Source organism: Hymenobacter daeguensis, assembly GCF_054780555.1.
Genome location: NZ_BAAGWC010000023.1, coordinates 1 through 55,093, shown reverse-complemented (window position 1 = coordinate 55,093; position 55,093 = coordinate 1). Strand labels below are relative to the sequence as shown.

The window sequence follows — 55,093 nt, the reverse complement described above, 5'->3', positions numbered from 1 at the left end:
GGCCTGCTGGTAGATTTCGGCCGCCGTGAAATGCGACTGGATTTCGTAGGCAAACTTCCGCTCAAACAGCTCCCGGCCGATGCGGAAGGACCGGAACGCAGGCTTGCTCAGCACGTCGTTTTTCAGGAAGTCGATGTAGCCCTGCACGGCCGTGCGCGTGGCCGCGATGCGCGCCGCCAGCACCTTTTTCTCGGCCTCGCTCAGGCCGGACTTCTTCACCGAATCGGCCAGGGCCGCGCTGAAAACCGCCAGGCCGCCCTCGTTCTGCCTGATGCCCAGCGTGGTGTGCTCTTTGGTGGGGTTGCTGATGTTGGCTTGGGCGGCGGCGTAATACTCGGCCGCGTGGCCGATTTTGTCGGAGATGTTGCGCAGGCGGCGGTCGAGCGGATAGTGCCGGCCGTTGAGCAAATCGCCCACCGCAGCGCCGAGGTTGTAGCTGGCCGGGTTCCACTGCCAGGTCCGGAGCGTGTCGGTGTACCAGCGCTCGGCGCGCAACTCGTTGCGCAGCAGGCGCAGGTCAATCTGGTTGTTGGGCGAGAGGCTGTCGGGCGAAAATTTGCCCAGCGCGGCCAGGTAGTGCTGGCTGAAAGTGGCGTCGCGCTGCCGCTGGGCGGCGTCGGGAATGACCAGCAGCGAGTCGTATCTGTGGTAGCCCTGGCTGGAGGCGTAGTCGGGGTTTTGCTGCCAGAAGGCTTCGATGAACTGGTTTTTGAAGGCATCGAACCGGGCATCGGCGGTGGAGCCGGTGGTGGTGGCGGGCTTATTGGGCTGGGAGCAGCCGGCGGCGGCCAACGCGAGCAATGAAAGGTAGCGGAGTTTCATAGGCGGAGTAGATGATGTAGAGACGCGACACTTCGCGTCTCCCCGTTGCTGATGTTATTGTGATGGCTGCGCAGATTTGCGCTGTACCGCTCGTTCAACGCCGAGACGCGAAGTGTCGCGTCTCTACAATCGTTTTGGCGAACTCTCCCAAAGGAACACCCCAAACCCGGCCCGTTGCAATGCGGGGCCGTAGGTTTGTCCCGGCTTTCGCCCATTCCGTACAAGCCCCATCTTCCCACCCAAACATTCCCCATGTCCACTTCCCGCATCGAACACGATTTCCTCGGCGAGCGCAGCCTGCCCGACACCGCCTACTACGGCATCCAGACCCTGCGCGCCCTCGAAAACTTCGCCATCACCGGCATTCCCATCAAGAGCGAGCCCCTGTTTGTGCAGGCGCTGGCGTATGTGAAAAAAGGGGCCGCGCTGGCCAACAAAGACCTCGGCGTGCTGCCCGCCAACATCGCCGATGCCATTGTGGCCGCCTGCGACCGGGTGGCCACCGGCGAGTTCGACAACCAGTTTCTGACCGACATGATTCAGGGCGGCGCGGGCACGTCGGTGAACATGAACGCCAACGAAGTCATCGCCAACGTGGCCCTCGAAATCATGGGCCACCAGAAGGGCGAGTACCAGTTCTGCCACCCCAACAACCACGTCAACTGCTCGCAGAGCACCAACGACGCCTACCCCACCGCCTTCCGTATTGCCCTCAACAACAAGCTGGTGGGCTACCGCGAAACGCTGGTGGAGCTGGCCGACGCCTTCGCTCAGAAGGCCGAGGAATTCCGCGACATCCTCAAGATGGGCCGCACCCAACTGCAGGATGCTGTGCCGATGAGCATGGGCGACGAGTTCCGCGCCTTCGCCACCAACCTGCGCGAGGAGCTGCTGCGCATCGACGACTCGCGCCGGCTGATTGACGAAATCAACATGGGCGCCACCGCCATCGGCTCGCGCATCAACGCGCCCACCGGCTACCCCGAGGCCGTGACCGAGCACCTGCGCCAGATTACGGGCCTGAATCTGAGCCTGGCCGGCGACCTGTTCGAAGCCACCTACGACACGGGCGCCTACGTGCAGCTCTCCGGTGTGCTCAAGCGCACGGCCGTGAAGCTCAGCAAAATCTGCAACGACCTGCGCCTGCTCTCGTCGGGCCCGCGCACGGGCATCAACGAAATCAACCTGCCGCCCCTTCAGCCCGGCTCCAGCATCATGCCCGGCAAGGTGAACCCCGTGGTGCCCGAAGTGGTGAACCAGACGGCCTTCTACGTCATCGGAGCCGACCTCACGGTGACCATGGCGGCCGAGGCTGGCCAGCTGCAGCTCAACGTGATGGAGCCGGTTATCAGCTTCGCGCTGTTTACGTCCATTTCTTACATGACCAACGCCTGCCGCACCTTGCGCGACAAGTGCGTCATCGGCATCACGGCCAACAAGGAGCACGCCGAAAACCTGGTGCGCAACAGCATCGGCATCGTCACGCAGCTCAACCCGGTGATTGGCTACGAAGCCTCGGCCGAAATTGCCAAGGAGGCCCTGAAAACCGGCAAGTCGGTGCACGACATTGCCGTGACCGAGCGCGGCCTGCTCACCCAGGAAAAATGGGATGAGATTTTCACGTTCGAGAACCTGATTCGGCCGGTGTTTATGAAGTAGGGGCGCGTGGCGGCGGCTCGCCATTGAACGGCATGCTGAGCGAAGCCGAAGCATCTCTACCGCATAACTAACTCCCGAGTAATGGGTTAGAACTGAAGCGAAGATGCTTCGGCTCCGCTCAGCATGCCGTTTCTGTTTAATTCTCCCTCCGGTCAACGCTCTTTCACTCCCCCCATGCGCCCCCTGCTCCTACTCGCCTTATTTCTGCTCACCGCCACCGCTGCCCGCGCCGCCCGCGTCGATACCCTGGCCATTCCGAGCGCGGCCATGCACAAAACCTACCGCGCCGCCGTGGTGCTGCCGGCTTCTTATGCGAAGAATAAAAAGGCCAGCTACCCGGTGCTGTACCTGCTGCACGGGGCCTGGGGCCATTTCTCTAACTGGCTGAGCAAGACGCCCGACAAGCAGCTGCTGCACCGACTGGCCGACCAGTACAACCTGATTATCGTGACCCCGGAAGGCGAAACCTTCAGCTTCTACCTCGACAGCCCGGTGAAGGCCGACAGCCAGTTCGAAACCTACCTCACGAAAGAAGTCATCCCGGCCATCGACCAGGCCTACCGCACGGTGCGCGACCGCAAGGGCCGCGTCATCACGGGTCTGTCGATGGGCGGCTTCGGCTCGCTCTACCTCTCGGCCCGCCACCCCGATTTGTATTGCGCCGCCGGCAGCATGAGCGGGGCGCTGGAGCTGAGCAGCGCCAACCGCAACTTCACACCGGAGGAAACGGCCTGGCGCAACAAAAACCTGGCACCCATTCTCGGCTCCGAAGCCGAAAACCCTGCGTTTTTCAGCAGCAACTCGGTGGTAGGAATGGCCGACCGGATTCACGCCAACGGCCTGCCCATTATTTTCGACTGCGGCGTGGACGACGGCCTCATCGAAATCAACCGCGAGATGCACCGCCGGCTGGTGTACAACCACACGCCCCACGACTACACCGAGCGCCCCGGTGCCCACAACTGGGACTATTGGCAAACGGCCCTGCCCTACCAGGTGCTTTTTCTGACGCAGGTATTGAAGGCCAACGGCACAGCTGTTCCGTTCTAAGCAAGGTCCGGCGCGTACCCCCCGCCCGGGCTTTGCCGTACAGGACCGCATACCTTCCGGTTCCGGCTCATGTGCACCAACCTCTTCCCGCGACTGCTGCTGCTGGCGCTGCTTGCCGGCTGCGGCAACAAGCCCGATGGCACGCCCTACGGCGTGAACCCCGACAAGCATCCCGACGGCCACTCGCGGGCTGCCGCCGACAGCATCCGGTACGACCATTACAAAAAAGGCATGCCCAAAGGCGCCGAAGTCAACGCCATCAGCAACGGCGGCACGCAGGGCCAGCACGGGCACACGCACGGCGTGCGGTAGCCGGGCTGTGGCAGGGGCGCGAGTGCTTACGGCCTGCCAAAGCCCGGCGATGGGGCAGCCGTGCGCGGCGGCTATCTTTGAATTTCGCAACTCGCCAATCTTATGAATGCCCTCTCGCTCGACGATTTCTACCAGCATTTTGCCGCCACTACCAATGTTGAGCTAAGCACCTTGCTCCCGCCGGACATTCAGCGCGAAATCGGCCACTTCAACGTCTTCAACATCGCCGACCTGACCCCGAAGGGCCGCGAGAAGCCGCCCATGTCTTATGACCGGCGCGCCTACTACAAAATCAGCCTGAGCCGCGGGCACAAGCGGTTTGAGTACGCCGACAAGGTCATCAGCATTACGGGCAATGCCCTGCTGTTTGCCTCGCCCAAAATTCCCTACCACTACCTGCCCCTGGAGCCCACGCAGGCCGGCCACTTCTGCATCTTCACCGATGCGTTTTTGCTGCCCGCCAAAAGCGGCGTGGTGCTCGATGAGCTGCCGATTTTCAAGGCGGGCGGCGTCCCCATCTTCGAGGTTTCCGATGCGGAGTATGCCGAGCTGAACACCATCTTCGAGAAGATGACGCGGGAAATCGGCTCCGGCTATGCCTTCAAGTACGACTTGATTCGCAACTACGTGCTGGAGCTGATTCACAGCGGCCAAAAGCTGCAGCCCGCCACCGCGCTCTACCCCGCGCACAGCGCTTCGGCCCGGGTGACGTCGCTCTTTGGTGAGCTGCTCGAACGGCAGTTCCCCATCGAAACGCCCCAGCAAAAGCTGCAGCTCCGCACGGCCAAGGAATACGCCGACCGGCTGGCCGTGCACGTCAACCACCTGAACAAAGTGCTCAAGGAGAACACCGGCCGCACCACCACCGAGCTCATCGGCAGCCGCGTCGTTCAGGAAGCCAAGCTCCTGCTCAAGCAAACCAACTGGAACATTTCGGAAATCTCCGACAGCCTGGGCTTTGCCGAAGTCGCGCACTTCTCCAATTTTTTCAAGCGCCATACCTCGTTTTCGCCAGCGGCATTTCGGGCGTGATGCAGCGCGGACTTCATAGTCCGCGTCGGCGGCGCAAGCCCCCCTGGCCAACCGGCGCGGGGGGGGGGAGTGCAGAATGTGCCGGCTACTTTGAATTTCGCAACAATCGGATTGCCGGACGCAAACACCCCGCGTTGGCAGCGCCGGACCTTTGTGCGGTAATCTTTCTCCCGCACAACGACATGAACATTCACCACAACACCATCCTCATCACCGGCGGCGGCTCGGGCATTGGCCTGGCCCTGACCGAGCGCCTGCACGCCGCCGGCAACACCGTGCTGATTTGCGGCCGCGACGCCGCCAAGCTGGAAGCTGCCGCCGGGCGCCTGCCCGGCCTGCGCACGCTGGTCTGCGACGTGGCCCGGCCCGCCGAGCGCCAGCGCCTTTTCGAATGGGCCACAGCCGAAGCGCCCCGGCTCAACGTGCTGTTCAACAACGCCGGCATTCAGCGCGAGGTGCGGCTGGCCGAAAACGCCGAAGACTGGGCGGCCCGCGCCAATGAAATTGCCATCAACGTGGAAGCGCCCATGCACCTGACGGCGCTGTTTGGGGCGCATTTGCAGCGCCAGCCGGCGGCGGCTATTATCAACGTTTCGTCGGGGCTGGGCTTTGTGCCGCTGGCGCGGGTGCCCGTTTACAGCGCCACCAAGGCGGCCATGCACTCGTTCACGCAGTCGCTGCGCTGGCAGCTGGCCGGCACTTCGGTGCAGGTAGTGGAGGTGATTCCGCCGGCCGTGCACACCGAGCTGGGCGGCACCGACCATTCCTTCGGCGTGCCCCTGGCCGAGTATGCCGACGACGTGATGCAGCAGCTGGCCGCCGGCCATGCGGAAATTGCCTACCAATTCTCGGCCAAAGCCAGCCAAGCCAGCCGGGCCGAGCTGGACGGGATGTTTCAGACCCTGAACGGCCAGCGGGGCTAAGCCCGCTGCGCGGGCTTTCAACAATCCTCCGTCGGGCCGGTTTTTCCAGCCAACCATCCTTCCCCAACCCCCTGATGAAATACAACCTCCTGGGCCGCACCGGCCTCAAAGTTTCCGAGCTCTGCCTCGGCACCATGACCTTCGGCGCCGTGGGCGGCCGCTTTGCCGCCATCAACGGCGTGGACCAGGCCGGGGCCGATGCCCTGCTGAAGCGCGCCGTGGAAGCCGGCGTCAACTTCATCGACACGGCCAACATCTACACCGAAGGCCAGTCGGAAGAAATCACCGGCCAAGCCATTCATAACCTGGGCCTGCGGCGCGATTCCCTTATTCTGGCCACCAAAGTGCGCGGCAAGATGGGCGACGGCCCCAACGACGTGGGCCTCACCCGCCAGCACATCATGGCCCAGGTGGAGGGCAGCCTCAAGCGCCTGAAAACCGACTACATCGACCTCTACCAGACCCACTCCTACGACCCGCTCACGCCCCTGGAGGAAACCCTGCGGGCCCTCGACGACCTCGTGCGCCAGGGCAAGGTGCGCTACATCGGGGCCAGCAACGTGGCCGCCTGGCAGCTGATGAAAGCCGTGGGCATTTCGGAGCGCCAGCACCTGGAGCGCTACCAGTCGCTGCAAGCCTACTACACCCTGGCGGGCCGCGACCTGGAGCGCGAGCTGGTGCCCCTGCTGCAAGACCAGCAGCTGGGCCTGATGGTGTGGAGCCCGCTGGCCGGCGGCTTCCTCAGCGGCAAATACACACGCGAAAACCCGGCCGGCGAGGGCCGCCGCAGCGGTGGCTTCGACTTTCCGCCCGTGAACAAAAACCTGGCCTTCGACATCATCGACCGCCTCAAGCCGATGGCCGATGCCAAGGGCAGCACCGTGGCCACGCTGGCGCTGGCCTGGCTGCTGCACCATCCGGTGGTGAGCACGGTCATCATCGGGGCCAAGAAAATGGAGCAGCTCGAAGACAACCTCAAGGCCGTGGAGGTGCAGTTTACCCCCGAAGAGCTGAAGCAGCTGGACGAGGTGAGCCGGCTCAGCCCCGAATACCCCGGCTGGATGCTGAGCATGACCGGCGGCGACCGGCAGGCATAAGCCGAACTATCTTATACCAAAGGGCCCGTGGCGCATGCTACGGGCCTTTTGGTGCGCCCCTACTCGTACCACGGGGCCAGCGGCGGCGGCCACAATCGTTCGCGGAGTCTGCGCACCGGCAAGCTCAACATTCACTTCCGCCAGCTGTTTCCGCTCGAATTACCATTCCCCAACTCACACTTATGGAATACAGACAACTGGGGGCCTCTGGCCTGCAAATCCCCGTGCTGAGCTTCGGCACCGCCACTTTCGGGGGCGGCAACGAGTTCTTTAAAGCCTGGGGCAGTACCGATGTGGCCGAGGCCCGCCGCCTCGTCGACATTTGCCTCGAAGCGGGCGTCAACCTCTTCGACACGGCCAACGTGTACTCGCGCGGGGTGGCCGAAGAAATCCTCGGCAAAGCCCTGGAAGGCCGCCGCAACGACGTGCTGATTTCGACCAAAGCCACCTTCCCCATGAGCGACGGGCCGAACGATTTCGGCTCCTCGCGCCAGCACCTGCTCAGGGCCTGCGACGACAGCCTGCGCCGCCTCGGCACCGACCACATCGACATCTACCACCTCCACGGCTTCGACGCCCGCACGCCGGTGGACGAAGCGCTGCGGGCGCTCGACGACCTGGTGAGCAGCGGCAAAGTCCGCTACATTGCCTGCTCCAACTTCTCGGGCTGGCACCTGATGAAGTCGCTTTCGGTGGCGGAGCGCCACGGCTGGGCCCGCTACGTGGGCCACCAGGTGTACTACTCGCTCATCAACCGCGAGTATGAGTGGGAGCTGATGCCGCTGGGCCAGGACCAGGGCGTGGGCGCCATCGTCTGGAGCCCGCTGGCCAGCGGTCGGCTCAGCGGGAAGTTCCGCCGGGGCCAGCCCGCGCCGCCCGAAAGCCGCCTGCTGCAAGGCGGCGGCCAGGGCCCCGACGTGCCCGATGACTACCTCTACGGCATTGTGGACGTGCTGGACCAGCTGGCCGCCGAAACCGAAAAAACGGTGCCGCAGGTGGCCCTCAACTGGCTGTTGCAGCGCCCCACCGTCACGAGCCTCGTCTTCGGGGCCCGCAACGAGGAGCAGCTTCGCCAAAACCTCGGGGCCGTGGGCTGGAACCTTACGCCCGCGCAAGTGGCCCGCCTCGACGCGGCCAGCGCCACGCCGCCCATCTACCCCTACTGGCACCAGCGCGGCTTCCCGATGCTGAAGTCGTCGGTAGTGCTGTAAAGGCAGTACATCGCGGCTTTCGTCGAAACGTCATGCTGAGGACAGCCGAAGCATGACGTTCTTTTTTTGTGTGAACACAGCCCCCTGCACTTTCCGCAGCATCGCCGCATATCTTCGCCGCATGCATGCCTCCGCCTCCTGCGCGCTTGCTGCGGCTTTTGCCCTGCTCGCCTGCTCCTCCCAGCCCGCCGAAACCCAAACGCCGCCCACGGCCCGCGCCGCCAGCGCGCAGCAGCCAGCCAGCAGCCCTTTCCCCGAAACCTTCGAAAGCGGCTCGAAAGGCGCCTACGAAGAAGCCGATGAGCCGCTGGCCACCGGCACCTGGCATTTTGAGGACGCTCTCATCGGCAGCAGCCCGCAGGACCATAAAAACGGCGAGCGGGCGGCCCGCCTGCGCAACCTGGGCCGGATTTCGATGCGCTTCGATGCCAAAGCCGGGGTGCGGCGCATCACCGTTTCGGCCGCTGCCTATGGCACCGACGGGCCCAGCACCTGGGAGCTGTGGCTGAGCCGCGACGGCGGCCGCACCTACGCCCGCACGGGCTCGCCCATCACCACCAGCGGCCCGACGCTGGTGCCCCACGCGTTTGCCGGCGTAGCCAATGAGCCCATTCGGCTGGAAATCCGCAAAACCAGCGGCTCCAAAAACCGGCTCGACATCGACGACATCGTGCTCGAAACCGCCGCTGGCCCGGCCGCCGCCACCAATTCGGGCGTAACGGGCGGCTACTTTGAGAATCGGAATCAGCCGCAGCCGGCCCAAACTGCGCCTTCGGCAACTCAGCAACCCGTTCAGGGCACCGGCACCGGCACCGGCGTGGCCCAGGACCCCAACGATGCCAACTTGGCCCTGGGCAACCCCAGCGGCGCGACCTCCGACCCCGCCAATGCCAATAACTACCTGCTCGTCCACCCCGAATTCACCATCGGCTACAGCGCCGCGCGCGGCATTCCCAACTGGGTGAGCTGGCACCTCGACCAGGCCGACCTGGGCGAAGCGCCCCGCCAGAACAACTTCCGGCCCGACGCGGCCCTGCCCCGCCAGTTCTACCAGGTGACGCCCGCCAGCTACGCCCGCTCCGGATTCGACAAAGGCCACAACTGCCCCAGCGGCGACCGCACCGCCGACCTCGACGCCAACGCCAATACCTTCCTGATGAGCAACATGGTGCCCCAGGCCCCCAAAAACAACCAGCAAACCTGGGCCCACCTCGAAGAATACGGCCGCAGCCAGGTGCAGCGCGGCCAGGAAATCTACGTCATCATGGGCAGCTACGGGCGCGGCGGCACCGGGGCCAACGGCTTCGCCACCACCCTCGACCAGGGCCGCGTGACGGTGCCCGCCCGCATCTGGAAAGTGATGGTGATACTGCCCGATGGCACCAACGACCTGCAGCGCCTGGCCACCGCCCCCGGCGTGCGCGTGCTGGCCATCGACACGCCCAACGACAACAACGCCATCGACCCCGACTGGAGAAAATACCTGACTTCAGTCGATAAAATCGAAGCCGCCACCGGCCTGGACCTGCTCAGCGCCCTGCCCCGCCCCGTTCAGGCCCGCCTGCAAAAGCTGGTGGATAGTGGCCGGGCGCAGTAATGCAGCGCTTTATTCACTATCTCATTGCGCTGGTGTGGCTGGCCAACGGCTTGTTCTGCAAGCTGCTGATGCTGGTGCCGCGCCACGCCGCCATCGTGGCGCGCATTCTGGGGCCGGACCACGCCGGGCTGCTCACTCGCCTGATTGGGTTGGGCGAAATCGGCATGGCCGTGTGGGTGCTCAGCGGTATTAAGGTCCGCTGGTGCGCTGTGGCGCAGATTGGCCTCATCCTTTCGATGAACACGCTGGAGGCCTTCCTGGCCCCCGACCTGCTGCTGTGGGGCCGCGTCAATGCGCTGTTCGCGGCGCTGTTTTGCGCGTTGGTTTATGTTCATACCTTTCAGCCGGCCCGGCTGTCCCCGCGCTGATTTGCCGATGCTGTCCTGGCTAAAAACCCATCCGTTTCCGGTCGAAGCGTTTTTTGAACATTCGCTGGTGCTCACCTTCGCCGTGCCCCAGGCCGAGCTGCGGGCGCTGCTGCCCGCCCCGCTGGTACCCGACGCCTTCGACCAGGAGTGGGGCTTTCTGGCCGTGGCCCTGGTCCAGACGCGCCGGCTGCGGCCCAGAGGCTTACCCCGCTGGATGGGCCAGGACTTTTTCCTGATTGGCTACCGGGCCTTTGTGCGCTACTCCTCTCCCACCGGCAAGCGCCTGCGCGGCCTCTACATTCTGCGCTCAGAAACCGACCAGCGACGCATGACCGCGCTGGGCAATCTCTTTACCCACTACCGCTACCATACCGTCGATATTACCGGACAGGAAACCGCCGGCCAGCTCACCATTCAGTCGCGCCAAGCTGATTTCCACGTTACGCTGGCCGCACCCGTGCCGGAAGTCCCGCTGCCTGCCGCTTCGCCCTTCGCCACCTGGAAAGAAGCCCGCCGCTTTGCTGGCCCGCTGCCTTTTACCTTCTCGCTTGCTGCCGACAAAATGCTCATTGTGGAAGGCGTGCGCGAGCATTGGGAGCCGCAGCCCGTGGCGGTTGAGAGTTGTCATGTTGGCTTTTTGGACAGCCTGAAATTCAGCCGGCTTGTGTTAGCCAATGCTTTCTCGCTGCGCAACGTGCCCTACTCCTGGAAAAAAGGCCGCACCGAGCTATGGCACCCGTAAGAAAACCCCTGCAAGGCTTGCGAAACGTGGTGCGGTTCAACTGGCATTTCTACGCCATCGCGTTGGGGGCCGCGCTGGCGCTGGGCGCGGTGTCGGTGGTGCTGCCGGCCTACCGGACGGCGGCCCTGCTGGGGCTAGGGCTGGGGCTGCTTCCGGTCTTCGTGTCGCTGGCGGTTACGGCTTATGTCTACGATTTCTCCACATTGTATGGGCTGAAATGGCTGCCCGGCCCCACGTCGGCGCACCCCGGCATCCTCACCATCAACGCCGGGTTTGATGAAATCAGCGCCGTGCTTCAGCACCGCTACGCGCCCGGCCAGCTGCTGCCTGTCGATTTCTACAACCCCGTTCGCCACACCGAAGCGTCCATTCAGCGCGCCCGGCGGGCTTACCCTCCCTATCCCGGCACCCTACCCGTCGATACCGCTCGCCCGCTGCCGCTGGCCGATGCGGCGTTTGACCTCACCTTCGCCTTTCTGGCCGCGCACGAAATCCGCAACGCTGCTGAGCGCGCGGCTTTTTTCCGGGAGCTGCGGCGCGTTACCAGGCCCGGCGGCACCATCATTGTGACCGAGCACCTGCGCGATACGGCCAATTTTATGGCCTACAACATCGGGTTCCTTCACTTCCATGCGCGCCGCGCCTGGCTGGAAACTTTTCAGGCTGCTGGGCTGCAAGTGGCCCAGGAAATTCGCATCACGCCTTTCGTTACCACTTTTCTGCTTCGCCCCCATGGTAGTGCAGCTTAAAGCCATCGGCTTCCTTCTGGTCATCCTGGCGCTGTTGCACGTCGCCTTCGCCCGCTACTTCAACTGGCGCGAAGAATTCGCCCCCGTCAGCCTCATCAACCGGCAGATGATGTACGTGCACACTTTTTTCGTCGCCTTCACGGTGCTGCTGATGGGGCTGCTCTGCCTCACCTCGGCCGCCGAACTGGTGGGCACGCCGCTGGGCCGCCGGCTGGCGCTGGGCTGCGGCATTTTTTGGCTGGCCCGGCTGCTGGTGCAGTTCTTCGGCTACTCGGCCCAGCTCTGGCGCGGCAAGCGCTTCGAAACCGTTGTCCACGTCGTCTTCGCCGGCTTCTGGAGCTACCTGAGCGCCGTTTTCTTACTGGTAGGGCTTGGTTAGCACTAGCTCCGCCTGTTGGCCAGAAACCGGCCGACTTCCCGCACGTACTTATCGCCGTATGCCGCCTCGCTCAGCGTAAACATGCCCGCCAGGTGCGCGCCCTCAAATGTGAGCACCTGCCGCCGCTGCCGGCGCCGCGCCACCCGTGCCACGGCTACCGAGTCGGCCAGGGGCGTGTTTTTGTCGGCGGTGCCGGCCACCAGCAGCCACGGGCAGTTCACGCGCCGTGCCACCAGGGCGTAGTCAGCGGCATCGTCGGGTAATAGCACCATTTTCTGAAAGCGCTGAAACTGGTCGGCCACCAGGCGCTGCGGGCTGGCCACGTAGCCCTCCGAAATCAGAAAATCGCACTTGCCGCCGGCGGCTACTTCCGCACCCATGATAGTGCCCATGGAAAACGCCAGAATGCCGGCGCGGCTGCGCGGAAACCGGTGCCGCGCATCGGCCAGCACCGTTTTCAAATCCGTGGCGAATTCCGGATAGTACAGCTGCTGCGGGTTGATGGCGAAATCCGAGCTGTGCCCAAAGCCGCGGTAGTCAAACAGATACACCCGGTAGCCCCCGTTCGCCAAAGCCTGCGCCTGGTACAGCCACTGCGACATATTGCCGGCGTCGCCGTAGGCCAGCACCATCGTGGTGCGCTGGTCGGGCACAGCCGCTGCCGGTTCTACTACCCAGGTGGCCAGTTGGGCGTGGTCGGGCGTTTCCAGGGCCAGCGACTGGTAGTGCAGGCCCCTGGTTTCGGGCGTGGCAATCCACTCACGCGAGGGCTTGAGGGCCCAGGCACTGGCGGCTTGCAGCAGCAATAACCCAAGCAGGAACAGGTGTTTCATGTAATCGGAAATGAAAATGGGAGGCCCACGGCCTCCCATATACACGCCCACCGCCGCGCCGTTGCATCGGGGCCGGCCGAGCAAAGCCCAATCAGGTTTCCGTCAGCACTGTTTTGAAGCCGGCCAGGGTGCCGTCCATCGTCCGGCCCAGTGCGTAGGCATGAATTTCCGGGCCCTTGCCCACGCGGTACACCTGCACGCCGTCCAGGTCCTGCTTCATAAACATTTGAAGGGCCTTGTAGCGGTTGGCCAGCGCCACGTCGTTCAGCACCCCGTCATCGGCCGTGTGGTTGCGGAGGAACTGCGTCAGCTCCACGGTTTCCAAGGGGGCATCGGCCGGCTCGCCCAGGAGCTTGAGCAGCGCGGCGTTGCTGAGCTCGCCGCCGGGTGCGGCGTAGGCCACGGCTTCCAGCGGCGCATCCGATTCGCTCAGAAAGTGCAGGCCGTCCACCAGCTTCTGCAGGTCGGGCGGCACCGGAGCGCCGGCATTGCTGCTCCCTTTCGCGGCTGCTTTTGCCTCGGCGAGCCCGCTGCCGCCGTCCACTTTGGCGGCAATGGCCGTGGCCAGCTCCTGCATCCGCGCCTCGGGCACCTTTATTTTGGGATTGGTGAAGTTGATGTCCTGCACCGTGTTCATCGGAATGAGATGAATATGCGCGTGCGGCACCTCCAGCCCAATCACGGCCACGCCCACGCGCTTGCAGGGCACAGCAGCCTTCACCCCTTTCGCCACGCGCTGGGCAAACACGTGCAGCGCCGCCAGCTCATCGGCCGGCAGGTCGAAAATGTAGTCGATTTCCTTCTTGGGAATCACCAGTACGTGGCCTTCCACCAGCGGCGTAATGTCGAGAAACGCCAGGTGGCGGCCGTCTTCGGCCACTTTATAGGCCGGCAGCTCGCCGGAAACGATGCGCGCAAAAATCGAAGGCATATTTTTTCGCTGTTAGCTGATGGCTTTGGGCTGTCCGCATTTCGTCGCGGCAGCTCAGACCCATCCTGAAATGTGAAAGATGTTGCGAATAACGACAAAAGGCCCCTGCTTTCAGCAGAGGCCTTCCATTGAAAAAGCGCGGACCGCTAAAAACCCTAGCGGCTTATCTCCAGAATCTCGAACTGCAGCTTGCCGGCGGGCACCACGATTTCGGCCGTGTCGCCGGCCGATTTGCCCAGCAGGCCCTTGCCAATCGGCGACTTCACCGAGATTTTGCCGGCGGCCAGGTTGGCTTCTTCCTCGGCCACGAGCGTGTAGTCGAGCACCATGTTATTTTTCAGATTTTTCAGCTTCACCTTGCTCATGATGAGCACCTTGCTGAAATCCATGTTGGTTTCGTCGATGAGGCGGGCGTTGCCCAGCACTTCTTCGAGCTTGGAGATTTTCAGCTCCAGCAGGCCCTGGGCGTCCTTGGCGGCGTCGTACTCGGCGTTCTCGCTCAGGTCGCCCTTGTCGCGGGCTTCGCGCAGGTCTTCGGCGGCTTTGGCCCGGCCCCGGATTTTGAGGTCCTGGAGCTCGTCCTTCAGTTTTTGCAGGCCTTCGGCGGTGTAATAATTGATGGTGCTGGCCATAAAAGTAGCTACTTGACGGTTTGGCTAAAAAGCAAGGAGAACGGCTGGCACTGCCAACCGTTCTCCCTTCTTAGGTTCGTTGCAAAGATACACAAAACGAATTAGCTGCCCGCCAACCCGCCCGATACGGCGGCTTGAAAAGCCCGAATCTTCTCCGTCAGCACCTCGTTGATGCGGACGTAGCTCTGGTGCGTCCAGCCGCCGATGTGGGGCGAGAGCACCACGTTGGCGGCCGTTTTCAGAAAATCGAAGTTGGCTTGCTGGGCGGGCGTGAGGGTGCTGAGCTTTTCATTGTCGAGCACGTCGAGCGCCGCGCCGCGCACCGCGCCGGCCCGTAGCCCTGCCACCAGCGCCGCGTGGTCCAGCACTTCGCCCCGCGCCGTGTTCAGCAGCCACAGGGGCCGGGCAAAACCGGTCAGCAGCGCCTCATTCACAACGTGATGGTTGGCCGCCGAGTACGGAATGTGCAGGCTCAGCACCTCGGCCCGGGCCTGCAGCTCGGCCAGGCTCACCAACTGAGCATTGCCGTCGGTTTCCACAGCCGGGTCATTATCATGCGCCAGCACCGTGCACCCGAAGGCGCTGAGCCGCCGCGCAAAGGCCCGGCCCATGTGCCCGTAGCCCAGCAGGCCAATGGTTTTGCCCCCGATTTCCTCGCCCCGGTTGGCCTCGCGCCGCCACTGGCCCTGGCGCACCTCGCCATCGGCCCGCACAATGTTGCGGAACAGCGCCAGCAGCAGGCCCACGGCGTACTCGCCCACCGCGTCGCGGTTGCCCTCCGGCGCGTTGAGTAGCGTGACGCCCGCCGCCGCCATCGCCGCCTCGTCGATGTTGTCGACGCCCGCCCCGGCCCGGGCCACGTAGCGCAGCTGCGGGCCGTGGGCCAGCAGCCCGGCCGTCACGCGCAGCTTGCTCCGCACCATCAGGCCGTCGTAGGGCCGGGCGGCGAGGGCAGCGGGCACCTCGGCGGCGGTGAGGGTTGGGCGGTAGTCGGCCGTCACGCCAATGCTTTCAAGCATCGGGAACAGCGACGGGTGCATTTCGTCAATTATCAGGCAATGGCTCATTATAAGCAAGTGCTAGCGTGCCGGAGCATCAACGGTAAATTCATTGTCTGCAAGCGCCATGGCTTGCACCGAAGTTGCCTCACAGGTCATGACGAACCCTTGCTTGCGGTCAGTCATCACAAATTTTAAGGGCAGCGCACCGTTGCTAGCCTGCAGAAAGGAGTACCAGTTGCCGGCCAAATGCTTTTTGTATAGCTCCTGATTAACGCGCAGTTTGGGCGAGAAGTAATACACTGTCGTGTTGCCGTTGGTATCAATCTGTAAGCTTTGGCAAGCGTAGCCGGCAATGGTAGCTTTATCAGACAAGGGCTTTACCACCGCTCCAGGTGTATTAGTGGCCGCATCAACAATGCTGGGCTGTCCGTTGATGAAATAGTGCATCTGATTGGTTTTGGCGGTATACAGCTCCAGCAACTGTTTTTTCTCAGTGTAGGATTTATAATTTTCGCCACTGATGTAATACAGGTTTTCGCTGCCCATAATGGGAGCTATTTTATCTGTAATATCCTGCCCGGCCAATGTTGTGAACGAATTGCGGTACACGATTTTGCCGCTGAACCATGGCCCATCGGCCGACATCGTGAAGGAGCAAAACAAAACGGAGCAGGCGACTAGCAGTTTTTTCATCTTGGAATTGAGGGGAAAAGAAGAAGCGGGAAAGAATTAAGCAGGAAAAGAATCAAGCTATTCTGAGATATCATTCACGTTCAAATCGGGCAGCGCCGCACCGCCCGCCATGTGCTGGCCCACGTGCTGCGTCAGCCGCACAAAATCGGCCACGCTCAGCGTTTCGGCCCGGCGCTCGAAAATGGCATCCGTCGTTGCTTCGGCCGGCATCCCAAACGGTTTCAGGGCGTTGCGCAGCGTTTTGCGGCGCGTCTGGAAGGCCTGCTTCACCACGCGGAAAAACAGCTTCTCGTCGCAGTCCAGCTGTTCAACATCGTTGCGGGTGAGGCGCACCACGGCCGACTCCACCTTGGGCGGCGGGTTGAAGACGTGCGGCGGCACCGTGAACAGATAGTCGATTTGATAAAACGCCTGCAACAGCACGCTCAGGATGCCGTACGTTTTCGAGCCGGGCGGCTCGGCCAGGCGCTGGGCCACTTCTTTCTGAATCATGCCCACCACCTCGCGTACCTGCTGGCGGTTGTTGAGCACGGCGAAAAATATCTGGCTGCTGATGTTGTAGGGGAAGTTGCCGATGATGGCCAGCGGCTGGCCGGGGAATAATTCGGCCAGGTTCTGCTTCAGAAAATCGGTGGCATAAATCCGGTTTTCCAGCGCCGGATAATGCTGTTTCAAATAGGCTACCGACTCGGTATCAATCTCCACCACGCTGGTTTGGTAGGCCGGGTTTTGCAGCAGATACTGCGTGAGCACGCCCATGCCCGGCCCGATTTCGAGCACCTGGCGCACCTCATCGGGCAGCTGCAGGGCCCCCACGATGTTGCGGGCAATGTTGGGGTCGGCCAGGAAGTGCTGGCCAAGGTGTTTTTTGGGGCGAACGGTATTCACGGGCGGAGTGAGTAAATGTTTTAGATGAACGTCCTGCAGAGCGCAGCGCAGCATCTTGCCAGGGGCAGTAATTCAATCGATTCAGCGAAGCGGACCAGATGCTGCGCTGCGCTCTGCAGGACGTTCCGGTGGACTCGGCATGACGTTGTTATTAACATCCTTCCGAAAACCTCGCCACCGGAACAGTACCTTGCGGCCTCAAATCTACGGCCTTCATCCCCGCTCATGTCTTTAGCTCTTGCTCACGCGGCCGCCGCGCCGGCCCAGTCCACGCAGGTGTTCATCCTGCCCCACGGCACCACGGCCCTCTCCGATGCCACTGCCGGCGACCTCACGCCCGCCGCCCGGCACTACGTCGAAACCGCCCTGGCCGACGACCAGAAGCTCGTGCACCTCAACCACTTCAGCCACCACCACTACTTCGTGGTGCTGGCCGACAAGCCCACCGCCGCCCAGGTGGCCGAGCAGCTGCGCCGCGCCGGCCACACCCTGCACGGCCTGCTGAAAGCTGAAAAAACGGAGGAGGTTTTCATTCAGAATGAGAGCGCCACGCCCAACGCCGCCCTGCTCCTGACCGAAGGCCTGGCCCTGAGCGCCTACCAGTTCGAAGGCTACAAGACCGATGAAAAATCGCGCAAAGCGGCCTCGCTCGCCCGCGTTTACATGGTAGGCAAGGGCGCCACGGTGGCCGAAATCACCGCGCTCGAAGGCGTGCTGGCAGGCGTATTCCTGGCCCGCGACCTCGTCAATGCCCCGCTCAACAAGCTGAACGCCGTGCAGTTTGCCGAGCGCATGGCCGAAGCCGGCGACCAGGCCGGCTACACCACCGACATCCTCGACCTGGCCAGAATCGAAGCCCTGCGCATGGGCGGCCTGCTCGCCGTCAACCTCGGCTCGCCCGAGCCGCCCACGTTCAGCATCCTCGAATACAAGCCCGAAGGCGCGCAGAACGAAAAGCCCTACGTGCTGGTGGGCAAGGGCGTAGTGTTCGACACCGGCGGCCTCAGCCTCAAGCCCACGCCCAACAGCATGGACATGATGAAGTGCGACATGGCCGGCGGCGCGGCCGTGGCCGGCACCCTCTTCGCCCTGGCCAAAAACAACGTGCCGCTGCACGTCATCGGCCTCGTGCCCGCCACCGACAACCGGCCCGGCGGCCTCGCCTTCGCTCCCGGCGACGTCCTCACCATGCACAGCGGCCTCACCGTCGAAGTAAAAAACACCGATGCCGAAGGCCGTCTGCTCCTCGCCGATGCCCTCAGCTTCGCCAAAAAATACGACCCCGCGCTGGTCATCGACCTGGCCACCCTCACCGGCGCGGCCGTGCGCGCCCTCGGCACCGAAGCCAGCGCCTCGATGGGCACTGCGGAGCCTGCAACCCTGCAACAGCTCAGCGAAGCCGGCTACGCCGTGCACGAGCGGCTGGTAGAATTTCCGCTCTGGGACGAGTACGCCGACCACATCAAGTCCGACATCGCCGACCTCAATAACCTCGGCAAAGGCGAAGCCGGTCACATCTCGGCCGGCAAGTTTCTGGAGCGCTTCGCCGTCGGCTACCCCTGGATTCACCTCGACATTGCCGGCCCGGCCTTCCTGACCGCGCCGGAAAGCTACCGCGGCAAAGGCGGCACCGGCACCGGCGTGCGCCTGCTGTATGAGTTCCTGACCAAGCAACTCGCTTAAAAATCGTTGTCATGCTGACGGAGGAAGCATCTTATCACGGCTGCTTTCGTCGGAATTATTCACCCTTGTAGCGCGAACGTGGTAAGGTCCTTCGCTGTGCTCAGGATGACAGAAACAATGCCCCACAACCTCCCCCGCCTCGGCTTCTCCGTGGGCGACCTCGCCGGCATCGGCCCCGAAGTCATTTACAAAACGCTGCTTGATGAGCGGCTGCTGAAAATCTGCACGCCGGTCGTGTATGGCACGGCCACCGCGCTGTTCGACGACTTCCCCACGCCCGCCGATGCCGAGCACCTCACCTTCCGCCAGCTGCGCGACGCGGCCGACATTGCCCCCGGCCGCCTCAACGCCGTGACCTGCTGGGACGAGGACTTTGCCCTCGCCCCCGGCCAGCCCAGCGCCGCCACCGGCGCGGCCGCCCGCGAAAGCCTGCTCTGCGCCAGCCGCGACCTCAAGGCTGGCAAGCTCGACGGCATCGTGACGGCCCCCATCAGCAAGGACAACACCCAGGCCGACAACTTCCGCTACCCCGGCCACACCGAGTTTCTCACCAGCTTTTTCGAAGCCCCCGAGAGCCTCATGTTTCTGGTGGATGAGGATGCCGGCCTGCGCATTGCCACCGTCACCGGCCACGTGCCGCTGAAAGACGTGCCCAGCCGCCTCACGCCGGAGCTGCTGCGCACCAAAATCACGCTCCTGCTCAAGTCGCTGAAAAACGATTTCGGCATTCTGAAGCCGCGCATTGCCGTGCTCGGCCTCAACCCCCACGCCGGCGAAAACGGCCTGCTGGGCAGCGAAGAAGGCGACCTGGTGTCGCCCGTCATTCAGCAGTTCGTGCAGGACGGGCACCTGGTACTGGGCCCCTTCCCGGCCGATGGCTACTTCGGCACCCAGCAGTTCCGGCAGTTCGACGCCACCCTGGCGCTCTACCACGACCAGGGCCTGATTCCCTTCAAGCTCATGGCCTTTGAGCGCGGCGTGAACTTCACGGCGGGCCTGCCGGTGGTGCGCACCTCGCCCGACCACGGCACCGCCTATGGCATTGCCGGGCAGTACCGGGCCGATGAATCTTCTTTCCGGGCAGCGGTTTACCTGGCTTGCGACATCTGGAAACAGCGCTGGGAAAATGCCCAGCCGCGCTCGGCCCGCTAGTGGCTAAACCAATGATTTGAGGGCCTTCCCGCGGAGAAAGTTGGCCGCTTTTTTTGGCAAAAAGCCGGAAATTCACTACTTTTGCCCCCTGCTATCCAGCCGACCGTGAAAAAAGAAAGCAAATACGACATCAACCTGGCCAAACTGGCGCTGAAAACGCACCACTTTGAGTTCGAGTTGGGTCCCGACTTTTTCGCCCTCTTCGACCAGTCGTTGGTGGAACAAGGCCAGCTGCACGCCGACGTAGAGCTCATCAAAACCGAGCGGTTGCTGACCCTTAACTTTCACATTACCGGCACCGTGCGCCTGATTTGCGACCGCAGCCTCGACGAATTCGACCAGCCGCTCGACATTCACGAGCAGCTGCTGGTGCGCTTCGGCGACGAGAACAAGGAGCTGGACGACAACGTGCTGCAAATCACGCCCGAAACCCAGAGCCTGCCGCTGGCGCAGCACCTCTACGACTACATCGGCCTGGCCCTGCCGATGAAGAAGCTGCACCCGCGCTTCCAGAATGAGGACGATGAGAACCCCGATGCCCCCACCAAGCTCATCTTCAGCACCCGTCCCGCCGACGAGGGCCCCGATGACGACGAGCCGGCTGACCCCCGCTGGGCCGCGCTCCGCAACCTGAATTAATCCGTCAGCGCCCCGAGTCGCTCCCCTACTCCGAACTCATAACTTCAAAACTCAAAATTTCCCCATACCATGGCTCATCCTAAGCGCCGCACTTCTTCCGCCGTTCGCGACAAGCGTCGTACCCACTACAAGCTGACTCCTAAAGCGGTGACGCTGTGCCCCAACACGGGCGAGCTGCACCTGCGCCACAAAGCCTACGTAGTAGACGGCGACCTGTACCACAACGGCCAGCTGGCCATCAAAAACTACACGAAAGTGAGCGCTGCGCCCGCTGCTGATGCAGCCGGTGACGACGAATAGCGCGTCAGGTTGTTACTTCGCGGTACCACACGGTCCGGCTTCGCTCCTTTTTTAAGCCAGCGGGGCCGGACTTGTGGTTCCTACCCTCTCTCCTGACTTCCCAAACACCTCGTTCATGAAAATAGCCCTCGACGCAATGGGCGGCGATTTCGCCCCCCAAGCCGCCGTGGCGGGTGCCCTGTTAGCCGCTGAACAACTGGCAGGCAAGGCCACCATCGTCCTCATTGGCCAGGAAGACGCCGTGCGCCCCTTGTTGCAAGCCGCCGGCCCCGCTGGCACGGCCCTCGAATTTGTCCACGCGTCGCAGGTTATCGACATGGGCGAACACCCCGCCAAAGCCTTCCAGCAAAAGCAGGATTCCAGCATTGCCGTGGGCTACAAGATGCTGCTGACCGGCGAGGTCGACGCGTTTTGCTCGGCCGGCAACACCGGCGCCATGCTGGTGGGCGCCATGTTCACGGTGAAAGCCGTGCCCGGTGTGATGCGCCCGGCCATTGCCAACTTTCTGCCGAAGCTGGGCAGCGACTTCGGCATTCTGCTCGATGTGGGTGCCAACGCCGAGTGCAAGCCCGAGATGCTGGAGCAGTTTGGCGAGTTGGGCTCGCTGTATGCGCAGTACGTGCTGGGCATTGCCAAGCCCCAGGTGGGCTTGATGAACATTGGCGAGGAAGAGGGCAAGGGCACGCCCATCATTCAGGAAGCTCACCAGCGCCTGAAAACGAATCCACACATCAACTTCGTGGGCAACATTGAGGGGCGCGACCTCTTCAATAGCAAAGCCGACGTGATTGTGTGCGACGGCTTCACGGGCAACGTCATCCTGAAAATGGCCGAATCCATTTATGATGTGATGGAGGAAAAGGCCATTCACGACCCTTTTTTCGACAAGTTCAACTACGAGGCGGTAGGCGGCTCGCCCATTCTGGGCATCAACGACAACGCCATCATCGGGCACGGCCGCAGCACGCCGCGCGCCATTGGCAACATGCTGGTGCAAGGCTACAACATGGCCGATTCCGGCATTGTTGACCAGATTAAGGCTACTTTTAAGTCGTAACCGCTGCGCGCGGCGGCGGAAAATCTCCGGCTCCGGCCGGATTTTTTTTAGCTGCTGCCCGCTCATTTTCCGGTGCCTGCGATGCCCTATTTTGGGTCATTTGCGGCGCTAATTCCCATTTATCGGCTGCCCCGCCTACTTTTGCCCGTATGAAGATTACTGCTGCCATCACCGGCGTGGGTGCTTACGTGCCCGACTACGTACTGACTAATGCCGAGCTTGAAAAGCTAGTAGACACCACCGATGAGTGGATTATGGCCCGAACCGGTATCCGGGAGCGGCGCATTTTGAAGGGAGAAGACCAGGGCTCGTCCGTCATGGGCATCAAAGCGGTGCAGCGCCTGCTGGATAAAACCGGCACCGACCCCAGGGATATTGAGCTGCTCATCTGCGCCACCGTAACGCCCGATATGCTGTTTCCGGCCACTGGCAACATCATTTCCAACGGCGTAGGTGCCATCAATGCCTTCAGCTACGACATGAATGCGGCCTGCTCCAGCTTCCTGTATGCGCTGGCCACGGGCGCGCAGTTCATTCAGGCCGGCACGTATAAGAAGGTTGTCATCGTGGGGGCCGACAAGATGTCGGCCATCGTGGACTATACCGACCGCGCCAACTGCATTCTCTTCGGCGACGGCGCCGCCGCCGTGCTGCTCGAACCCAGCACCGACGGCTTTGGCGTGCTGGACATGGTGCTGCGCACCGACGGCAGCGGCGAGCCGTATCTGCACCAGAAAGCCGGGGGCAGCCGCCGCCCGCCCACGCACGAAACCATCGACCGCAAGGAGCACTACATTTACCAGGAAGGCGCCACGGTGTTCAAGTTTGCCGTGAAGAGCATGGCCGACGTAGCCGCCCAGGTGATGGAGCGCAACCACCTCAACAACGACGACGTGGCCTGGCTGGTGCCTCACCAGGCCAACAAGCGCATCATCGACGCCACCGCCAACCGCATGGGCGTAGGCCCGGAAAAGGTGATGCTGAACATTGACCGCTACGGCAACACCACCAGCGCCACCATCCCGCTGTGCCTGGCCGACTACGAAGGCCAGCTGCGCCGCGGCGACAACCTCGTGCTGGCCGCCTTCGGCGGCGGCTTCACCTGGGGCTCCATCTACCTGAAATGGGCCTACGACGGCGCCAAGGCAGTTAAGAGTTAAGAGTTATAAGTTAAACACTGGCTTGCTCTTAGCTTTGTTGTCCGTACCATTCCCCTCGTTTCCATAACCCACCCAAATCAAAAGCCTTGAGTCTGGAGCGCAACCTCTTAGCTCATCCCTTTTAACACTTAACTGATTCCATGGCATCAACCGCCGACTTCCGCAACGGCCTCGTTCTCAACTACAACAACGAGCTGCACGTCATCACCGAGTTTCAGCACGTGAAGCCGGGCAAAGGCCCCGCCTTTGTGCGGACCAAGCTGCGCAACATCAAAACCGGCCGCACCATCGACAACACCTTCAACGCCGGGGTGAAGGTGGAGACGGCCCGCGTGGAGCAGCGCCCGCACCAGTTCCTGTTTAAGGACGACTACGGCTACACCTTCATGAACAAGGACGACTTTGAGCAGGTGGTACTGCCCGAAGCCATGGTGCCCTTCGCCGACCTGATGAAGGAAGGCCAGGACGTTACCATCCTCTTCCACGCCGAAACCGAGCAGCCCCTCACCGCCGAGCTGCCCACCACCGTGGACCTCGTGGTGACCTACACCGAGCCTGGCCTGCGCGGCGATACCGCTACCAACACGCTGAAGCCCGCCACGGTAGAAACCGGTGCCCGCATCCAGGTGCCGCTGTTCATTGACGTGGATACCAAAATCCGCATCAAAACCAGCGACTACAGCTACGTCGAGCGCGTAAAGTAGCCTTTAAGCCGTTAGTTAACAGCTGATAGCGCGCAACCAACTGCTTATTAAAGATGTCAAACTCGCCCAAAAAGGACGCTTCCATGAAAGCCAAAGAACTCCAGGAGCTGCTCGATTTTATCGCTAAATCGGGTTTGAATAAGGTCAACATTGAAACCGAGGAATTCAAAATCTCGGTGCAGCGCGACCCCAATACCAAAACCGTGTACAGCGCCGCGGCGGCTACCGCGCCGGCAGCCGTACCGGTAGCCGCCGCTCCTGCCGCCGCGCCAACGGCTGCTCCCGCTGCCGCCCCTGCTGCCGCCGCCGAACCTTCGGCCGCAAGCCACAAGGCGCTGAAGGCGCCGATGATTGGCACGTTCTACCGCAGCAGCGGGCCCGATGCGCCGGCTTTCGTGCAGGTGGGCGACATGGTGGAGAAAGGCCAGGTTATCTGCATCATCGAGGCCATGAAGCTGTTCAATGAGATTGAAGCCGAAGAAAGCGGCCGCATCGTGAAGGCGCTGGTGGAGAATGCCACGCCGGTGGAATACGACCAGCCGCTGTTTTTGATTGAGTAGTCAATTGGTTCCTCCGTAGGGGCGGGGCTTGCCCCCGCCCGTCGTTGCACAAGGCCGTTTGGGCGGCGCGAACGACGGGCGGGGGCAAGCCCCGCCCCTACTGAACTTTTACCCCATCCCACCCCATGTTCAAGAAAATACTCATCGCCAACCGGGGCGAAATTGCGCTGCGCATTATCCGTACCTGTAAGGAAATGGGCATCAAAACGGTGGCCGTGTACTCGACTGCCGACAAGGAAAGCCTGCACGTGAAGTTTGCCGATGAGGCCGTGTGCATCGGGCCGCCGGCCTCGAAGGACAGCTACCTGAGCATGCCCAACCTGATTGCGGCCTGCGAGATTACCAACGCCGACGCCATTCACCCCGGCTACGGCTTCCTGAGCGAAAACGCGGAATTCTCGCGCATCTGCGCCGAAAACGGCATCAAGTTCATCGGGGCTTCGCCCGAGATGATTAACCAGATGGGCGACAAGGCCACGGCCAAAGACACCATGAAAAAAGCCGGCGTGCCCTGCGTGCCCGGCTCCGATGGCCTGCTCGACTCGGTGGAGCAGGGCAAGAAAATTGCCGCCAAAATCAAATATCCCGTCATTCTGAAGGCCACGGCCGGCGGCGGCGGGCGCGGCATGCGCGTCATCAACTCGGAAGACGAATTCCAGAAAGCCTGGGACGATGCCCGCACGGAGTCGAAAGCGGCGTTCGGCAACGACGGCATGTACCTGGAAAAGTTTGTGGAGGAACCCCGCCACATCGAAATTCAGATTGTGGGCGACCAGTTCGGGCACGTTTGCCACTTGTCGGAGCGCGACTGCTCCATTCAGCGCCGCCACCAGAAGCTGGTGGAAGAGTCGCCCTCGCCGTTTATGACCGACTCGCTGCGCGAGAAAATGGGCGCGGCGGCCATCAAAGGCGCCAGCAGCATTGGCTACGAGGGCGTGGGCACCATTGAGTTTCTGGTGGATAAAAACCGCGACTTCTACTTCATGGAGATGAACACCCGCATTCAGGTGGAGCACCCCGTGACGGAAGAAGTGGTGGCCTACGACCTCATCAAAGAGCAGATTAAGGTGGCGGCGGGCATCCCGATTTCGGGCAAAAACTACCTGCCCCAGCTACACGCCATGGAGTGCCGCATCAACGCCGAGGACCCGCGCCACGGCTTCCGCCCCACCCCCGGCAAGATTACCACGCTGCACATTCCCGGCGGCCACGGCGTGCGCGTCGATACGCACGTGTACGCGGGCTACACCATTCCGCCGAACTACGACTCGATGATTGCCAAGCTCATCACCGTGGCCCAGACCCGCGAGGAGTGCATCGTGAAAATGAAGCGCGCCCTGAGCGAGTTTGTGGTGGAAGGCGTGAAAACGACCATTCCCTTCCACCTGGCCCTGATGGACAACGAGGATTTCAAAGCCGGCAATTTCACCACGAAATTCCTGGAGACGTTTGATTTCTCGGTGGTGTAGTTACCCTTTCCTTACAAAACGCCTGACTGAATTTAGTCGGGCGTTTTTGTTTCTACACGTTTCGGACCTGTAACCATTCCTGTAATTTCAATCGTGGCCGTACTGCAACCTTTCTCGTTTCGCTTATCAGCAGCCGGGGGCCTGCTGGCTTCCGTTGCCGTAGCTGCTATGCTCACCTCCTGCTCCGAACCCTGCAACGGCAACATCGAAACCACGGTGCTTTTTGCCAAGCCGGGGCCGAAAGGCGTGGGCCGCGCCACCTACGTAGACGTGCTGAACAAGCCCGGGCTGGGCATCAAAAAAACGCTGATGTACGAGGGCAAGGAGTTCGGCACCTTCGAGCACGTTGTCATCATCAACGACCCGGAAAGCCGGTTTGCGAAGAATAAGAAAATCTGCTTCACCACCTATCGCACCGAGGCAGTGGCCACGGGCGGCGACCTGAATGAGGAAGGCATTCCGCAAATAATGGTCGAGAAATAGCCGGCTGATTTTGGTCGGTTTTGCAACGCCACAACGGGGCTGGGACTCTTACACAGAGCTCCCAGCCCTTTTTATTCGCGGCAATGCTCACTCGTTTATTTATCGCCTGCCTGCTGTTGCCAGCCGCTCGCCTTCGGGCGCAGGATGCTCCGCCGCCACGCACGGTGCGCGATACGGCCTATGCCCTGCACAACCTGTTTCGGGAACGCCGCTTCAACGCTGGCCGGGCCGTGGGGTATGGCACGGCCGGCCTGGCGGGCACCGGCTTCGAGCTGGCGCACGGGCAAACAGGGATTTCTATTGGCATAGGGCTGGCCAGCATGGTGCCCACGGTATTCGGCTTCCGCAATTACTGGCGCTATGGCACCGACCGGGAAGCCAACGCCGTGCAGCACTACGAGAATGGCTGGCCGCTGCCCGCCGTCTTTCGGCGGCAGCTGAAGCCCCGGCACTTCAAGCCCCTGCCCGTACCGCCGTAGCGGCTGTCGAATCGGCCTGACTACTGCGCTATTGGTGCGCCTGCCCGGTAGGCCCACTGCCCATCTACCAGTGTGCCGAGAATAGCCGAAGAGTCAGCGGTATAGACGATGGCCGGCAGCAGATGCGGCGTGCCGGCCTGAGCCAGCAATGGCTGGCTCAGGTTGTACACCACGGCATCGAGGGGCTGGCCGAGGGCAAAATAATTGGTGAGGGTGCGGCCGGCGGCGCGGTGCCCGGCAAAGAAGGTTTTATCGACCAGCACCGAAGCGCCATCGGCGAAGATGTTGCGGCGGCGGTGAATGAGGCGCTGGCCGTAGTCGAGCCAGCGCAGGTCCTCCAGGGGGTTGAGGCTGATGTGGCTGTCGGTGCCGATGGACCAATTTCCTCCCGCTTCGGCGTAATCGACCAGGGAAAAAATGCCGTCGCCGAGGTTGCCTTCGGTGCCGGGGCAAAGCACCACGTTGGCCCCGGACCTGGCCAGGCGGGCAGTTTCGTCGGAGGTGAGGTGGGTACAGTGCACCAAGTGGAACCGCTCGCTGAGGGGCAGGTTATCGAGCAGCCATTCTACGGGCCGGGCGCCGAGGTGGGCCTGGCAGCGCTCCACTTCCAGGGTTTGCTCGGCGGCGTGAAGGTGAAAGGGCAGGTCCGCCGGGCCCTGGGCGTGGGTGGCCAGCACGTCGGCCGCTTCCACGGCGCGGAGCGAATGCACGCCAAAACCCAGCTGGGCGCGCTCGTAGTGCGCCGTGGCCCGCCGGCTGGCGTCCAGCAGCCGGAGGTAGTCATCCAGCGTGGGTGAGATGAAGCGCCGCTGGCGCGGCTGCGGCTCGCGGCCGAAGTCGCCTTTCTGGTAGAACACGGGCACCAGCGTGATTTTGATGCCGGCCGTGCGGGCGGCGGCCACCAGGCGCTCACCCATCTCGGCCAGGTTGGCGTAGGGGCGGCCGGTGGGGTCGTGGTGCAGGTAGTGGAACTCGACCACCGACGTGTAGCCGTTGCGCAGCAGATGGCGGTACAGGGTGGTGGCCACCTGCTCGTTTTGCTCGGGGCTGAAGGTTTCGGCGCAGGCGTACATGGCTTCGCGCCAGCTCCAGAAATCGTCGCGCGTGCCTACGGCGTGCTGCTCGGCCTGGCCCGCCATGCCGTATTGGAACGCGTGCGAATGGGCATTCTGAAACCCGGGCAGCGCTGCGCCTTCTACCGTTTTCACGGTAATGTCGGTGCCGGCAGGCGGTTCCTGCGCGAGGTATTCAATCCTGCCCCGCGCATCGACGCCAACGTAGGCCGGGCTGAGCCAGCCGTCTTTCAGGAGCAGGGAAGAGAAAACGAAATAGGTCATGGCGGGCGGGAACGGTCGGAATTTTACTGGTTTAGACAGCACGAAGCGACTGGCCCAGCGTGAGCAGGGTTTGGCGCAGAACGGTGCGGATTTGATTGGCCCGAGCCGAGTCATACCCTTGCTCCGCGTCGTCCATGTACACGTCTTTCGACATTTCCAGCTGGAGCGCATGCTGCCGCGCAGCCGGCCGGCCGAAGTGCCGGGTGATGTAGCCGCCCTTGAACGGCGTGTTGTGGCTGAGCGCATACGGCCCGCGGCCAAGCTCGTGCAGGGCCTGGCCAATCAGCCCCGCCGAGGCCGAGGTATGGTCGGCGCTGCCCAGAATCAGGTCCGGAAACGGCCCGGCGTGGATGGCCGGCACCAGGCGCCGGATGGAATGGCAGTCCCACAGCAGCACCTGCCCGAAACGGGCTTTGGTATCGTCCAGCAGCTGCTGCAGGGCTTCGTGGTAGGGCTCAAAATAACGTGCTTTGCGGCGGGCAACTTCGGCGGGAGCCACTTCGGTGCGCTCGTCGGCATAAATTGGCTCGCCCAGAAAAGTGGTGGTGGTGCACAGGCCGGTCAGCACCCGGCCATCGTTGTAGAGGGGCGTGCTGTCGGGGTTGCGGTTCAGGTCGACCACCCAGCGGCTGTAGTTGGCTTTCAGCAGGGGAATGCCCAGCTCGGTGGCAAAGTCGTAGAGCTGATGCACAAACCAGTCGGTATCATCGGGCGGTAGCAGGCTGGCTTTCAATGCGGGCCGAATGTCATCGGGAAACGCGGTGCCGGCATGGGGCACGCTGATGACGATGGGAAGTAGCTGCGTGGCCGGCTGGGTAATCTCAAAAAGCTGCATGGCAGGACTGGGGCCGTGGTTAACGAAGTGCCGAATGGTGGAGGTTTGGCGTGTAAAAGTAGTGCCTCAGGTTCCAGCCTTGCTGTTGTGCCCGGGCCGCGCAAAATATCCCTTTGCATGGCACTGCGGGGCGTTGGGCTTTTGGGCTACCTTTGCGGCACCAAACTCCCACCCACCCTTAATTACCCCAAATCCCCCTCCTACATATGGCACGAGTGGAAATGACGATGCCCAAGATGGGCGAAAGCATCATGGAAGGCACCGTCCTGAAATGGCTCAAGCAAGTTGGCGACACCATTGAGCAGGACGAATCGGTGCTGGAAGTAGCCACCGACAAAGTTGACACCGAAGTGCCCGCCATCTACGCGGGGGTGCTGCAGGAAATTCTGGTGCAGGAAGGCCAGGTGGTGGCCGTGGGCGCGCCCATTGCCATCATGGAAACCGATGCGGCTGGTGCAGGTGCTACCGCGCCGGCCAGTGCCCCGGCCGCGCCGCAGGCCGCCCCTGCTCCTTCCAGCAACGGCAGCGCCGTGCCCTACGTGCCCGAAGCCACCGCCCCCGCCGCCGCTCCCGTGGCCGGGGCCGAGCACCAGCCCGGCCGTTTCCTCTCGCCGCTCGTGCTCAGCATTGCCCGCGAAGAAGGCGTGAGCATGACCGACCTCGAATACCTGCCCGGCACCGGCAAGGAAAACCGCGTGACCAAAAAAGACATTCTGGATTACGTAGCCGCCGGCAAGCCCGCGCTGGGTCCGAAAGCAGCGGCTCCGGCCCCCGCCGCGCCGCAGGTTGCCGCGCCGCAGGCGGCCCCCGCCGAAACCCCGGCTCCCAAAGCCCCGGCCCCGCAAGCCTCGGCCAGCAAACCCGCCCCCAGCGTGAGCGGCGGCCAGGAGCTGATTGAGATGGACCGCATGCGCAAGATGATTGCGCAGCGCATGGTGGACTCGAAGCGGATTTCGCCGCACGTTACCAGCTTCGTGGAGGCCGACGTGACGGACATCGTGAACTGGCGCAACAAGCACAAAGACGCCTACAAGAAGCGCGAGGGCGAAAACCTCACCTTCACGCCCATTTTCATTCAGGCGGTGGCCCGCGCCATTCAGGATTTCCCGATGATTAACGTTTCCATCGACGGCGACTACATCATCAAGAAGCGCGACATCAACATCGGCGTGGCCGTGGCCCTGCCCAGCGGCAACCTGATTGTGCCCGTCATCCACAACGCCGACCAGCTCAACCTCAACGGCCTGACCAAGAAGGTGAACGACCTGGCCAACCGGGCCCGCATCAACAAGCTCACCCCCGCCGACCTCGAAGGCGGCACCTACACGCTGAGCAACGTGGGCTCGTTCGGCAACGTGATGGGCACGCCCATCATCATGCAGCCGCAGGTGGCCATTCTGGCCGTGGGCGCCATCAAGAAGAAGCCGGCCGTGATTGAGACGCCGCAGGGCGACCTCATCGGCATCCGCCACTTCATGTTCCTGAGCCACAGCTACGACCACCGCGTAGTGGACGGCTCGCTCGGCGGCATGTTCGTGCGCCGGGTGGCCGATTACCTGGAGCAGTTCGACCCGAACACGGCGATTTAACGAAGCCCTTCTGTCATCCTGAGGGCACCGAAGGACCTTATCACGCTAGAACCCTCTAACGTGATAAGGTCCTTCGGTGCCCTCAGGATGACACTTTTTAACAACTCATGAAGAACATCGTTTTCCTCGGCGCACTGGTGTTGGCGCTGGGCCTCATCGGCTACCTGTATCAGCAATTGTCGGCCACTGAAAAAGCCTTGCAGCTATCGGAGCAGCGCTTTGCCGATTGCCAGAAAGTTACCTTTCAGCTGCAAAACCAGTTAGCTCCCCTGCAGAAAAAACAGCCCGGCGGCATCCCGCAATAAGCCTTCAGGCCGCCGCTATTTCTTCAGTCGCTCGTCGAAATGAAACGGCTGCGCATCCAGCAGCCGCACCCGCATGAACTCGGGGTGGGCGGGGTTCAGCAGCAGGTTTCGCTCCTGCGGCACCACCACCGAGGGCACCTGCAGGGCCAGGCTGCGGCCCGACTGCAGCCACGCGTGGCCAATGGTGGCCGTGGGCTGCGGCATGGATAGCCGCTGCCAATCAGCGGGCAAGTCCTCCGGCGTGAGGGCTTCGCGGCTCACATCATCGGGCACTTCCAGCGTCATGAGGTACATGTCGGCGGGGAGGTCTTCCACGGGCAGATGCACCAGTGTTTCGAGCAGGGCAATGGCCCGCTGCTCGGCGGTGTAGAGCAGGGCCAGGCCGGGCAGGTTCCAGCGGCCGCCGTAGAGGTAGGCGCCGTAGCCGCTCAGGTCGAAGCGCCGGGTGGCGCGGGCAAGCCGGAATACTTCCATCGGCTACCCAAAAACGCCGTGCTCGATGCGCCCCAGAATGTCGCGCAGCATCCGGATTCCCACGGTAGAATTAATCAGCTCGACCGGCTTGCGGCTGCCCAGCGCCGGAATGGACGACTCCATCCAGTGCCGGAATTTTTCTTCCCCGAATAGCTCGAAGCCCTCCGCATACAGCGTGGCCAGCTGCACCAGGCGGTCGGTGGCATCGGCCTTGAGGCGCTGGGCGGGCGTGTAGCGCTGCAGGGTGCGCACCGACAAATCGACGGCCGCCGCCAGCACCGGCAGCGGCAGGTGCGAGCGCCGGGCCAGGTGGTCGAGGGCTTTGCGCTGGAGGCCGCGCTGAATCACATCGACCAATTGTAAGTCGCTGGCAATGGGCTCGCCCACCACGGAGGGGCCGCCCAACACGTCTACGAATGCATACGGTACCATACGAGTGGGTTTTGAGGTTGGAGAGAAGAAAGCAGCGCTGTGCGCCACTTGTCGTAAATATAACGACAAGTGGCGCACAATAGATTTTCCGGCTTATTGACTCGAAAGCAAAAAGCCACTTCCCGGGGCGGAAAGTGGCTTTTTGAGAGCAGAAATAATTTCTACAATCCTTTCAATGCCTGCTCCAGCGCAGCAATTTTCGTTTCCGCATCGGCCAGTTTCTGGCGCTCTTTCTCCAGCACTTCGGGCTTGGCGTTCTGGGCAAACTTTTCGTTGCCGAGCTTTTTCAGCACCGAGTCGCGGAAACCCTGGGCGTATTCCAGCTCCTTTTCGAGGCGGGCCCGCTCGGCGGCCATATCAATGTGGCCTTCGAGCGGGATGAAAAATTCGCTGCCGCCCAGCACGAAGCTCACCGAGGCGGCGGGGCCAGCATCGGCAAACGTAATTTCTGAAATGCTGCCCAGCTTGCGGATGATGCCCTGGTAGTCGGTCAGCAGCTGCGGCTCATCGGTTTTGGCCACCAGCGTCAGGGGCTTGTTGGGGCCGAGGTTTTTCTGGTTGCGCACGGCGCGGATGCCGGCCACGATGGCCAGCGCCTTGTCCATGTCGGCCAGGGTTTCGGCGCTGTTGGCGGGGGCGGTGGCGCGGGGCCAGGGGGCCACGGTCACGTAGTCGCGGGGGCCGCGCTCGGCCAGCTCGTGCCACAGCTCTTCGGTGATGAAGGGCATGAAGGGGTGCAGCAGCTTGAGCAGCGTTTCGAGATAGGCCGTGGTGTGGCGCAGCGTTTCGGCATCGACGGGATGCTGGTAGGCGGGCTTCACCATTTCCAGGTACTGCGCGCAGAAGTCGTCCCAGGTCAGCTTGTAGATGGTCATCAGCGCATCCGACATCCGGAACTTCTCGAAATGGTCGTCCATCTCGACAATAGCGGCTTGCAGGCGGGCGTTGAACCACTCTACAGGTTTGGCATTGACGAAGGGCAATGAGGCATCGGGCTCCCAGCCTTTCACGAGGCGGAAAGCGTTCCACAGCTTGTTGCTGAAGTTGCGGCCCTGCTCCACCAGCTTCACGTCGTAGAGCAGGTCGTTGCCGGCCGGGGCCGAGAACAGCATGCCGGTCCGCACTCCATCGGCGCCGTACTGGGCGATGAGGTCGAGCGGGTCGGGCGAGTTGCCGAGCTGCTTGCTCATCTTGCGGCCCTGCACGTCGCGCACAATGCCGGTGAGGTACACGTTTTTGAACGGCACTTCGTGGCGGTACTCGATGCCGGCCATAATCATGCGGGCCACCCAGAAAAACAGAATGTCCGGGCCCGTCACCAGGTCGTTGGTGGGGTAGAAATAATTGATGTCGGCGTTGTCCGGGTCCTTAAAGCCGTCGAACACCGAAATCGGCCACAGCCACGACGAAAACCAGGTATCGAGCACGTCCTCGTCCTGGCGCAGGTCGCTGGCTTGCAGGTCGGCGTTGCCGCTCTGGGCGCGGGCTTTCTCCAGCGCGTCCTCGGCGGTGAGGGCTACCACGAAGGTGCCATCGGGCAGGTAATAGGCCGGAATCTGCTGGCCCCACCAGAGCTGGCGCGAGATGCACCAGTCGTGCACGTTCTCCATCCAAGCCCGGTACATGTTCTTGAACTTGGGCGGGTGCAGCTTGATGGTGTCGTTTTCCACTACCTCCAGCGCGGGCTTGGCGAGGTGTTCCATCTTCAGGAACCACTGCAGGCTGAGCTTGGGCTCAATCACGGCCTTGGTGCGCTCCGAGGTCTGCACGATGCTGGCGTATTCCTCCACCTTCTGGAGCAGGCCGGCTTCCTGCAGGTCCTTGGCAATCTGCTTGCGCACGGCAAACCGGTCCTGGCCCACGTAGAGCACGGCCTTCTCGTTCAGCGTGCCGTTGTCGGCCAGGATGTCGATAACGGGCAGGTTGTGCTTCACGCCCAGCTCGTAGTCGTTCAGGTCGTGGGCGGGGGTTACTTTCAGCGCGCCCGTGCCGAAATCCATCGACACGTACTCGTCAAAAATCACCGGAATCTCGCGGCCCAGCAGCGGAATGCGCACCTTCTGGCCGGCCAGGTGGGCAAAGCGCGGGTCGTTGGGGTTCACGGCCACGGCCACGTCGGCCATAATGGTTTCGGGCCGCGACGTAGCCACGGTCAGGAACTGGCCCTCCTGCCCTACCACGGCGTAGTTCAGGTAATACATTTTGGCCTGCACGTCCTTAGCAATCACCTCCTCATCGGAGATGGCCGTGCGGCCTTCCGGGTCCCAGTTCACCATGCGTACGCCCCGGTAAATCAGGCCCTTGTTATACAAATCGACGAACACGCGGAGCACCGCTTCGGTCAAATCGGGCTCCATGGTGAAGCGCGTGCGGTCCCAGTCGCACGAGGCGCCGAGCTGCTTGAGCTGCTCCAGGATAATGCCGCCGTACTTGTCCTTCCACTCAAACGCGTGGGCCAGAAACTGCTCGCGGGTAAGGTCGGTTTTGGCGATGCCCTGCTCCTTCAGCAGGGCCACTACCTTGGCTTCGGTGGCGATGCTGGCGTGGTCGGTGCCGGGCACCCAGCAGGCTTCCTTGCCCTGCATGCGGGCGCGGCGCACCAGCACGTCCTGAATGGTATTGTTGAGCATGTGCCCCATGTGGAGCACGCCCGTCACGTTCGGCGGCGGAATGACAACGGTGTAGGGCGTCTTCTTGGGGTTGGCTTTGGCTTTGAAAAAGCCCTGCTCCTGCCAACGCTGGTACCATTTGGCTTCAACGTCGGTGGGCGAATAGGTGGTGGCGAGGGACATGGGGCGAAATAGAGAAAGCAGAAAAGGCAAAAATAGGCAATAGAAAAACGGGGCCGTCGGCATCGGTGCCTCAAAAACCGCACGAGCTGGTTAAACAGCCCTCCGGCCGTAGCTGAAAAAAAAATGCGCAGTAGCTACCGAAACAGGAAGAATTTTCAGTCCTTGCGGTTCACCATTAATTCATCTTGACTCTCAGGACAATAGTAAGCCGCGCTTTTAATGCTGATTTAATATCGTGCTCCATCCTGCTTTTTACCTTTGCTTGCCGACCATAAATGACCCATTGGGTTTAATTCGGCCGTTGTATCTTCCGAGTGTTTAGTTATAATCTATATTCTTCATTCGATGGCTAAGCTCTTCAATTTTCGAAAATCGGCGCCTGCGGCGCCCCCACTGCCTGCAGTGCCGCCCCCCATTGGCACCCTTCGGGTGGGCCTGGGCCAGCTGCTGGTAGAAGGGGGCGAGCCTGCCCGCAACCTGGCCCGCGCGGTAGCGCAAATTGCCCAGGCCGCCGCGCAGGGGTGCGAATTGGTGCTGTTGCCGGAAACCCTCGACTTTGCCTGGACGCACCCCAGCGCCCTCTACGAAGCCCAGCCCATTCCCGGTCCGTTCAGCGACGTGCTGTGCCAGGCTGCTGTGGAGCACGGCCTGTACGTATGCGCCGGCCTCACGGAGCGGGCCGCCGACGGCCGCAACTACAACGCCGCCATTCTCATCAACCCACAGGGCGAAATCATCGTCAAGTATCACAAGATTAACCTATTGGCCGTGGAGCAGCCATTCTACGCCGTGGGCCAGACGCTGAACGTGGTGGATACGCCGCTGGGCAAAATCGGGGTGAACGTGTGCGCCGACAATTACCTCGACGGCCTGTCCATCGGCCACACGCTGGCGCGCATGGGCGCCGAGTTCATCATCGCGCCGGCTTCCTGGACGGTCGATTACTCCATCACCGAGGAGCACGACCCGTACCAGGAGAAGTGGGTGAAGCCATTTTCCATTCTGGCCAAGCTCTACAACGTGGTGGTTATCAGCACCACATCGGTGGGCTACATTGTGGGCGGGCCCTACGAGGGCAAAAAAAGCGTAGGCTGCTCCCTGGCCATCGATGCCAACGGCATTCAGGCACAGGGCGCTTTCAACGAGTTTGCCGGCGAGCTGGTGGTGGCCGACCTGAAGCGCCCGCACCGCCCCGAGCGCGGCACCGACATCGGCCTGATGCTGCAGCGCAAAGGCTACCAATTCGACCAAATACTCTGATTCTTACGTAAGCGACTCCGGGCCATCATCTTCCCTGGTCGCACACCCGCTTTGCTCTTCCATCAAATGCCCACCCATCGGTCCATTTTGAAGCCCCTCACCCCCTCCTGCTTTTGCTTACTCAATTACATCCCGATGAAGCCTTGATTTCCGACCAAGCGGCTTCGGAATACCAACGCTGCACCCGCTGCGTGATGGATACCACCGCGCAAGGCATCACGTTCGACACCGACGGCACCTGCTCTTTTTGCGAAGTGCACGACCGCATGGAAAAAGCGTTTCCGCTCGGTGAGCAAGGCCGCCGCACCGTGGCGCGCCTGGCCGATGAGATGCGGCGCGCCGGGCGCAACCGCCCCTACGACTGCGTGGTGGGCCTGAGCGGTGGCCGCGACAGCACCTACACCCTCTGGTACTGCGTCACGCAGCTGAAGCTGCGCCCGCTGGCCGTGCATTTCAACGACGGCTTTGGCAATCCCGTGGCCGGCGAAAACATGGTGCGTACCTGCCAGCGCCTGGGCGTGGAGCTGCGCACCATTACTTCGGACTGGCGCGAGTCGAAAGACCTCAAAATTGCCTTTCTGAAAGCCTCCGTGCCCGACATGGAGGAAGGCACCGACCTGGGCATTGCGACGGCACTGTATGGCGTAGCGGCCAAGGAAAACGTTCAGCACGTGGTGATTGGGCAGTCGTTCCGCACCGAAGGCATTGCGCCGCTGAGCTGGAATTTTCTGGACGGCCGCTACCTGAAGGCGGTGCACAAGCAGTTCGGCACGGTGCCATTGCGCCGTTGGCAGCCTACCGACCCGGGCTTCAACCTGGGCATCAAGGAAATGATTTACTACGCTTTTATCCGGCGTATCAAAACCGTAACGCTGCTCTACCACCTCGACTATGTGCGGAGCGAAGTAGATGAGCTGCTGGTAAGCGAGCTGGCCTGGAAAAATCCCGGCGCGCATTATTTCGACGACCTCTACCAGAGCGTTATCTATTACCTCAACCGCATCAAGTTCAACATCGACCGGCGGCTGTTCAACTACTCGGCCCTGGTGCGCTCGGGCCAGATGAGCCGGGAATACGCCTTGGAACGCATCTCGCACATCAACCCCATCGAGGACGAGGCCGTGATTCAGCTCTGCATCAAGCGGCTGGGCCTGACGCGGGCCGAGTTTGAGGCCATTGTGAGCGCGCCGCCCAAAACCTTCCACGACTACCCCAACAGCTACTCATTCCTGCGCCTCATGAAGTTGCCCATCAAGCTCATGAGCCAGTTCAATCTGATTCCGGAATCGGCTTATGACAAGTTCTTTAACTGCGGCACCTGAGCCCGATTCTTCTCAATCGAAAAGGGCCGCCTCCATGACTGGAGGCGGCCCTTTTTAGTTGTTGATAGCCCTTGGGCTAAGCAGCCAGGTGCAGCCACTCCTTCTTTTCGAGGAGGCGCTCGCGCGATTCGCGGTGGTCGGGGTCGTCCACGCAGCAGTCGACGGGGCATACGGCGGCGCACTGCGGCTCTTCGTGAAAGCCCACGCACTCGGTGCACTTATCGGATACGATGTAATAATATTCGTCCGAAACCGGGGTGTGAGGAGCCGTGCCCGACTCCGTGGTGCCGGCCGGCGTCACCACTTCCTTGAGGCTGGTGCCATCGGCCCAGCGCCACTGGGCGCCGCCTTCGTAAATGGCGTTGTTGGGGCATTCCGGCTCGCAGGCACCACAGTTGATGCACTCGTCGGTTATCATGATGGCCATAGGGCGTCGGGAGAAGAAATTCGGGGTGAAGGGAGAAACTAAAGGGTAAGCAGCGGACTTTACGTAAAACGCCGGGTCTGCGCCGTTCTTTGGCGCTACAAAATTAACCAACAACGGCCGGGTTCGCACGGTTTCGACCAATTTTGCCGGGTAATCTTCCGGCGCCGCGCCACTGCCGGCGCGCCAGCCGGCCTTTTTTCGCATGAATCATTCCGAACGACTTGCCGCTTTTGTGGCCCTGGGCCACCGCCTTGCTACCCTCACCGACGATGAAACTGCGGCCCTGGCCGCCCGCGCCCGCAACCAGAACGGCTGGTTCGACAAGCCCAACGTGGCGGCGGCCCTGCGCGGCATTGCCCACCTGCTGGCCGAGGAGCCGCTGCGCCATTGGGCCGCCCGCTACCCGCCCGAGCCCACCACCGTGCGCCAGATTGGCGTGGTGATGGCCGGCAACATTCCCATGGTGGGCTTCCACGACCTGCTGTGCGTGCTGCTGAGCGGCCACGTGCTGCTGGCCAAGCTCAGCGCCGACGACACGGCCCTCATGCTGTGGCTGATGGAGGAATTGACCCGACTGGAACCGCGCTTTACCGATTATATCAAGGTGCTGCCGCGTCTGAATGCGGCCGACGCCTTCATCGCCACCGGCTCGGACAACACGGCGCGGTATTTCGAATTTTATTTCGGCAAGCGGCCTCACCTCATCCGGCGCAACCGCACCAGCGTGGCCGTGCTCACGGGCCAGGAAACCAGCTCCGAGCTGGCCTTGCTGGGGCCGGACATTTTTCAGTACTACGGGCTGGGCTGCCGCAACGTGAGCAAGATTTTTGTGCCCGAAGGCTACGATTTCGTGCCGCTGCTCGACGCCCTGCAGGTGGGTGCGGGCGTCATCAACCACCACAAATACAACAACAACTACGACTACAACAAGAGCATTATGCTGGTGAATGCCGTGCCGCACTACGATACCGGCTTCCTGCTGTTCACGCGCAGCGCGGCGCTGGTGTCGCCCATTTCGGTGGTGCACTACGGCGAGTACAGCAGCGAGATTGACCTCGTGGACCAGCTTACCGACGTGGCGGCCCAAACGCAGTGCGTGGTGTCGGCCGGGGCGCGGTTTGCGGGCAGCGTGCCGTTTGGCCGGGCCCAGTCGCCCGATGTGGACGAGTACGCCGACCGGGTGGACACGATGGAGTTTCTGGCCCAGCTGCCGTAGAAATTCATCAAAAACCTAGACTGACGGGATTAATTTATCGTTTGCAAGGCAGAAGCCACCCGTTTTTTTCTCCCGCTTACCCACCTCCTTTTTTCGCCATGTCCTTCATTCCTGTTGCCGCCTCCATCGAAATTGTTGAGAAAGAAGATATTGCCACCCTCCATTTTGACCACGACGATGTGCTGCCCACTCCGGAAGCCCGCCAGCGCCGCCGTGCCGATGCCGACCGCGCCGTGACCCTCGGCAATGCCTACCACGGCAAGCTCGACATCTATTTCAAAACGGCCGATGGCGCCACCAAGCGCATGGCCACCACCGTCTGGGCCGCCGATGCCGAGCATCTGACGCTCAAATCCGGTGCGTCGCTCCCCTTGCGGGCCGTGCTGGGGTTCGACTTTTATTAAGCCCGCAGGCGGATGTTCCTTCGAATGAGGGGAGCCGGCAGTTGATTGCAGCGCTTTCATTGGCCCCGCCGGGGCGGTGCCCGGCTCCGGAGCACCGCCCCGGCGGGGCCAAATCACTATCTTGCCCGCTTCAACGCACCGCTCACCCATTCCGGCATGACCGAACCACTAGCTGACCAGCCGCACTTTAAGCGCGCCATCAATCTTTTCGATGCCATTATGCTGGTCACGGGCAGCATGATTGGCTCCGGCATCTTCATTGTGTCGGCCAATATTGCCCGGCAGGTGGGCAGCGCAGGCTGGCTGTTGGTGGTATGGCTGCTCACGGGCGTCATCACCATGGCAGGGGCCATCAGCTACGGCGAGCTGGCCAGCATGTTTCCCAAAGTAGGCGGGCAATACGTGTACCTGCGCGAGGCTTTCGGCCGCCTCACCGCTTTTTTGTATGGCTGGACGCTGTTTCTCGTCATTCAGACCGGCGTCATTGCGGCCGTGGCCGTGGCGTTTGCCAAGTTCACGGGCGTGCTGCAGCCGTGGTTCAGCGTGAAGCATGTATTGTTTGAAACCAGCATTTTCGGCTGGGATTTCACCTTCTCTTCGGTGCAGCTGCTGGCCATCCTGCTCATCATCGGCATCACCGCGCTCAACGCGCAAGGAGTGCGCACCGGCAAGGTCATTCAGAACGTGCTGGGCAGCACCAAGCTCATTGCCCTGGCCCTGCTCATCATCTTTGGCGTGGCCCTGGGCATCAACCACGAAGCCATTGCAGCCAATTTTCACGACCTGTGGACGGCCACCCGCTCCCCTGCTCCCGGCGAAAGTGGGCTGCCGCTGCCCATCAGCGGCGGCTCGCTGCTCATTGCCATTGGCATGGCCATGTCGGGCTCGCTGTTTTCGTCCGACTCCTGGAACAACATTGGCTTCGCGGGCGAAGAAATTCAGAACCCCGAGCGCACGCTGGTGCGCAGCATGGCCATTGGCACGGCCATCGTGACGGTGCTCTACATCCTCATCAACGTTGTTTACCTGCTGGTATTGCCCCTGCACGGCTCGCCCGAAGCAGCTACGCTGGCTGGCCGTGGCATCCAGTACGCAACCGACGACCGGGTGGCCACGGCCGTTGCCGAGTCGGTACTCGGCAAAACCGGGGCCTACGTTATGGCCGTCCTCATCATGCTCAGCACGTTTGGGGCAAATAATGGCATCATCCTGAGCGGAGCCCGGGCCTACTTTGCCATGGCAAAGGACGGCTTATTTTTCCCTGGCCTCGCCCGGCTGAACGGAGCCGGTGTGCCTTCCCGCGCCTTGTGGGCGCAGTGCCTGTGGGCCAGCCTGCTCTGCCTGAGCGGCTCCTACGGCCAGCTGCTCGACTATGTGATGTTTGCCGTCATTCTATTTTACGTGGTCACCATCATTGGCATTTTCGTGTTGCGCCGCACCCGGCCCGATGCGCCCCGGCCCTACCGGGCCTGGGGCTATCCGGTGCTGCCGGGCCTCTACGTGGTGCTGGCCAGCGCGTTTTGCCTCATCCTGCTCATTGCCCCCGATACGGCCGAGTTCTCGCGCCGGGGACTGGGCCTGGTGGCGCTGGGCCTGCCGGTGTACTTCCTGTTTGGCCGGCGGTTTCAGGCATAATTAGCCTACTGCGTCAAATAAAAAGGGCCTCCCTGATTGGGAGGCCCTTTTTATTTGACGCAGTAGCAGCTCGCAGCCGTTAGCGACGACGCTTGCCGGTTTTGGCGCGGGGAGTCAGGGTCACGTTCACGGGCTGGTTGCCGCGGGTGCGCATCACTTCATCGTCGTAGCCACCATAGCCGTAAATCAGGGTGTTGTCGGTGCCAGCCGGCACTTCCAGCGAGTAGTTGCCATTGGCATCGGTGCTGGTGCCTTTGCTGCTGCCTTTCAGCAGCACGGTGGCCCCTACCAGGGGGCGGCCATTCTCGTCCTCAATCTTACCGGTCATGGTCACGTTGGCAGGAGCGGCTTCGGCGGCGGGGGCAGCAGCGGGGGCCGCCTCGGGCGCGGCGGCCGGTGCGGGGGCGGCAGCTACTTCAGGCGTGGTGGCCGCTATGCCCGCTACGGCCTGCGAAGCGCCCGCTGTTGGCACCGTTTTCTTGGGGGTTTTCGGGCTGCGCTGCTCATCAGTGCTCTGGGCATCCGTTTCTTTTGCTTCGTCGGAGGGGCTGGCCGCCGGCACGGAAGCCACCACGGCGGCATCGTCGAGCATGAACGTAGGCGTAACCGATGCCAGCCCGCTGCCATTGCCTTTGGGCAAGGCCACATAGCCAATAACCAGCGCTACGATAAGACCCACCAGTATGTAGGTCAGTCGGTTATTGCCACCGGAAAGAACGTCCTCGTCCTGGGCATCCAGATTAGGGTCGTACTGCTCGGCTTCGATTTTGGGTAAATTTTCTGATTTCATATGGGACGTTAAAAGGAAAATGAATGGCCATGCCTACCTGCAAATACTTTCGCTACTAAAGCCAGCTTTCCAAATAGGCTGCGCAAGTTAAGCTTTTGTGGCGTTATTCATCGCGGGGCTTCCTCTTTTAATGCAAATTTTTTTCAAGCTGACTGCATTCTATTCTGATGCCATCCTACCCGGATATTCCAAATCCCAACCATAAAAAAGCAGCACGGGGCCGAATCTCCGGCCGGGGCTGGATATTCGGCCCCGTGCGGAGGCGCTTGCACAAGGAGAGTCGGGCTCCTATCTATTCATTGCCAATGCTTTCACTGTCGCCAGCAGACTTGGCCGGGCCGCTGGGAGCTTTTTCGCCAAATTCCTGGTCGCGGGTCCGTAGGTTATGGTCCAGCTCAAAGCTGCCCTCGGCTTCGAACCCCGGGCCCTGGGCCTGCTCGCCAGCGCTGGTGTGGTCGTTGCCGCCCTGCGGGCTGGTTTCGGAGCCCCCGATGTGCAGGTTTTCGAGCTGGTCTTTCTGATTGCTGCGCTGGGTATAGCCGTTGGGACCGGTGTTGCGGGCAGCCGTGGGGTCGTTGCTGGTTTTGCCGTTGCTCTGGCTCTGCTGGTACTCCTGCTGCTTTTCCAGCTCTTCGTTGCGGGCAAAAGCCTTATTATTTTCAGCTTCAGTGCTTTCGTCCTGGCTGGAATTGGTACCGTTGTCGGAATTCTTATCGGGAATCATGGGCGAGGGGCTCAAGAGATGGGAAGTAGCTGATTTACGCAGCCTTCCGCTTTCCGTTACGCCCGGCAATGCTTATTTGCTGGCCACGGTTTCAGCATTGAGAGGTTTCTGGTCATTCAGTGTCCAGTTGTAGGAATAGTATTCTACTGCATACCAGGTAGGTACGCGGTGCTCTTTCCGAAACTGGTTTACGTACATCACCCCGGTTTTGCCGCTCGCACTGAAATCGGTTTCGTACCACTTGAATATCTCGGGCAGGCGCACCATTTTGGTGGCATCGTCCACTTTCACGTAGTTAGGGTCGAGCAGGGCAAACTTGGCCTGGTTGTTCAGCTGCACAAACAGCAGTTTGCCTACGTAGGCGGTGCGATTCAGCCGGGGGCAGCTATTGGTGCCGCACACCAATGCAAAATGCAAACGTGGGTCGTCGTAGATTTTACGTAGCTTATCGGTTTCAATCTGGTCAAGAGTCAATTGCTCACCACCTACCCGCATGCGGGTACGATTGAAAAATCCGGGCATGTTCTGCACCGACGTAAGCGGGTAATTACGTACAATCTCTCCGATTACCAGAATGTTATACGCATTCAGGTAAAAGGCATACTGGTCGGCCATCTCTGCCTTTTTCACGTCGAAGTCGGCAATGTCGCTCAGCAAGGCATCCAGCAGCTCTGGGTTGCGCTGAATGGCCGCGTAGTTCACTTTGCCCTCCCGGTTAACAAACTTCTGCAGAAACAAAGTAGTTTGCGCCGTGATGCCTGCCGCCGTGATGGGGTCCGGCACAGCTCCCAGCACCGAGTTTCCAATTGCCAGGCTCAACAGCAGCATTGCCCAGAACTTTCCGAAAGCGTAGAAGGATTTCATAAGGAGCATTAAATGATGGGATGGGTAAACGGTTGATAAACTTACTATAGCCGCTGGTTTGTGGATTTATATTTTTCTAATCTTCCCATATTGAAACAACGCCTACGCGCTGATTTCTGCATTTTTTGAGTGCATAGGGTATTATGCCAATTTATTTTCCCAAAAATAGTCTGACCGTTTCGTCGATTAACTGTTAAATGGCGTTGTTCACCGTCAGAATACCGGCGTTGGCCGCAGAATTATTGTCTCGTTTTTATAACTATTCGAATAGACCCGGCATTTCCTTCCGGCAAATCCCATCTTCCTGCGTCACCGCCGGGCTTGCGCAAGCATTGAAGAGCGGCGGGGCCGACGAGCCCACTGGCGGGCGCATTTCCGGCTACATTTGAGGACCTGTAATCTCCATTTCTGATTTATGCATCTGGTCATCGTTGGCAACGGCATTACGGGCGTGACCTGTGCCCTCACCGTGCGGCGGCTCCGGCCCGATGCCCGCATCACCCTGGTATCGGACGAAAGCGCATACCACTACTCCCGACCGGCGCTCATGTACGTGTACATGGGCCACCTGCGGTCCCAGGACATAGCCCCCTACGCAGCGTGGTTCTGGAGCGAAAACCGCCTGGCCCTGGTGCACGCCACCGCCATTGCGCTGGACACGGCACCGCGCCAGCTCAGGCTGAATGATGGCACGACGCTGCCCTACGACCAACTGCTGCTCGCCACCGGCTCGCAAAGCCGGCGGTACGACTGGCCGGGCCAGGACCTGGCGGGCGTGCAAAGCCTGTACGGCCTGCCTGATTTGGAAGCCATGACGCGCGATACCCACGGCATCAGCCGGGGGGTAGTGGTGGGCGGCGGGCTTATTGGCGTAGAGCTGGCCGAGATGCTGCACGTGCGGGGCATCGAGCCGGTGGTGCTGGTGCGCGATGCCCACTACTGGGCCTCGGTGCTGCCGCCCGAAGAAGCCCGGCTGGTAGATTATCAATTTCGGGAAAACCAGGTTTCGGTACGCTACAACACCGAGCTGGGCGAGATTCTGGGCGATGACAGTGGCCGCGTTCGGGCCGTGAGAACTACCGCGGGCGAAGAAATTGCCTGCCAATGGGTGGGCCTGGCCACGGGCGTGGCCCCCAACGTGGCGCTGGCCAAGACTGCTACGCTTGAAACCGACCAGGGCATTTTGGTGGACGAATACCTGCGCACCAGCGTGCCCGGCGTGTATGCGGCCGGCGACTGCGCCCAGCACCGCCAGCCGGCGGCCGGCCAGGTTCCCATCGAGCAATTGTGGTACACCGGCCGCATGCAGGGCGAAACCGTGGCGCACACCATTTGCGGGCAGGCTACCCCCTACCGGCGGGGCGTGTGGTTCAATTCGGCCAAATTTTTTAACCTTGAATACCAGACCTATGGCCAAGCTCCGGCTACGCCCGTGGCTGGCCTGGATAGCTTTTACTGGAGTCATCCTGACTGCCGGGCGGGGCTGCGCGTTTATTTTCAGGCCGATGCACCACACGCAGTGGTGGGCTTCAATGCGCTGGGCCTGCGCCTGCGCCAGGCCGTGTGCGAGCAGTGGATTCGGGCAGAAACGCCGGTTGCGACGGTGATGGCCCAGCTGGGCGCGGCTAATTTTGACCCGGAGTTTGCCCCGCAGCACGAAGCGGCCATTGTCAGGGCGTTCAACCAGCAGTTTCCGCAGCAGCCGGTGGCGCTCCGGCAACGTAAAGGGTTATTTGCCCGGCGCTAGCGGGCGGCTTCACCTCAATCTTTCTCCCGTGGACTTCTCCAAACTTTATCGGCCCTCGGCCCTCAACAGCTTTCAGTTCATTGCCGTCACGGGCCTGCTGATGAGTGCGGGCGCCCACCTGATTCTGCATTTCTTTGTGGGGCGCACGCCGGCGGGGTTCAGCTGGCTGTATGTGTGCTGGACGGGGTTTTACATCATAGGTACCCTCATCAACTTTTTCGGTAAGCCCGATGAGCCCCACCACCACCACCATCATTAAGCCTGCCGGCTGCCAGCTGCCTATCGCCCCGGCTACGTAGGTGGGCCAACGCTTTACGTACTCCTCTATGCTTCCAAAGCTTGCTGCTCCGGTGCCGCCCGCCACGCCGGCTACCGAGAAGCTGTCCCTGGCCATTGTCGCGGCCGGCTTTCTGGCGCTCCTGCTGGCCCTGACCGATGCCGACCCCAGCCGCCGCCAGCAGTGGTTTTACCTGGCCGTGGGCCTTGTAAGCACTGGCACGCTGGCCTGGAGCTGGCGAGCGTTTGGCAGGCAGCCGGCGGGCGTGCAGCACAACCATTTGTGGCTGCGGGCCAGCACTGCGCGGGGCGCGGTGGCCTGGGTCACGGGGCTGGTGCTCACGGGGTTTTACGTGGTGCTGTACTGGTTCAGCGGAGACGATGGCCACGGCCGCTTCGGGCCGCTCAACAACCTGGTTCACGCCCTCGATGGCTTCAGCCAAGCCCTGCGCGGCCGGCCGGCCGACCAATGGTTTCTCTACGGCACCTTCTACACGCTGGCCGTGCTGCTGATGGGCTGGCGGGCGCTTTGGAAATACCGGCACGTCCGCTACCAGCTCATCCGCACGGCTTCGGTGATGTTTTTTCAGCTGGGCTTTGCCTTTCTGCTGCCGGGGCTGCTGCAGGCTTTTCAGCAGCCGGAATTCTACTTCACCTACTTCTGGCCGCTGAAGTACGACTACCTGTTTCCCGGCACCGTGACTTCGCTGCTGAAGAACGGCGGGCTGGGCGTCTTCATGGTGTTCTGGGGCGCGGTAATGTCGTTCGTGGCCACGCCGGTGCTCACCTACTTTTTTGGGAAGCGCTGGTACTGCTCGTGGGTGTGCGGCTGCGGCGGCCTGGCCGAAACCGCCGGCGACCCCTACCGCCAGCTGTCCGACAAAAGCCGCGCTGCCTGGCGCTGGGAAGTACGCCTCATCTACCCTATTCTGGGACTGATTATCCTCATTACGGCGCTGCTGTGGGCGCATTTTGCCACCGGCGGCACCTGGCTGGGCCAGGCCGGAAACGTGGCCGCGCAATGGTACGGGTTCGCCATTGGCTCGGTGTTTTCGGGGGTGATTGGGGTGGGGTTTTACCCCATCATGGGCAGCCGGGTGTGGTGCCGGTTTGGCTGCCCAATGGCGGCCTACCTGGGCCTGCTGCAAAAGCATTTTTCCCGGTTCCGCATCAGCACCAACGGCGGGCAGTGCATCTCGTGCGGCAACTGCTCCAACGTGTGCGAGATGGGCATAGACGTGCAGCAGTATGCCCAGCGCGGCGCCCCCGTGGTGCGGGCCTCGTGCGTGGGCTGCGGCCTGTGCAGCACGGCCTGCCCGCGCGGTGTGCTCAACCTGGAAAACGGGCCGCGGGCCGGCCGCACCCAGGCTTCCCCGCTCATTCACGCCGACTCGCTGCGCATTCTTTCCTGAGGTCGGGCAGAAAGCAAAAGCCGAAGCGTGCGACGACGCTTCGGCTTTTAACTGCTTCATCCACAGCCAGGCTACAGCCGCTGCAAGGTGCGCTCAATCAGGGCATCGACTACCGCCCCGGCGTTTTCGGCAAACTCGCCGGTGGCGCGGTTGGCCACAATGGCGTTCAGCGACAGCACCTCGTGGCCCAGCAGGCGGCCCAGGGCGTAGTAGCCGGCGGTTTCCATCTCAAAGTTGCTGAGCCGGAACTCGCCTTCGCCGCTGTGGTGGCGGAAGTTCTGGAGGCGGGCAATGTAGTCGGGCTGGCGCAGCGGCAGGCGCAGGCTGCGGCCCTGCGGCGCATAAAAACCGGGGCAGGTGAGCGTGTTGCCCATCACCATGCCCGCGCCAAGCTGCTCGCGCAGCAGGTCGGAGCCGCGCACCACGTAGGGCGCGAAGGGCAGCGCCAGCGTTTGCTGCAGCTCGGTGGCAATCTGGGTTTCGAGGCCGGTTTCCATCAGCGGGTAAAACTGCGCGAGGCTGTCGAGGCCCACGGCGTGCTCGGTGGCCAGCAGCGCGCCGATGGGCACATCGGCCTGCAGGCTGCCGCTGGTGCCGAGGCGGATGATGCGCAGGCTCATGCGCTCGGCTTCGGGCCGCACGGTGCGGGCCAGGAAGTCGATGTTCACCAGCGCATCCAGCTCATTCATCACGATATCAATGTTATCGGTGCCCATGCCGGTGCTGAGCACCGTCAGGCGTTTGCCCCGGTAGTAGCCCACGTGCGTCACAAATTCGCGGTGCGAGCCTTCGAACTCGATGGAGTCGAAATGGCGGCTCACCTGCGCCACCCGACCGGGGTCGCCCACGGTGAGGATGGTATCGGAAATGTGGTCGGGCAGCAGGTTGAGGTGGTAAACACTGCCGTCGGGGTTGAGAATGAGCTCGGAGGCGGGAATCATTTTGAACGAGGAATGAAGAGTGAGGAATGAAGAATTTATTGCCGAAATAAGGGACAGAAAAACTGGCTATGCGCCAATTCTTCATTCCTCATTTTTCATTCCTCATCGCGATTTAGCGTAGGACGAAAAGCCCTGCGCGGGGTGGTAGTGGTTGCTGAGCTTGGGGTAGGCCCCGGTGCCGTCGTAGGCGCGCTTATCGGGGTTGGTGGCGCAGGCTTCGGAGCAGGCCCCCTGCAGCTGGTCGCCGCAGGCTTCGCAGAGCGGCAGGTGGGCGTTGCAGTGCGGGTTGGCGCAGTTGATGAGGCGGTTGCTGGGCTGCCGGCAGTGCTGGCACAGCGAAATCACGGTGGGGTTGATGCGGTTTACATCTACGGCCACGCGGTTGTCGAACACGTAGCACTGGCCGTCGAAGTCCTCGCCCCCGGTTTCGATGCCGTACTTGATGATGCCGCCGTGCAGCTGGTACACGTTTTCGAACCCCTGCTCCAGCAGGTAGGCGCTGGCTTTCTCGCACTTCACGCCGCCGGTGCAGTAGGTCAGAATCTTCTTGTCCTTGAACTCCTTGAGGCGCTCCACGCGCTCCGGAAAGTCGCGGAAGTTTTCCATGTCCAGCGTCACGGCGTTTTTGAAGCGACCAAGGTTGTACTCGTAATCGGAGCGCACATCCACCACCACCACGTCGTCGCGGTCCTTCAGGGCTTTAAACTCTTCGGGCGACAGGTGCTGGCCGGTTTTCTCGTGGGGCCGCACGTGGTGCAGGCTGCTGTGCACGATTTCCGGCTTCACCCGCACGTGCAGCTTCTGGAACGTGTGGCCCGCCACTTCGTCAACCTTGAACTCCAGCGCGGCAAAGCGCGGGTCGGCTTTCACGGCCGCCATGTAGGCCGCGCAGCTTTCGCGGGTGCCCGACACGGTGCCGTTCAGCCCCTCGGCGGCCACGATGATGCGGCCCCGCAAATCCAGCCCGAGGCACAGGCGGTGATGGTCGTCCCGAAACTGCTCCGGGTTATCGAGGGGCGTATAGCAGTAATAAAGAAGAACCTGAAACGACATGTCTTAATGAGGAATTAGGAATGAAGAATGAGGAATTAGTGGGATTGAACATGCACGAGGCTGTATCAATTCTTGGTTTCTCGTTCTTCATTCCTCATCAAAATTTACACTTTCACGGCCGGGTTGCCGAATACGGTTTGGCCGTTGGGCACGTCGGCGACCACCACCGAGCCGGCCCCGATGCGGGCTTTATCGCCGATTTTGATGCCGGCCACCACCACCGCGCCAGCCCCGATGAAGGCCAGCTCGCCCACCTGCACATCGGCCCCGAGCAGGGCCCCGCTGCCCAGCTGGGCAAAGCTGCTCACGGTGGCACGGGCTTCCACCACGGCGTTGGCCCCCACCAGGCAGCCGTCGCCGAGGGTGGCCGTGGCGGCTACCACGGCATTGGGGCCCACGTAGTTGCCGTGGCCCAGGGTGGCGTGGCTCGAAACGCTGGCGCGCTCGTGAATGGCGTTGACGGGCACGGCTTCGTACTCCGAGCGCAGCATTTCGGTGAGGCTGCGGCGGCTCGCCGTGTCTTCGGTGGCCACGAAGACCTCGCACTTTTTGCCCAGCAGCTTCAGCAGCTCGCCGTCGTCGGTGTTGCCCATCACGGGCACGTCGAGCAGCTCAGTGCCCTGCAGCTTTTTGTCGTCGTCGAGCAGGCAATAAACAACGACATCGTTGGAGAGAAAGGCGTCGAGGGCGGCGGTGCCCACGGTTTGAGCGCCAAGAATGATAACAGGGTTTTCCATGAACAAACGAACGGGATTGCGCTTGGGCGCGAGGCAGAATCACCTCATGACAACCGAGCGGGCCACAAAGTTACGCCACCGGCCGGGCCGGGCTTTGGTGACCACTGGCCGGGCCTGCAATTTCCGGCCGGGAGCGCGCCAGCCAGCGCAGCCCGGCCGCCGCGTAGTCGTTTTGCAGCAGCAGCAAAACGAGAAAGGGAATCATCTCGCTCCGGTAGCGGCTCAGCAGGCCGTAAATCGGGGTGGTCAGCCCAATCAGCATGGCCAGAATCAGGCAGAAAGTCGCCAGCCCCAGCGTCCAAACGAAAGGCAGGCTGCCACTTCGCCCCCGCAAGGTGGCGACGATGGCCAGAACTATCAACCCCAGCAACGCCAGGTTTTCGAGGCTGGCGGCAATGTACATGGGCTGCCGGGCCTCGCCCAGCCACGGCCGGGTGAAGGTATTGAGCGCCGCCAGGGGGGCGTGCGCCGCAATGCTCCCGACGGTAGGCCGCAGGTTGGGGTAGGTGAGATGGGGACGCCCGGCAGCGTGCGAAATTTCATCGGCATACACCCGCACCACCTGATTGGTAAATTTATTGACGCGAAACGCCACGCTGAACTGCGGAGCCAGCCACAGCCCGGCCCCCAGCACCACGGCCACCGCCAGCGCCTGCCCCCAGGTTCGCCGCGCCAGCCCCACGCGCTGCAAGCCGTGCGCCAGGCCAATGCCCAACAGCACGCCCAGCAGAGGCATGGCAAAGAAATACCGAATGTAAAAGTGCAGCGCAGCGAGGCCGGCCGTGCCCAGCCACCACCCCGCCCAGTCACGGACGGTCTTCCGGTCGGGGGCGCCATACAGGGCTCGCACCACCTGCGCGACCAGCCAGGCCCCGCTGCCCAGCAATACGGCTTCTTTGCTCAGGCCCGTGTTCCAGAACCAGACCGTCGGCCACAGCACGAAGGCAACCGCGCCGGCACCGGCGGGCGTGCGGGGCAGGCGCTCAGCCAGGGCACGCACCAGCTGCCAGCAGCCCACAAATGCGAACAAGCTCAGGTACAATCCATTGAGCCAGCCGATACCCAGCGATGCCAGATTCAGCAGCGCCAGCAGCTTTATCAGAATCCAGGTATTGGAGGTGCTTTGATACACTGCCTGGTAGGTGCTGAACTGAAAGGTAACCACCGCCCCCGTAAACGCTTGCCAGAAGGCGGGCCAGTCCGTCCACAGCCGATTGGTGAGGTATTTCCCCATCCGGTTCATATAGGAAGCATCGAGTTGCAGCGACCAGTTGCGGGCCAGGCCCACTCCTACCCGCAGCACCAGCCCCAGGGCAAAAACGCCTCGCCATGGGCCCGCCCCGGCCCAGCGCCATTGCCGCCGCAGCCACGGCAGTAGCAGTGCCAGCAGCCCGGCATTCAACAAAAAAGCCACCGCGAGCTTCATCGGGCCAGTCGCGGTTGCTGCACCAGCCGGCTGCCAATGGCGCAGTGCAGGCAGCGGCGCGGGGCGCAGTAGCTCTTGTGCAATGCCAGCAGCCCCTGCGAGTCGGCCGCCGTGCGGTGGGTGAAGCCGAGGGCCTCGTACGCATCGGTGTATTGGTTGTGCTCGGCTGGCAGCTCGGCCAGCAGGGCAATGCTGCTTTCCACCACTTCGGGCTTGTCCACGTAGCGGGCGTAGGCCACACGCAGCGGCACCACTACGTTGGTGATGAGCAGGTCGATGCTGGTTTTGCCCAGGCCCGGGACTTTGCCCGCCCGGCCTGGCCGGAAGTGCGTGCGCCAGTAGTCCGGCGCGGGGGCCTGGAAAAACTCCGTCAGCGCGGCTACGCTCTGCGCAGTCAGCAACGCATCGAACAGGGCTGGCCGCACGTGCAGCAGGCCCACGAGCTGGCCCAGGCGCACCGGCGGAAAGTTGGCCGGCCGCAGGCGCAGGTAGTTCCACTCGTGCACGGCCAGGGCCGCCGCGCCCAGGCTGTATTTGTGCCGCAGAAACTCGTGCTCCTGCCTCAGGTCCCGGATGTACTCATCACTCGCCGTTTCCTCATTTTCAACCAGAAAACCAGCCTGGCCAAACAGCAAGGCTTCGAGCTGGCGGCGGTCGTGCCGGTGCCGGCGAAGCACGGCCAGCGGCAGGGCTTTGGCCAGGCGGGCCAGCGGCTCACTGTTTTTCTGGAAGCCGAAAGCGGCCATCAGGGCGTGGTAGGCGGTGGCTTCCCAGTCCTGCCCCAGGGCCTGGTGCAGCGCCATAATGGCATCGGCCTTGCGCTCCACGCGCTCCAGCAGGGCCCGCTCGGCCATCATGGTTCTGCTGATTTCGGGCACCAGATTTAGCAGCGGAGCACAGGGCAGCGGGGCCGCTGCCGGCGCTTCTACCAGGGCCGTGTAGCGGGCCAGCAGCTCCGGCGTAAGGCGGGCTTGCAACGCCAGCGCCGGGATGCGACTGCCGTTGGTACGGGCCACGTCGACATCGTGGCTGCCCACGACGTGTAGAATCACCTGGTCGTATTTGGGGTCGGTCTGGTGGTTGTGGCGGTTCCAGTCCGAGGCCCGCAGGTGAATTTCTACGGCCCCGTTCCACTCCACTTCGCCCAGGCGCAGGCGCGCGTTCAGGAAATCGGGGCCGGCATCGGCATTGCGCTGGCCGGGGCGCAGCACCTGAATTTCCTCGCCTTCAGCCGTGCGCAGGTCCGCTTTGTCAAAGTATTGGTGCTGCCACACGTAATGGAGGAAATCTTCGCGCATATCCTACTCAGATAATTCCGAAAGCCGGTCATAAGTCATATGGTCCTGCACAATTTCTGCAAAGACTATTGACTTTTCAGCTACAACATAAGGTTGGTAATAATATTCTACCTCTTCTTTCATCAGAAGCTTCATTTGCAATGCATCTAGCTTAGTTGTATCCTTAATAGCCCTATAGAGCACATCATTGCACACAACACCCCCAAGGATTGAATCGAACCGTAACCTCACTTTGATTACCGCTTCTAAAGCCGTTGCAAGCTCCCGCGCATTCGGATATTCTTCTTCCCAACTCAACAATAGCTGTCTAACCTCTCCTTCTTTGTCTAAAATAACAGCGAAAGGATACAACGCCCCTGTCTTACGCATGAAATACTGGGCTTTTTCCGCTACGTAACTTACTAATTGAAGCCGTGCATTCATTTCACAAGGATATTGACAAAAAGCCACATTATCGATAATCATAAAAACAGCCCGCCTCTTTCGAAGCGGGCCGTTTCCATGTAATCGGTTATTAACTTATTACCGCAGGTCCACCACCTTCACGCCCTTGTACTTCGCCTTATCGAAGGCAAAGGTGCCGGCATCGGTGGGCGGGTTGGGCTTGAAGTTTTTGATGAGGAAAGTGTACTGGTTGCCGTTCTTCTTAAACATCTGCCAGCTTTTCACCGACGCATCCTTTTTCCGCACCTTCAGGCGCACCTTGAACACGTCATTCTGGCGGTTCTCGGGGGCCAGCTCAATTACGTCGAGCGGCTCACCGCTTTCCGTCACCTGCTGCACGTAGGTGTATTTGTAGCCCTTTTTATACATCGTATAAATCTGGGAGGGCGACATTTCCTGCGAGTCCGGGTCCGAATCGGAGATGTTTACCTCGTTTTCGTTCTTCAGGTACGTCCAGGTGGTTTTGCCGTCGTTGATGACTTCCTGGCCGCTGATTTTCAGCCGGAATTTCTGGCCGCTCACGATGATGTCGCCGTTAATGTTCTGCTTCACCTTGGCGCTGGGGTTTTCCAGCGTTTGGGTGAAAGCGGCCTGAAACGCTTTCAGCGCCTGGTACTTGGCGCTCATCTGGTCAAGAATCTTACCAGCTTTGGGGTCCTGCTGAGCGGCGGCGGGCAGGGCCAGCGTAGCCGCAAACAACAGAAGGGAGAGGGATTTTTTCATTATAGAGAGAAGGGTCAAAAGGCGCTTTTGCGGGCTTGGAAAGCCTGATACGGATTTCGTTTAACAAACGTCCGGCCAAAATGCCAATGAAGCGTCAATGAAGAAAAAAAATGTCGCCTGCGCTTCCGGCCGGTGCACATGCAAGGCAAGTGTTGGAAGCCGAAGCGTAGGCTACTTCATCGAGTTGAGCAGCTGCTCCAGCTGGTATTCGTCGGGAATGAGCACGTCGCGCGCTTTGCTGCCCTCGAAGGGTCCCACGATGCCGGCGTGCTGCAACTGGTCGATGAGGCGGCCGGCGCGGTTGTAGCCCAGCTTGAGCTTGCGCTGGAGCAGGCTGGTGCTGCCCTGCTGGTGCAGCACAATGCAGCGGGCCGCTTCCTCAAACATGGTGTCGCGCTCCGAAGGGTCCATTTCCTCGTTGCCGCTGCCGGCGTCGCCGTCGGCCCCGGCCACTTCGGGCAGCAGGTAGGCGTCGGAGTAGCCCTGCTGCTCGCCGATGTAGTCGCAGACGCGGTCTACCTCCGGCGTGTCGATAAAGGCGCACTGCACCCGAATCAGGTCGGAGCCAGCCGAGAACAGCATGTCGCCCTGGCCGATGAGCTGGTCGGCCCCGCCCGTGTCGAGAATGGTACGCGAGTCGATTTTGCTGGTCACCTTGAAGGAGATGCGGCAGGGGAAGTTGGCCTTGATGATGCCGGTAATCACGTTCACCGAGGGGCGCTGCGTGGCCACGATGAGGTGGATGCCGATGGCGCGGGCCAGCTGCGCGAGGCGGGCAATGGGCGTTTCCACTTCCTTGCCGGCGGTCATCATCAGGTCGGCCAGCTCGTCAATCACCAGCACGATAAAGGGCAGGAAGCGGTGGCCTTTCTTGGGATTCAGGCGGCGCTCGATGAACTTGGCGTTGTACTCCTTGAGGTTGCGGCAGCCGGCTTCTTTCAGCAGGTCGTAGCGCCGGTCCATCTCCATGCACAGCGAGTTGAGCGTGTTCACCACCTTCTTCGTGTCGGTGATAATGGCCTCGTCGGTGTCGGGCAGCTTGGCCAGGTAGTGGCGCTCAATCTTGTTGAAGATGCTCAATTCCACCTTTTTGGGGTCAACCAGCACAAACTTTAGCTGGGCCGGGTGGCGCTTGTAGAGCAGCGAGGCCAGAATCACGTTCAGGCCCACCGACTTGCCCTGGCCCGTGGCGCCGGCCATGAGCAGGTGGGGCATCTTGGCCAGGTCGGCCACGAATACCTCGTTGGTGATGGTGCGGCCGAAGGCGATGGGCAGGTCCATTTCGGTCTTGGCGAACTTCTCCGAGCCCAGCACCGAGCGGATGCTCACCATCTCCTTCTTCGTGTTCGGCACCTCGATGCCGATGGTGCCCTTGCCCGGAATGGGCGCAATGATGCGGATGCCGAGCGCGGCGAGGCTCAGGGCAATGTCGTCTTCCAGGCTCTTGATTTTCGAAATGCGCACCCCCACTTCGGGCACAATCTCATAGAGCGTGACGGTGGGCCCGATGGTGGCCTTGATGCTGGCAATGCCGATGCCGTAGTGCCCCAGCGTCTCCACGATGCGGTCCTTGTTGGCTTCGAGCTCCTCCTTGGTCACCTGGGCTTTGGGCGTGCCGTAGTCGTTGAGCAGTTCCAGGGTGGGAAACTGGAAGCGGGCCAGGTCCAGCGTGGGGTCGTAGTTGCCGGCCGGCATGGCGTCGGCGTCTTCGTCCTCATCGGCCACGGCGGCGATGTCGGCCCCGGCGTTGGGGTCGAGGTCGTCGCGGCCGGGCACCGTAATTTCCAGGGATTTGGGGGCCTGCGGGCTGGGGGACTTGGGTTCCGGCAGGTCGCCGTCGGCCAAATCGGCCAGCGAAAGCGGCGTGGGAATGGTGGAAACGGGCACAGCCGCAACCTCCGGCTCGGCCACCGGCATTTCGATGGAAAACGCGGGGCCGCTGACGGCCAGCGGCACGGCCGCCGCCGCCGATGCCAGCCCGGCAGCGGTGCCCGTGGCCGCCGTAGCTGCCGCCGTAGCCGGCAC

Annotated in this window: 57 protein-coding genes (1 of these 57 cut by a window edge); 33 read left to right on the top strand and 24 right to left on the bottom strand. The window is 61.9% G+C overall.

Going from position 1 to position 55,093, the window contains the following annotated elements:
• Positions 1 to 822 carry the 5' portion of a DUF885 domain-containing protein gene (locus ACYVHT_RS18855; RefSeq protein ID WP_460555607.1) on the bottom strand. Its footprint begins 936 nt before the window's first position, so the window shows 822 of its 1,758 coding nt (coding positions 1-822); its start codon is at positions 820 to 822; the stop codon falls past the left edge of the window.
• A gap of 252 nt (positions 823 to 1,074) precedes the next feature.
• Between ACYVHT_RS18855 and aspA the strand changes: the two genes are divergently transcribed.
• From aspA to ACYVHT_RS18795, 12 genes are all read left to right on the top strand, one after another.
• Positions 1,075 to 2,481 carry an aspartate ammonia-lyase gene (gene aspA, locus ACYVHT_RS18850; RefSeq protein WP_460555604.1) on the top strand — a complete coding sequence of 469 codons (1,407 nt, stop codon included), beginning with the start codon at positions 1,075 to 1,077 and terminating at the stop codon, positions 2,479 to 2,481.
• A gap of 174 nt (positions 2,482 to 2,655) precedes the next feature.
• Positions 2,656 to 3,531, top strand: coding sequence for an alpha/beta hydrolase (locus ACYVHT_RS18845; protein ID WP_460555601.1), 876 nt, complete (start codon positions 2,656 to 2,658; stop codon positions 3,529 to 3,531).
• Between the two features lie 69 nt (positions 3,532 to 3,600).
• Entirely contained in the window at positions 3,601 to 3,843 is a 243-nt protein-coding gene (locus tag ACYVHT_RS18840; RefSeq protein ID WP_460555598.1) for a hypothetical protein, read from the top strand.
• Between the two features lie 102 nt (positions 3,844 to 3,945).
• The gene (locus ACYVHT_RS18835) at positions 3,946 to 4,875 is read left to right on the top strand and encodes a helix-turn-helix domain-containing protein (protein WP_460555595.1); all 930 of its coding nucleotides are present in this window, start codon (positions 3,946 to 3,948) and stop codon (positions 4,873 to 4,875) included.
• A 182-nt stretch (positions 4,876 to 5,057) separates the two neighbouring features.
• Positions 5,058 to 5,798 carry an SDR family oxidoreductase gene (locus ACYVHT_RS18830; protein ID WP_460555592.1) on the top strand — a complete coding sequence of 247 codons (741 nt, stop codon included), beginning with the start codon at positions 5,058 to 5,060 and terminating at the stop codon, positions 5,796 to 5,798.
• A gap of 74 nt (positions 5,799 to 5,872) precedes the next feature.
• On the top strand, positions 5,873 to 6,895 hold the full coding sequence (locus ACYVHT_RS18825; protein ID WP_460555588.1) for an aldo/keto reductase: 1,023 nt from the start codon (positions 5,873 to 5,875) through the stop codon (positions 6,893 to 6,895).
• Between the two features lie 182 nt (positions 6,896 to 7,077).
• A complete protein-coding gene (locus ACYVHT_RS18820; RefSeq protein WP_460555584.1) occupies positions 7,078 to 8,106 on the top strand; it encodes an aldo/keto reductase in 1,029 nt (342 codons plus the stop codon).
• Between the two features lie 121 nt (positions 8,107 to 8,227).
• Positions 8,228 to 9,703, top strand: a complete 1,476-nt coding sequence (locus tag ACYVHT_RS18815) for a DNA/RNA non-specific endonuclease (protein WP_460555581.1) — start codon at positions 8,228 to 8,230, stop codon at positions 9,701 to 9,703.
• Positions 9,703 to 10,071: a DoxX-like family protein gene (locus ACYVHT_RS18810; RefSeq protein WP_460555578.1), complete on the top strand. Its 369-nt coding sequence runs from the start codon at positions 9,703 to 9,705 to the stop codon at positions 10,069 to 10,071. The genes ACYVHT_RS18815 and ACYVHT_RS18810 overlap by 1 nt, the downstream gene beginning before the upstream one ends.
• 7 nt (positions 10,072 to 10,078) lie before the next feature.
• Complete coding sequence (locus tag ACYVHT_RS18805) at positions 10,079 to 10,813, top strand: YqjF family protein (protein ID WP_460555575.1); 735 nt, start codon at positions 10,079 to 10,081, stop codon at positions 10,811 to 10,813.
• Positions 10,801 to 11,562, top strand: coding sequence for a class I SAM-dependent methyltransferase (locus tag ACYVHT_RS18800; protein WP_460555573.1), 762 nt, complete (start codon positions 10,801 to 10,803; stop codon positions 11,560 to 11,562). The genes ACYVHT_RS18805 and ACYVHT_RS18800 overlap by 13 nt, the downstream gene beginning before the upstream one ends.
• Positions 11,546 to 11,941, top strand: a complete 396-nt coding sequence (locus ACYVHT_RS18795; RefSeq protein ID WP_460555570.1) for a hypothetical protein — start codon at positions 11,546 to 11,548, stop codon at positions 11,939 to 11,941. The genes ACYVHT_RS18800 and ACYVHT_RS18795 overlap by 17 nt, the downstream gene beginning before the upstream one ends.
• 2 nt (positions 11,942 to 11,943) lie before the next feature.
• Here ACYVHT_RS18795 and ACYVHT_RS18790 read toward each other — a convergent pair whose 3' ends face one another.
• From ACYVHT_RS18790 to rsmA, 6 genes are all read right to left on the bottom strand, one after another.
• Positions 11,944 to 12,774 carry an alpha/beta hydrolase gene (locus ACYVHT_RS18790; protein ID WP_460555567.1) on the bottom strand — a complete coding sequence of 277 codons (831 nt, stop codon included), beginning with the start codon at positions 12,772 to 12,774 and terminating at the stop codon, positions 11,944 to 11,946.
• A 91-nt stretch (positions 12,775 to 12,865) separates the two neighbouring features.
• On the bottom strand, positions 12,866 to 13,705 hold the full coding sequence (locus ACYVHT_RS18785) for a nuclease A inhibitor family protein (protein WP_460555564.1): 840 nt from the start codon (positions 13,703 to 13,705) through the stop codon (positions 12,866 to 12,868).
• A gap of 155 nt (positions 13,706 to 13,860) precedes the next feature.
• Entirely contained in the window at positions 13,861 to 14,337 is a 477-nt protein-coding gene (gene greA / locus ACYVHT_RS18780; protein WP_460555561.1) for a transcription elongation factor GreA, read from the bottom strand.
• Between the two features lie 101 nt (positions 14,338 to 14,438).
• Entirely contained in the window at positions 14,439 to 15,404 is a 966-nt protein-coding gene (locus tag ACYVHT_RS18775; RefSeq protein WP_460555558.1) for a Rossmann-fold NAD(P)-binding domain-containing protein, read from the bottom strand.
• 12 nt (positions 15,405 to 15,416) lie between these two features.
• The gene (locus ACYVHT_RS18770) at positions 15,417 to 16,031 is read right to left on the bottom strand and encodes a hypothetical protein (protein WP_460555555.1); all 615 of its coding nucleotides are present in this window, start codon (positions 16,029 to 16,031) and stop codon (positions 15,417 to 15,419) included.
• Positions 16,032 to 16,088: 57 nt separating this feature from the next.
• Entirely contained in the window at positions 16,089 to 16,919 is an 831-nt protein-coding gene (rsmA, locus tag ACYVHT_RS18765; RefSeq protein ID WP_460555552.1) for a 16S rRNA (adenine(1518)-N(6)/adenine(1519)-N(6))-dimethyltransferase RsmA, read from the bottom strand.
• Between the two features lie 225 nt (positions 16,920 to 17,144).
• Here rsmA and ACYVHT_RS18760 point away from each other — a divergent pair, with 225 nt between their 5' ends.
• The 11 genes from ACYVHT_RS18760 (at position 17,145) to ACYVHT_RS18710 (ending at position 26,605) form a co-directional block, all read left to right on the top strand.
• On the top strand, positions 17,145 to 18,602 hold the full coding sequence (locus tag ACYVHT_RS18760; RefSeq protein WP_460555549.1) for a leucyl aminopeptidase family protein: 1,458 nt from the start codon (positions 17,145 to 17,147) through the stop codon (positions 18,600 to 18,602).
• Positions 18,603 to 18,719: 117 nt separating this feature from the next.
• Positions 18,720 to 19,754, top strand: coding sequence for a PdxA family dehydrogenase (pdxA, locus tag ACYVHT_RS18755; RefSeq protein ID WP_460555546.1), 1,035 nt, complete (start codon positions 18,720 to 18,722; stop codon positions 19,752 to 19,754).
• 105 nt (positions 19,755 to 19,859) lie between these two features.
• Positions 19,860 to 20,393 (top strand): YceD family protein, encoded by a 534-nt coding sequence (locus ACYVHT_RS18750; protein WP_460555543.1) that lies wholly within the window; start codon positions 19,860 to 19,862, stop codon positions 20,391 to 20,393.
• A gap of 69 nt (positions 20,394 to 20,462) precedes the next feature.
• Positions 20,463 to 20,693 carry a large ribosomal subunit protein bL32 gene (rpmF, locus tag ACYVHT_RS18745; RefSeq protein WP_460555540.1) on the top strand — a complete coding sequence of 77 codons (231 nt, stop codon included), beginning with the start codon at positions 20,463 to 20,465 and terminating at the stop codon, positions 20,691 to 20,693.
• Between the two features lie 115 nt (positions 20,694 to 20,808).
• Positions 20,809 to 21,750 carry a phosphate acyltransferase gene (plsX, locus tag ACYVHT_RS18740; protein WP_460555537.1) on the top strand — a complete coding sequence of 314 codons (942 nt, stop codon included), beginning with the start codon at positions 20,809 to 20,811 and terminating at the stop codon, positions 21,748 to 21,750.
• Positions 21,751 to 21,899: 149 nt separating this feature from the next.
• Positions 21,900 to 22,910: a beta-ketoacyl-ACP synthase III gene (locus tag ACYVHT_RS18735; RefSeq protein WP_460555534.1), complete on the top strand. Its 1,011-nt coding sequence runs from the start codon at positions 21,900 to 21,902 to the stop codon at positions 22,908 to 22,910.
• Positions 22,911 to 23,050: 140 nt separating this feature from the next.
• Positions 23,051 to 23,614, top strand: coding sequence for an elongation factor P (gene efp / locus ACYVHT_RS18730; RefSeq protein WP_460555531.1), 564 nt, complete (start codon positions 23,051 to 23,053; stop codon positions 23,612 to 23,614).
• Positions 23,615 to 23,697: 83 nt separating this feature from the next.
• A complete protein-coding gene (gene accB / locus ACYVHT_RS18725; protein WP_460555528.1) occupies positions 23,698 to 24,174 on the top strand; it encodes an acetyl-CoA carboxylase biotin carboxyl carrier protein in 477 nt (158 codons plus the stop codon).
• 125 nt (positions 24,175 to 24,299) lie between these two features.
• A complete protein-coding gene (accC, locus tag ACYVHT_RS18720) occupies positions 24,300 to 25,643 on the top strand; it encodes an acetyl-CoA carboxylase biotin carboxylase subunit (RefSeq protein ID WP_460555525.1) in 1,344 nt (447 codons plus the stop codon).
• A 93-nt stretch (positions 25,644 to 25,736) separates the two neighbouring features.
• Positions 25,737 to 26,126 (top strand): hypothetical protein, encoded by a 390-nt coding sequence (locus ACYVHT_RS18715; protein ID WP_460555522.1) that lies wholly within the window; start codon positions 25,737 to 25,739, stop codon positions 26,124 to 26,126.
• Between the two features lie 83 nt (positions 26,127 to 26,209).
• On the top strand, positions 26,210 to 26,605 hold the full coding sequence (locus ACYVHT_RS18710; RefSeq protein WP_460555519.1) for a hypothetical protein: 396 nt from the start codon (positions 26,210 to 26,212) through the stop codon (positions 26,603 to 26,605).
• A 20-nt stretch (positions 26,606 to 26,625) separates the two neighbouring features.
• Here ACYVHT_RS18710 and hutF read toward each other — a convergent pair whose 3' ends face one another.
• Both hutF and ACYVHT_RS18700 read right to left on the bottom strand, forming a co-directional pair.
• On the bottom strand, positions 26,626 to 27,942 hold the full coding sequence (gene hutF, locus ACYVHT_RS18705; RefSeq protein ID WP_460555516.1) for a formimidoylglutamate deiminase: 1,317 nt from the start codon (positions 27,940 to 27,942) through the stop codon (positions 26,626 to 26,628).
• A gap of 31 nt (positions 27,943 to 27,973) precedes the next feature.
• On the bottom strand, positions 27,974 to 28,777 hold the full coding sequence (locus ACYVHT_RS18700; protein ID WP_460555513.1) for an N-formylglutamate amidohydrolase: 804 nt from the start codon (positions 28,775 to 28,777) through the stop codon (positions 27,974 to 27,976).
• A gap of 206 nt (positions 28,778 to 28,983) precedes the next feature.
• Between ACYVHT_RS18700 and ACYVHT_RS18695 the strand changes: the two genes are divergently transcribed.
• Together ACYVHT_RS18695 and ACYVHT_RS18690 are read left to right on the top strand one after the other, a co-directional pair.
• The gene (locus ACYVHT_RS18695) at positions 28,984 to 30,366 is read left to right on the top strand and encodes a dihydrolipoamide acetyltransferase family protein (RefSeq protein ID WP_460555510.1); all 1,383 of its coding nucleotides are present in this window, start codon (positions 28,984 to 28,986) and stop codon (positions 30,364 to 30,366) included.
• A 107-nt stretch (positions 30,367 to 30,473) separates the two neighbouring features.
• The gene (locus ACYVHT_RS18690) at positions 30,474 to 30,671 is read left to right on the top strand and encodes a hypothetical protein (protein WP_208174930.1); all 198 of its coding nucleotides are present in this window, start codon (positions 30,474 to 30,476) and stop codon (positions 30,669 to 30,671) included.
• Positions 30,672 to 30,686: 15 nt separating this feature from the next.
• Here ACYVHT_RS18690 and ACYVHT_RS18685 read toward each other — a convergent pair whose 3' ends face one another.
• From ACYVHT_RS18685 to ACYVHT_RS18675, 3 genes are all read right to left on the bottom strand, one after another.
• Positions 30,687 to 31,145: an RES family NAD+ phosphorylase gene (locus ACYVHT_RS18685; protein ID WP_460555507.1), complete on the bottom strand. Its 459-nt coding sequence runs from the start codon at positions 31,143 to 31,145 to the stop codon at positions 30,687 to 30,689.
• 3 nt (positions 31,146 to 31,148) lie between these two features.
• A complete protein-coding gene (gene parS / locus ACYVHT_RS18680; protein ID WP_460555504.1) occupies positions 31,149 to 31,577 on the bottom strand; it encodes a type II RES/Xre toxin-antitoxin system antitoxin in 429 nt (142 codons plus the stop codon).
• Between the two features lie 161 nt (positions 31,578 to 31,738).
• Positions 31,739 to 34,369: a valine--tRNA ligase gene (locus tag ACYVHT_RS18675; protein ID WP_460555501.1), complete on the bottom strand. Its 2,631-nt coding sequence runs from the start codon at positions 34,367 to 34,369 to the stop codon at positions 31,739 to 31,741.
• A 402-nt stretch (positions 34,370 to 34,771) separates the two neighbouring features.
• On the opposite strand from ACYVHT_RS18675, the gene ACYVHT_RS18670 reads away from it, so the two are divergent.
• Together ACYVHT_RS18670 and ACYVHT_RS18665 are read left to right on the top strand one after the other, a co-directional pair.
• Positions 34,772 to 35,629 carry a carbon-nitrogen hydrolase family protein gene (locus ACYVHT_RS18670; RefSeq protein WP_460555498.1) on the top strand — a complete coding sequence of 286 codons (858 nt, stop codon included), beginning with the start codon at positions 34,772 to 34,774 and terminating at the stop codon, positions 35,627 to 35,629.
• 113 nt (positions 35,630 to 35,742) lie between these two features.
• Positions 35,743 to 36,951 (top strand): adenine nucleotide alpha hydrolase family protein, encoded by a 1,209-nt coding sequence (locus ACYVHT_RS18665; RefSeq protein ID WP_460555495.1) that lies wholly within the window; start codon positions 35,743 to 35,745, stop codon positions 36,949 to 36,951.
• Between the two features lie 76 nt (positions 36,952 to 37,027).
• Here ACYVHT_RS18665 and ACYVHT_RS18660 read toward each other — a convergent pair whose 3' ends face one another.
• On the bottom strand, positions 37,028 to 37,378 hold the full coding sequence (locus ACYVHT_RS18660; RefSeq protein ID WP_460555492.1) for a 4Fe-4S dicluster domain-containing protein: 351 nt from the start codon (positions 37,376 to 37,378) through the stop codon (positions 37,028 to 37,030).
• 202 nt (positions 37,379 to 37,580) lie between these two features.
• Here ACYVHT_RS18660 and ACYVHT_RS18655 point away from each other — a divergent pair, with 202 nt between their 5' ends.
• From ACYVHT_RS18655 to ACYVHT_RS18645, 3 genes are all read left to right on the top strand, one after another.
• Positions 37,581 to 38,594, top strand: a complete 1,014-nt coding sequence (locus ACYVHT_RS18655) for an aldehyde dehydrogenase family protein (protein WP_460555489.1) — start codon at positions 37,581 to 37,583, stop codon at positions 38,592 to 38,594.
• A 98-nt stretch (positions 38,595 to 38,692) separates the two neighbouring features.
• Entirely contained in the window at positions 38,693 to 38,998 is a 306-nt protein-coding gene (locus ACYVHT_RS18650; RefSeq protein ID WP_460555486.1) for a hypothetical protein, read from the top strand.
• A gap of 156 nt (positions 38,999 to 39,154) precedes the next feature.
• Complete coding sequence (locus ACYVHT_RS18645) at positions 39,155 to 40,633, top strand: APC family permease (protein ID WP_460555483.1); 1,479 nt, start codon at positions 39,155 to 39,157, stop codon at positions 40,631 to 40,633.
• Between the two features lie 79 nt (positions 40,634 to 40,712).
• Here ACYVHT_RS18645 and ACYVHT_RS18640 read toward each other — a convergent pair whose 3' ends face one another.
• The 3 genes from ACYVHT_RS18640 to ACYVHT_RS18630 form a co-directional block, all read right to left on the bottom strand.
• Complete coding sequence (locus tag ACYVHT_RS18640) at positions 40,713 to 41,423, bottom strand: peptidase associated/transthyretin-like domain-containing protein (RefSeq protein WP_460555480.1); 711 nt, start codon at positions 41,421 to 41,423, stop codon at positions 40,713 to 40,715.
• A 292-nt stretch (positions 41,424 to 41,715) separates the two neighbouring features.
• Positions 41,716 to 42,147 carry a hypothetical protein gene (locus ACYVHT_RS18635; RefSeq protein WP_460555477.1) on the bottom strand — a complete coding sequence of 144 codons (432 nt, stop codon included), beginning with the start codon at positions 42,145 to 42,147 and terminating at the stop codon, positions 41,716 to 41,718.
• Between the two features lie 72 nt (positions 42,148 to 42,219).
• Positions 42,220 to 43,011, bottom strand: a complete 792-nt coding sequence (locus ACYVHT_RS18630; protein WP_460555474.1) for a DUF547 domain-containing protein — start codon at positions 43,009 to 43,011, stop codon at positions 42,220 to 42,222.
• Between the two features lie 415 nt (positions 43,012 to 43,426).
• On the opposite strand from ACYVHT_RS18630, the gene ACYVHT_RS18625 reads away from it, so the two are divergent.
• From ACYVHT_RS18625 to ACYVHT_RS18615, 3 genes are all read left to right on the top strand, one after another.
• Complete coding sequence (locus ACYVHT_RS18625) at positions 43,427 to 44,758, top strand: NAD(P)/FAD-dependent oxidoreductase (RefSeq protein ID WP_460555471.1); 1,332 nt, start codon at positions 43,427 to 43,429, stop codon at positions 44,756 to 44,758.
• Positions 44,759 to 44,786: 28 nt separating this feature from the next.
• Entirely contained in the window at positions 44,787 to 45,017 is a 231-nt protein-coding gene (locus tag ACYVHT_RS18620; RefSeq protein WP_460555468.1) for a hypothetical protein, read from the top strand.
• A 67-nt stretch (positions 45,018 to 45,084) separates the two neighbouring features.
• Positions 45,085 to 46,446 (top strand): 4Fe-4S binding protein, encoded by a 1,362-nt coding sequence (locus ACYVHT_RS18615; RefSeq protein WP_460555465.1) that lies wholly within the window; start codon positions 45,085 to 45,087, stop codon positions 46,444 to 46,446.
• Between the two features lie 71 nt (positions 46,447 to 46,517).
• Here ACYVHT_RS18615 and ACYVHT_RS18610 read toward each other — a convergent pair whose 3' ends face one another.
• The 8 genes from ACYVHT_RS18610 to ACYVHT_RS18575 form a co-directional block, all read right to left on the bottom strand.
• Positions 46,518 to 47,387, bottom strand: a complete 870-nt coding sequence (locus ACYVHT_RS18610) for a nucleoside phosphorylase (protein ID WP_460555463.1) — start codon at positions 47,385 to 47,387, stop codon at positions 46,518 to 46,520.
• 102 nt (positions 47,388 to 47,489) lie between these two features.
• Positions 47,490 to 48,440, bottom strand: coding sequence for a rhodanese-related sulfurtransferase (gene trhO, locus ACYVHT_RS18605; protein WP_460555460.1), 951 nt, complete (start codon positions 48,438 to 48,440; stop codon positions 47,490 to 47,492).
• Between the two features lie 104 nt (positions 48,441 to 48,544).
• Entirely contained in the window at positions 48,545 to 49,177 is a 633-nt protein-coding gene (locus ACYVHT_RS18600) for an LbetaH domain-containing protein (protein ID WP_460555457.1), read from the bottom strand.
• Positions 49,178 to 49,247: 70 nt separating this feature from the next.
• Positions 49,248 to 50,603 carry a hypothetical protein gene (locus tag ACYVHT_RS18595; protein ID WP_460555454.1) on the bottom strand — a complete coding sequence of 452 codons (1,356 nt, stop codon included), beginning with the start codon at positions 50,601 to 50,603 and terminating at the stop codon, positions 49,248 to 49,250.
• Entirely contained in the window at positions 50,600 to 51,901 is a 1,302-nt protein-coding gene (locus ACYVHT_RS18590; protein ID WP_460555451.1) for a DUF2851 family protein, read from the bottom strand. Before ACYVHT_RS18590 ends, ACYVHT_RS18595 begins: the two co-directional genes overlap by 4 nt.
• 3 nt (positions 51,902 to 51,904) lie before the next feature.
• The gene (locus ACYVHT_RS18585) at positions 51,905 to 52,366 is read right to left on the bottom strand and encodes a hypothetical protein (protein ID WP_460555448.1); all 462 of its coding nucleotides are present in this window, start codon (positions 52,364 to 52,366) and stop codon (positions 51,905 to 51,907) included.
• A 57-nt stretch (positions 52,367 to 52,423) separates the two neighbouring features.
• On the bottom strand, positions 52,424 to 53,068 hold the full coding sequence (locus ACYVHT_RS18580; protein ID WP_460555445.1) for a LolA family protein: 645 nt from the start codon (positions 53,066 to 53,068) through the stop codon (positions 52,424 to 52,426).
• Between the two features lie 171 nt (positions 53,069 to 53,239).
• A partial coding sequence (locus ACYVHT_RS18575; RefSeq protein WP_460555442.1) for a DNA translocase FtsK occupies positions 53,240 to 55,093 on the bottom strand: 1,854 nt, incomplete at its 5' end.

Excerpts from the sequence above, each read along its gene's own strand:
- aspA (WP_460555604.1), top strand. The coding sequence starts at position 1,075 with ATGTCCACTTCCCGCATCGAACACGATTTCCTCGGCGAGCGCAGCCTG.
- ACYVHT_RS18845 (WP_460555601.1), top strand. The coding sequence starts at position 2,656 with ATGCGCCCCCTGCTCCTACTCGCCTTATTTCTGCTCACCGCCACCGCT.
- ACYVHT_RS18840 (WP_460555598.1), top strand. The coding sequence starts at position 3,601 with ATGTGCACCAACCTCTTCCCGCGACTGCTGCTGCTGGCGCTGCTTGCC.
- ACYVHT_RS18835 (WP_460555595.1), top strand. The coding sequence starts at position 3,946 with ATGAATGCCCTCTCGCTCGACGATTTCTACCAGCATTTTGCCGCCACT.
- ACYVHT_RS18830 (WP_460555592.1), top strand. The coding sequence starts at position 5,058 with ATGAACATTCACCACAACACCATCCTCATCACCGGCGGCGGCTCGGGC.
- ACYVHT_RS18825 (WP_460555588.1), top strand. The coding sequence starts at position 5,873 with ATGAAATACAACCTCCTGGGCCGCACCGGCCTCAAAGTTTCCGAGCTC.
- ACYVHT_RS18820 (WP_460555584.1), top strand. The coding sequence starts at position 7,078 with ATGGAATACAGACAACTGGGGGCCTCTGGCCTGCAAATCCCCGTGCTG.
- ACYVHT_RS18815 (WP_460555581.1), top strand. The coding sequence starts at position 8,228 with ATGCATGCCTCCGCCTCCTGCGCGCTTGCTGCGGCTTTTGCCCTGCTC.
- ACYVHT_RS18810 (WP_460555578.1), top strand. The coding sequence starts at position 9,703 with ATGCAGCGCTTTATTCACTATCTCATTGCGCTGGTGTGGCTGGCCAAC.
- ACYVHT_RS18805 (WP_460555575.1), top strand. The coding sequence starts at position 10,079 with ATGCTGTCCTGGCTAAAAACCCATCCGTTTCCGGTCGAAGCGTTTTTT.
- ACYVHT_RS18800 (WP_460555573.1), top strand. The coding sequence starts at position 10,801 with ATGGCACCCGTAAGAAAACCCCTGCAAGGCTTGCGAAACGTGGTGCGG.
- ACYVHT_RS18795 (WP_460555570.1), top strand. The coding sequence starts at position 11,546 with ATGGTAGTGCAGCTTAAAGCCATCGGCTTCCTTCTGGTCATCCTGGCG.
- ACYVHT_RS18790 (WP_460555567.1), bottom strand. The coding sequence starts at position 12,774 with ATGAAACACCTGTTCCTGCTTGGGTTATTGCTGCTGCAAGCCGCCAGT.
- ACYVHT_RS18785 (WP_460555564.1), bottom strand. The coding sequence starts at position 13,705 with ATGCCTTCGATTTTTGCGCGCATCGTTTCCGGCGAGCTGCCGGCCTAT.
- greA (WP_460555561.1), bottom strand. The coding sequence starts at position 14,337 with ATGGCCAGCACCATCAATTATTACACCGCCGAAGGCCTGCAAAAACTG.
- ACYVHT_RS18775 (WP_460555558.1), bottom strand. The coding sequence starts at position 15,404 with ATGAGCCATTGCCTGATAATTGACGAAATGCACCCGTCGCTGTTCCCG.
- ACYVHT_RS18770 (WP_460555555.1), bottom strand. The coding sequence starts at position 16,031 with ATGAAAAAACTGCTAGTCGCCTGCTCCGTTTTGTTTTGCTCCTTCACG.
- ACYVHT_RS18760 (WP_460555549.1), top strand. The coding sequence starts at position 17,145 with ATGTCTTTAGCTCTTGCTCACGCGGCCGCCGCGCCGGCCCAGTCCACG.
- pdxA (WP_460555546.1), top strand. The coding sequence starts at position 18,720 with ATGCCCCACAACCTCCCCCGCCTCGGCTTCTCCGTGGGCGACCTCGCC.
- rpmF (WP_460555540.1), top strand. The coding sequence starts at position 20,463 with ATGGCTCATCCTAAGCGCCGCACTTCTTCCGCCGTTCGCGACAAGCGT.
- plsX (WP_460555537.1), top strand. The coding sequence starts at position 20,809 with ATGAAAATAGCCCTCGACGCAATGGGCGGCGATTTCGCCCCCCAAGCC.
- ACYVHT_RS18735 (WP_460555534.1), top strand. The coding sequence starts at position 21,900 with ATGAAGATTACTGCTGCCATCACCGGCGTGGGTGCTTACGTGCCCGAC.
- efp (WP_460555531.1), top strand. The coding sequence starts at position 23,051 with ATGGCATCAACCGCCGACTTCCGCAACGGCCTCGTTCTCAACTACAAC.
- accB (WP_460555528.1), top strand. The coding sequence starts at position 23,698 with ATGAAAGCCAAAGAACTCCAGGAGCTGCTCGATTTTATCGCTAAATCG.
- accC (WP_460555525.1), top strand. The coding sequence starts at position 24,300 with ATGTTCAAGAAAATACTCATCGCCAACCGGGGCGAAATTGCGCTGCGC.
- ACYVHT_RS18710 (WP_460555519.1), top strand. The coding sequence starts at position 26,210 with ATGCTCACTCGTTTATTTATCGCCTGCCTGCTGTTGCCAGCCGCTCGC.
- hutF (WP_460555516.1), bottom strand. The coding sequence starts at position 27,942 with ATGACCTATTTCGTTTTCTCTTCCCTGCTCCTGAAAGACGGCTGGCTC.
- ACYVHT_RS18700 (WP_460555513.1), bottom strand. The coding sequence starts at position 28,777 with ATGCAGCTTTTTGAGATTACCCAGCCGGCCACGCAGCTACTTCCCATC.
- ACYVHT_RS18695 (WP_460555510.1), top strand. The coding sequence starts at position 28,984 with ATGGCACGAGTGGAAATGACGATGCCCAAGATGGGCGAAAGCATCATG.
- ACYVHT_RS18690 (WP_208174930.1), top strand. The coding sequence starts at position 30,474 with ATGAAGAACATCGTTTTCCTCGGCGCACTGGTGTTGGCGCTGGGCCTC.
- ACYVHT_RS18685 (WP_460555507.1), bottom strand. The coding sequence starts at position 31,145 with ATGGAAGTATTCCGGCTTGCCCGCGCCACCCGGCGCTTCGACCTGAGC.
- parS (WP_460555504.1), bottom strand. The coding sequence starts at position 31,577 with ATGGTACCGTATGCATTCGTAGACGTGTTGGGCGGCCCCTCCGTGGTG.
- ACYVHT_RS18675 (WP_460555501.1), bottom strand. The coding sequence starts at position 34,369 with ATGTCCCTCGCCACCACCTATTCGCCCACCGACGTTGAAGCCAAATGG.
- ACYVHT_RS18660 (WP_460555492.1), bottom strand. The coding sequence starts at position 37,378 with ATGGCCATCATGATAACCGACGAGTGCATCAACTGTGGTGCCTGCGAG.
- ACYVHT_RS18655 (WP_460555489.1), top strand. The coding sequence starts at position 37,581 with ATGAATCATTCCGAACGACTTGCCGCTTTTGTGGCCCTGGGCCACCGC.
- ACYVHT_RS18650 (WP_460555486.1), top strand. The coding sequence starts at position 38,693 with ATGTCCTTCATTCCTGTTGCCGCCTCCATCGAAATTGTTGAGAAAGAA.
- ACYVHT_RS18645 (WP_460555483.1), top strand. The coding sequence starts at position 39,155 with ATGACCGAACCACTAGCTGACCAGCCGCACTTTAAGCGCGCCATCAAT.
- ACYVHT_RS18640 (WP_460555480.1), bottom strand. The coding sequence starts at position 41,423 with ATGAAATCAGAAAATTTACCCAAAATCGAAGCCGAGCAGTACGACCCT.
- ACYVHT_RS18635 (WP_460555477.1), bottom strand. The coding sequence starts at position 42,147 with ATGATTCCCGATAAGAATTCCGACAACGGTACCAATTCCAGCCAGGAC.
- ACYVHT_RS18630 (WP_460555474.1), bottom strand. The coding sequence starts at position 43,011 with ATGAAATCCTTCTACGCTTTCGGAAAGTTCTGGGCAATGCTGCTGTTG.
- ACYVHT_RS18625 (WP_460555471.1), top strand. The coding sequence starts at position 43,427 with ATGCATCTGGTCATCGTTGGCAACGGCATTACGGGCGTGACCTGTGCC.
- ACYVHT_RS18615 (WP_460555465.1), top strand. The coding sequence starts at position 45,085 with ATGCTTCCAAAGCTTGCTGCTCCGGTGCCGCCCGCCACGCCGGCTACC.
- ACYVHT_RS18610 (WP_460555463.1), bottom strand. The coding sequence starts at position 47,387 with ATGATTCCCGCCTCCGAGCTCATTCTCAACCCCGACGGCAGTGTTTAC.
- trhO (WP_460555460.1), bottom strand. The coding sequence starts at position 48,440 with ATGTCGTTTCAGGTTCTTCTTTATTACTGCTATACGCCCCTCGATAAC.
- ACYVHT_RS18600 (WP_460555457.1), bottom strand. The coding sequence starts at position 49,177 with ATGGAAAACCCTGTTATCATTCTTGGCGCTCAAACCGTGGGCACCGCC.
- ACYVHT_RS18595 (WP_460555454.1), bottom strand. The coding sequence starts at position 50,603 with ATGAAGCTCGCGGTGGCTTTTTTGTTGAATGCCGGGCTGCTGGCACTG.
- ACYVHT_RS18590 (WP_460555451.1), bottom strand. The coding sequence starts at position 51,901 with ATGCGCGAAGATTTCCTCCATTACGTGTGGCAGCACCAATACTTTGAC.
- ACYVHT_RS18585 (WP_460555448.1), bottom strand. The coding sequence starts at position 52,366 with ATGATTATCGATAATGTGGCTTTTTGTCAATATCCTTGTGAAATGAAT.
- ACYVHT_RS18580 (WP_460555445.1), bottom strand. The coding sequence starts at position 53,068 with ATGAAAAAATCCCTCTCCCTTCTGTTGTTTGCGGCTACGCTGGCCCTG.